Origin of the sequence: Paenibacillus sp. BSR1-1 (assembly GCF_030403775.1) — a bacterium.
GTDB lineage: Bacteria > Bacillota > Bacilli > Bacillales > Cytobacillaceae > Neobacillus.
In genome coordinates this window covers 1-57,671 of the sequence record NZ_JAQMWQ010000011.1, presented here as the reverse complement: position 1 = coordinate 57,671, position 57,671 = coordinate 1, and the positions used below count along the sequence as shown (strand labels likewise).

Here is a 57,671-nt window from a genome sequence, read left to right as displayed (position 1 = left end):
TTAATTTTTAGATTTTTAATAGGAATGGGATTGGGGGGAGAGCTCCCTGTCGCTTCCACTCTCGTATCCGAAAGTGTTCCGCCGGAAAAACGCGGTCGAATTGTCGTCCTTTTGGAAAGTTTTTGGGCGGGCGGCTGGCTGATTGCAGCCCTGATTTCTTACTTTGTCATTCCTAAGTTCGGGTGGCAGACGGCTTTAATCATTAGTGCCATCCCTGCTCTTTATGCTCTATACCTACGTATGGGGCTGCCGGATTCACCGCGGTTCTCAGCCATAAAGGATAAAGAGAAAATTTCTGTTTTCCAAAGTCTTGCGAAACTTTGGTCAAAAGAGTATGGACGCCAAACGGGGATGCTTTGGGTTTTATGGTTTTGCGTTGTTTTCTCTTATTATGGGATGTTTCTCTGGCTGCCAAGTGTGATGGTGATGAAGGGTTTTAGTTTAATTAAAAGCTTTGAATATGTCCTAATCATGACACTGGCTCAATTGCCGGGTTATTTTACCGCAGCCTGGTTTATCGAAAAATTTGGCCGGAAATTTGTATTAGTTGTTTATTTAATCGGTACTGCTGCCAGCGCTTATTTCTTTGGCACGGCTGAATCAACGGCCCTTTTGATGACTTCTGGAATCCTGCTGTCCTTCTTTAATCTTGGAGCCTGGGGAGGTCTATATGCCTATACTCCAGAACAATATCCAACGATTATTCGCGGGACAGGTGCAGGTATGGCTGCTTCCTTCGGGCGGATTGGCGGGGTGCTGGGTCCATTATTAGTGGGCTATCTTGTGGCTCAAAAAATGTCGATTCAGTCAATCTTTACGATCTTTTGTATCTCTATCATTATTGGGGCATTAACAGTATTGTTTTTTGGAAAAGAAACGAAAAGCAAAGAATTGGTATAACAATTTTTTGAGAGGGGTTCCTTTTTGGGGTCTCTTTTTTTTCGACTTAAGAGGAAAGAAATATATTTAGGCAAAATATTAACCTGATTATAACCCTTTTAATGGAAAAGTAAATTCTTATTCACTTTAGTTGAATAAAGCTTTAAAATGTACGAAAACCGAAGAAAATATTATTTTCAAAATTATTTTAAAATAACACGGAAATAGACTAGACGAACTATAAAATTTTAGATACAATGTTTTCAGAATATTATATGTTTTTAAAACAGTAGCACAAAAGGTTGGGAAAATTTTTCGGAAAAACAGGGGGTAAAGTATGAGGAAGAAAAAGGTAGCTGGAATTTTTATGTCGCTGATGATGGCGGCAGGCGTAATGGCAGGCTGTGGCTCTGCCAGCACGAGCGGAGATGCTGAAAAGGGCGGCACAATCAAGATCGGTGCAAACCTGGAGCTATCCGGCGGAGTAGCTTCTTACGGCCAGTCAGTTAAAGAAGGTGTTGAATTAGCCTTTGAGGAAATCAACAAAAAAGGTATTGATGGCAAGAAATTGAAATTAGTGACAGTTGACAATAAGTCAGATGCTGCAGAAGCAACAAACGGTGCTATTAAGCTAGTCAGCCAAGATAAGGTATCAGCAATCATCGGTTCCGCAACAAGTACAAATACCCTAGCTCAAGTTCAAATTGCCCAAGATAACAAAGTTCCATTAATTACACCAACTGCTACTAACGCAACGATTACAAACAAAGACGGTAAAGTAAATGACTTTGTATTCCGTACTTGCTTTATCGACCCATTCCAAGGTACTGTTGCTGCAACTTTTGCACTAGATACCCTAAAGGTTAAGTCTGCAGCCGTTATTATTGACAGCTCCAGTGACTATTCAAAAGGCCTGGCTTCTTCCTTCAAAGCGAACTTTAAGAAAAATGGCGGTACGATCGTTGCAGAAGAAGCATATGTAGCGAAGGATACAGATTTTAATGCAATCCTAACAAATATTAAAGCAAAAAATCCTGATTACGTGTTCCTTCCTGGATTCTATGAAGAAGTTGGTCTGATCGTAAAGCAGGCTCGTGCTCTTGGTATTAATGTTCCAATTATGGGCGGCGATGGCTGGGATTCTCCTAAACTAGTAGAAATCGCTGGTGCCGATCCGCTTAAGAATACATTTATCACAAACCACTATTCTTCTGGTGATAGCGATAAGAAGGTACAGGAATTCGTATCTGCATTTAAAGCTAAGTATGATGGTAAATCACCAGATGCTTTTGCTGCTTTAGGTTATGATACTGCTTACTTCGTTGCTGATGCCATTAAGCGTGCAGGAAGCAGCGATCCTAAGAAAATTCAAAAAGCCCTTGAATCAACTGACGGCCTTCAACTTGTATCTGGAAACTTAAAGCTTGATAAAAACCATGATCCAATTAAAGCCGCAGTAATTCTTGAGTATGTAAACGGCCAGCAACAATTTAAGACAAAAGTAAATCCTTAATTTCTATAAGTGTTTTATTGGATAGGGAGCGAAATGCCTCCCTATTCCAATTTATTAGAAATAAACACTTTTTCCACCGTGTTAACTTAGTTAACGCCTAATTTTTTAAAAAAGTTGAGTCCTTCTAAAGGAGTGTTACACAAATGGAAATCATACAGCAGCTAGTCAACGGAGTTTCCTTAGGCAGTATTTACGCTTTAATTGCCTTAGGGTACACAATGGTATATGGTATCGTAAAATTAATTAACTTTGCCCATGGGGACGTCTTCATGGTTGGTGCATTTATCGGATTTTATTGTATTTCAATTTTTCATTTAGGATTTTTCCCAGCATTAGTAATTGCCATGGTGGCCTGTGCCATTTTTGGAGTCTTAATTGAGCGGATTGCCTATAAGCCGCTAAGAAATGCGACAAGGATTGCGGCGCTGATTACAGCGATTGGTGTATCCCTGTTTATCGAATACGGAACAATTTATGCCCGCGGTGCACAGCCAGAAGCATATCCAAGCAACATCGTTCCACTAAAGAGCCTAGAGCTTTTTGGTGTTAAAATCAGCGGACAATCTCTTTTAATCTTAGGTACGTCAGTTTTCTTAATGATTTTACTGCAGTTTATCGTTCATAAAACCAAAATTGGGAAAGCAATGCGTGCCGTATCACACGATATGGACGCTGCAAGATTAATGGGAATCAATGTGAATAATACGATTTCTGCAACTTTTGCGATTGGTTCTGCCCTTGCTGGAGCAGCAGGCGTTATTTTCGGAATGTACTACACAAAAATTGAACCATTAATGGGAATTATTCCAGGACTTAAGGCTTTCGTTGCTGCCGTTCTAGGCGGAATTGGCATTATCCCTGGTGCAATGACAGGCGGTTTATTATTAGGTGTTATCGAGGCTCTTGTAAGTGCATCCGGATATTCTTTATGGCGTGACGGTGTGGCCTTTGTTGTCTTAATTCTAATTTTAATTTTCCGACCAGCAGGTTTATTTGGTAAAAATGTTAGGGAAAAAGTCTAGGGGGTGGCTAAAGCGATGAAAACATTAAAACAAACAAAGACTTTTTGGATCTGGATCGCTGCTGCCGTTGTTTTTGCAGTAGTAACACAGTTTTTAATTAACGGAGGTACATTAAACTCCTTCTATGTAAACACACTCTTCTTTATCGGTATTAATATCATTCTTGCGGCTAGTCTTCACTTAATCATCGGGATTACAGGACAGTTTTCAATTGGACATGCCGGCTTCCTTGCTGTAGGTGCCTATGCTTCGGCAATCGTTACAACTAAATTAAGTCTCCCATTCCCGGTCGCTTTACTTGCCGGTGGTGTCGTTGCTGCAATTGCCGGATTAGTTATTGGTATCCCTACTCTAAGATTAAGAGGCGACTATCTTGCCATTGCAACATTAGGTTTTGGTGAGATTATGAGAATTGTATTTTTAAATATGGATTATGTAGGCGGAGCAAGCGGTATGACCGTTGCCCACTTGATCACATGGCCTTGGCTGTTTGCCTGTGTACTGATTACAATTGTTGTCATCGTTAACTTTACGAATTCTACTCATGGACGAGCGTGTATTTCGGTCAGGGAAAATGAAATTGCCGCAGATGCCATGGGAATCAATACGACTTATTACAAGGTTATGGCTTTTGCTATCGGTGCTTTCTTTGCCGGTATTGCTGGTGCCTTACATGCTCATAACTTTTATATCATCCAGCCGACAAACTTTGGTTTCTTGAAATCCTTTGATATTTTAATTTTCGTCGTACTTGGTGGTCTTGGCAGTATGTCTGGCGCTGTTATCGCTGCCATTCTATTAACGATTATTTCAACATTCCTTGCCGATTTTCCAGAAGTTCGGATGGTCGTTTACAGCCTTGTGTTAATCGCAATGATGCTGTTCCGTCCACAAGGATTATTAGGAACAAGAGAAATTACCTCATTCTTCAAGGTAGGAAAGTCTGCTAAGGGAGGTTCTCAAGATGCAAGCAAACAAACCGTTGCTTAAAGTAGATAAAGTAGGAATCCGATTTGGCGGATTAAAAGCTGTTTCAGATGTAAACTTGGAATTAAATCAGGGTGAACTTGTCGGTTTAATTGGACCGAATGGTGCTGGCAAAACGACATTTTTCAACCTGTTAACTGGCGTTTACGTTCCAACTGAAGGCAGCATTTCGTTAGACGGGGAGAAACTAAATGGGCAAGCACCCTATAAAATTACGAAAAAAGGCATCAGCCGTACATTCCAAAATATCCGTTTGTTCAGTGAATTATCGGTGTTGGATAATGTAAAGGTAGCCTATCATTCTCTTGCTAAACATTCGATCTTGAGCTCAATCTTCCGCCTCCCTTCCCACTTTTCAGGGGAAAAGGAAATGGAAGAAAAAGCGATTGAATTTTTAAAAATCTTTAAACTTGATGAGGTTATGCATGAGAAGGCAAAGAATCTGCCATACGGCCAGCAGCGCCGCTTGGAGATTTCCAGGGCACTCGCAGCCAATCCAAAGCTTCTTCTGCTAGATGAACCTGCAGCAGGGATGAATCCGCAGGAAACAGAGGAACTCATGAATCTGATTGCCTTGATTCGTGAACGCTTCTCCTTAACCATTCTCTTGATTGAGCACGATATGCCCTTAGTCATGGGAGTGTGTGAAAGAATTTATGTACTTGACCACGGTCAATTGATTGCCAGCGGTACTCCAGACGAAATTAGAAATAATCCAAAAGTCATCGAAGCGTACTTAGGCGAGGAGGTCTCTTAAAATGCTAAAAATCAACGATATAAATGTCTACTACGGAAACATACATGCATTGAAGGGAGTATCCCTCGATATCAATCAAGGTGAGATTGTTACACTGATTGGCGCTAACGGAGCTGGAAAGAGTACACTTTTAAAAACGATTTCCGGCTTACTGAAGCCGAAGAATGGTGAAATTGTTTTCGAAGACGAGCACATTGCCGGCAAGGTTCCGCAATTGATTGTGAAAAGAGGCCTAGGTCAGGTACCAGAAGGCCGTCGTGTTTTTTCCAACATGTCGGTTGAAGAGAACCTTGAATTAGGAGCCTACTTGCGTAAGGATAAAAAAGGCATCCGTGAAGATTTTGAAAAAGTCTATCAGCTTTTCCCGCGCTTGCTCGAACGCCGCAAGCAGCTATCAGGAACTTTATCCGGTGGTGAGCAGCAGATGCTGGCAATGGGCCGTGCATTAATGGGGCAGCCTCGTTTATTGCTGCTTGACGAGCCTTCAATGGGTCTTGCACCGTTATTAGTAAAACAGATTTTTAACATCATCGAAGAAATCAATAAAACAGGTACAACAATCCTGTTGGTTGAACAGAATGCCAATATGGCATTATCAATTGCTGACCGGGCCTATGTCATCGAGACTGGGAAAATTGTTGCCTCTGGCTCGGCTGAAGAACTTAGTGCAAGTGATCAAATTCGAAATGCTTACCTTGGTGGGCATTAAAAAAGGGAGTCGGAGTTTTCCGATCCCTTTTTCTTTTATATTTTCATTTTCCTCCGCTCTGGTTCGAGTTTAAATTGCCGGCGAAGCTTTGGCTGAAGCTGATTTCTAACTTTATTGGCATAATCAACATAGCGCTGCTCTAAGCATACCAGGGCAAGCGAAAAGAAATTAGTGTAATTTTCTGGACCTCCACTTTAGTTCGTTTTTTTGCCGCAGTTTCTTTTCCACCTCGAACTTCTCACTCATCAGCATGTGGTTAGCAATATTGATAATTTTCACCCGCAGCCCATATCTTTTTTCTAAAAATATCTATCATTTAATTTCAGTTTACTATATTACTGTTTTGATAGAGTGACAATCGCTTATAAAATTTGGTTAATTTTATTTACGGTGGAATTTACTACAAAGGTACTAATGGAGAATAATCCTTTTAGCAAATGGAAAATATGGGTAAAGTGTGTGATAATGTTACTATCAGACCTCCACCAGGTTTGTGGGACCCAGTATCGGTAAGTGAGATCATTGTGCCGGTCTGGGCTTTTTTGTGAGGTTAAGAGACTGGGAAATAAGCTTGCCCAGAGGCTTAGCTCGACTTCGATAATTGTTTTTCTTATATAATTCCAGTACAATAATAATTAACAGAAAATTATGCAATTTGTAATAAAGTGAGGAGTTGCTTCATGGCCAATTCTGAGATTTTGCATAAAAAAGAACGACTCGCAAGGCTCTTTTTGCTGCTGACATCTATCATTGGAACGGTGATTTTCATCCAATTTGGACTGTTCAAATTAACGGTGCCAAAAGAGCCTATGATTTTTGCTCTATTAGTAATTTTCCTTTTTATCGTCGAGTTCTTTCCCCTCCCAATATGGAAAGGTACCGTTACAATTTCTTTTTCGCTTGTTTATGCCATATTCATCATTGATGGGCTTGCGTTTACCCTTGTATTTTACGGATTGGTCGTTGCAGCCGTGAATCTTATTAAAAGACGCCCGTTACGACTTGTTTTTTTTAACCCAGCTCTATTGGTTATCAGCTTCTTTCTCGCATATATACTAAGTACGTCCTTGTTTCCGGCGCTGCCGATTGCAGACCAATCGAAAGTAGTAAGGGGAATAGTCTTTTTCACTCTTCTGATGATTCCTTTTTATGTGATTAATAACATCCTAGTCGATGTTTTGCTTGTAATTCGGCCGCAAACCTATAGTTTTAAAGCGTGGAAGCGGAAGTCAATGCAGGAATTGAATAGTTTTTTTATTTCGTATGCCTATCTCATTGTGTTTCATTTTTTAGGAAACCAAAACAGAGGCGAAATTGATGCCATTTCCTTTTTCTTCTTTTTCTCACCATTGGTTTGCTTTGCCCTGCTAAGCTCAATCATTTCTAATTTGAAAAGGGAAAAAGCTAAATTAAAAGCGCTTTTCAGTATTTCCTCGGAATTAAATAAAAAAATTGCTGCTGCCGATTGGATGATCTTTTTAACCGAAAATCTCCAAGAATTTATTGATGTTGATGCCTGGGTTTTATGGAAAAGAGAAGAAAACGTCTGGAAATTAAAGACTGCCTCCGGACTCCTGAAGGAGGGGTGGGTTTTATCTGAACAAATGGCGGATTCCCTGGATGAACTTATGCAATTAACGGTCTATCACGATACGAAAAAAGCAGCGGGCCCTGTTGGGAAAATTTTCACGGAAGAAGTAGCTTCGCTGTTATATGCACCATTGATGCTAGAGAACGAACTGGTCGGCATGTTTGTGTTTGGCAGAATCCGCACGAAAAGCTTTGCCGAAGAGGATATGCAGTCTGCAGCGACACTTGCCAATCAGATGGCCGTCCTAATCAAAACGAGGTGGCTGTTTGCCGAGCAGGAAAAACGGCTAATTTTGGAAGAAAGAAATCGAATTGCCCGTGAGATCCATGACGGGGTTGCCCAGTCGCTTGCCGGGGCGATTATGAATTTAGAGACGGCTCAGCGGAAATTTACGAAGATGCCTGAGGACTCCCTCCGCTTATTGAATGGCAGCACGGAAAAGCTGAGAAGAAGCCTTAAGGAGGTCAGGGAATCGATCTATGCGCTCAGGCCTTATCCAACGGAACGTGTCGGGTTGCTTGCGGCTATTTCCACAAAGATCAGTGCGGTGGAGCGCGAGTCCAAAATCCCAATTTCCTTAGAAACACGGGGACCAGAGTTTCAGCTAAGCCCAATGGTGGAAAAAATTATGTTTGAGATTTGCCGGGAAAGTGTGCAAAATGCGATCAAGCATGCTGATGCTTCCAAATTAGAAATTCTCTTAAGCTATCAAAAAGAGCATGTCTTACTAAAGGTAAAGGATAATGGCAAAGGATTTTCACTTTTTCAGGCAATGATTAAGGCGCGTGAACACCCGCATTTCGGAATTTTGCATATGAATGAAGCGGCTGAAAAAATACAGGCCACCCTCCAGGTTGACAGCAAGGAAGGGGCCGGGACAGAAATTACCTTAGCGGTACCAAGGATGGGAATTGAAGGGAGTGAAATGCGTGATCAAGCTTATGTTAGTCGATGATCATGCCGTCCTGCGGGATGGGTTAAAAAATATTTTAGATTTGGAAACGGATATTAAGGTGGTCGCGGAAGCTGTAAATGGAAATGATGCCATCGCCAAGGTGAAGGAGGAGCAGCCTGACGTCATATTGATGGATATAAATATTCCGGAGAAAAACGGTATTGAAGCAACAAGTATCATTAAGCAGCTTTATCCATCAGTCAAAATATTAATGCTGACGATGTATGACCATGATGAATACTTCATGTCGGCAATCCGTGAAGGGGCGGATGGCTACCTTCTGAAGGACGCTCCTTCACAGCAGGTGGTTGATGCCATCCGTGCGGTCGCGGGTGGGCAATCGGTGATTCACCCTACGATGACTAAGAAGTTTCTTGCCTTTCAACAGCCAAAAGCGGCTGAGCCTGTTGAGGAGAAAGTGGAAGGTGCCTTGACAGGAAGGGAAAAAGAGGTCCTTCTGTGCCTTGTAAGGGGAATGAATAATAAGGAAATTGCTGGCTCCCTTTACATAAGCGACAAAACCGTTAAAATTCATGTGTCAAACATATTCAAAAAACTAGGTGTCAAAAGCCGGTCTCAGGTAGTCATTTACGCCGTCCAAAATCAGCTCGTCCCATTGACATAGTCTTAGGTAATGATAAAGGTCTAGTAAATATTACTTTTGTATGAGTTGAAAATAGTACCTTTTCTTATTTTAATTACTCCCTTTGCTGAATAGTAAGCAGGTCTGAATTTTTAGACAATAATTCTATCAAATGCAAATGAAAAGGGGAATGGAATGTGAAAAGGTGGTTTTCGGGCTTACTTGCTTTCTTATTGCTATTTTCACTCGTTTTACCAAATCTATCAAAGGCACATGCCTCGGTAACAACTGCAGTTCTTGATAGTAAACTAGTCAAAGCACTAGAATCAGCAACGGAACCCTTGCAGGTCATCGTGAGCTTTGACGGCCAAGGTGCTCCAACAAAGGGAAATTTGGATTTATTGAAGAGCCTTGGAATTGCCAAAGGAATAACGATGAAGGCATTACCAATGGCTGGAATTGTCGCCACAAAGGATCAAATCAATAAGCTTGCTGCTTCACCTGGAGTTAAGTCCATCTATTTAAATCGTAAACTTGAATATTACAATGCTGATGCTACCAATATTACAGGAGTGGATAAGGCCCGCACGGACTCTGCAATGCAAAAAGCAAACGGCGGTCTGCCATTAACCGGTAAAGGTGTAGGCGTTGTCATTAACGATAGCGGGGTGGATGGAACTCATAAAGATTTGCAGTTTGGCACTCATGTTGTTCAAAACGTGATGGCAAGCCTAAATTTAAACAGCTTGGAACCGAGCTTGCTTCCCATTACGTATGTTGAAAATGTTCCAAACACCGACACAAATTCTGGCCATGGAACCCATGTTGCCGGGATTGTCGGCGGAACCGGTGCAGCTTCTAATGGAAAATATGAAGGGGTTGCCCCAGGAGCAAGCTTAATCGGGTATGGATCTGGTGCTGCCTTACTGGTACTCGATGGAATTGGCGGCTTCGATTATGCCATTACCCACCAGTCTCAATACAATATTCGCGTGATTACAAATTCTTGGGGCTCTTCCGGCGATTTTGATCCAAATGACCCTATTAATCTAGCAAGTAAAGCGGCCTATGACCGCGGCATTACCGTATTGTTTGCGGCAGGAAATGAAGGCCCTGGAGAAAACACTCATAATCCATATGCTAAGGCACCATGGGTCATTTCCGTGGCCGCTGGTGAAAAAGATGGCTCCCTAGCAGACTTTTCTTCGCGGGGAACTAAGGGTGTCGGCGGCACATTTGAACTGGATGGACGCACATGGACTTGGAAGGATGAGCCAAGTATTACCGCCCCTGGGGTGGACATTATCTCGACAAGGGCAGTGGGCCCGGTCTCTTCCTTAGCGGCAACGGATGACACCGCGATGATTGAACCGGCTTACCTCCCATACTATACGGTGATGAGTGGTACTTCCATGGCAACGCCGCATGTTGCCGGGATTGCCGCCCTTCTCCTTGAAGCAAAGCCAACATTAACGCCAGATGAAATCAAAAAGGTGTTGCAGGATACCGCGACGAATATGCCTGGATATGAAACATGGGAGGTCGGAAGCGGGTATGTTAACGCTTATGCTGCGCTCGATGCAGTTCTTTTTGGCAGCACCTACGGAAAGACCGTGAATGCGAATCAAACATTTAATAGCAATGCAGCTTCTTCTGTTGAAAGGTCGCCTTTTCAAGTAGACTATAACCCATTGCTGTCAATGTCAAACAACTACTCATTTGATGTTCCGGACGGTGTCTCCCAATTAACCGCACGAATTGATGCTTATGGATTACTTGGTCAAACCGGGAACCCGGTCAACCTTATATTAACTGCGCCGGATGGCACGGAGTACAGCTCAGGGATCAGCCTATTGTTTACGCTTTATCCTGACCGTACGGCGACCGTCAATTCACCAAAGGCTGGTACATGGCAGGTAAAGATTGACGGTCTGCACTATAATACGGCCAATCCGGTTGGGGTCGGCTTGCCTGAAACGATTCAGGGAACGATTTCTGTTGCTAAGGTCAATGGTTTTTCAGGTTTGAATGATATAGCTAGCAGCCCTGCAGCCTCCGCGATTCAAATGGCGGTAAGTGAGCGGTTAGTAGATGGTTATGCGGATGGATCTTTTAAGCCGCAGCAGAACCTGATTCGGAAGGATTTAGCCCGTTTTTTAGTTATGGGGGCTGGAATTCGTCAAAGCCAGGCTCCTGCCTTAAAGGATGTTCAGTCAGCTGACGTTCCGTTTGTTAAAGCTGTTACGGCTAAAGGGTCTGCTATTCGTGATGGTTTACAGACTCAGGGCGGCGTTATGCTCCTGGATTCGGCCGGTAATTTTAATCCAAACGGTGAGGTCAGCCGTGCGGAGCTCGCTTACACGCTTGTGCAAGCCCTTGGTTTAGAAAAACAGGCCAAGGATTTCAGTGGTGATACGGTAACAGTGCTTTATAAGGATGAGCGGATTCCATTGAAGGATAATGCGTCTATTCCGGCATCGCTTAAAGGTTATGTCCAAACAGCGCTGGACCTCAATATTTTAAATGCCACTTTTGCGGTAAAACAAGGACCTTACGATTTGGTGCCAACCGTCGAAGCCAGCTTTGATCCAGCGAAAAAAGTGACTAGAGGCGACTATGCGGCTGCTGTAACGCGTTACTTTCAGGCATGGCTGCAATAATCGTTTTTGGAGGAGAGCTTACTGTGAGCTCTTCTCTTTTTTTTGATAAAATAGTATTCAAAAAAGAAGGATGATCAAATTGGCACTGGCAAAAACAAATGCAATGCGAATATTGGATGCAAAGAAGGTCCAGTATGACATGCTTACATACGACAACAAAGATGGAAAAATAGACGGTGTTTCCGTGGCTGAAAAAATTGGCAAGGATATAAAAGAGGTCTATAAAACGCTTGTGGCACAGGGAGCAAGCAAAAATATATATGTTTACGTTATTCCGGTTGCGGAAGAACTGGACTTAAAAAAAGCGGCGAAGGCGGCTGGAGAGAAAAAAGTTGAAATGCTTCCGGTGAAGGATATTCAAAAATGGACGGGATACATCCGCGGCGGCTGCTCCCCCATCGGCATGAAAAAGGAATATAAGACCTTTATCGATGAAAGCTGCCGCGAGATCCAGACAATTGTTGTGAGTGCCGGAAAAATTGGGATGCAAATCGTCCTCGCCTCTGCAACTTTACAGGAAGTAACAAACGCATGTCTTACGGATGTTCTTAAATAATTTTCATGGGCATTCACCTATAAATGACAAAAGCATAAGATAGGGTGAAATTAACTTAAGCTTTCGTCATAAAAAGGGAGTGTTGAAGAGTGGCAGGTAAAATTAAGAATTATTTTGCCGGCGGTAATACAGCTAGGGGGTTCCACAATCTGTACGATTCAAATCTCCAAGGACTTGACCGGTTATTTATTTTAAAAGGCGGGCCTGGAACAGGTAAATCCTCGCTGATGAAAAAAATTGGCAATGAGTGGGTTGGAAAAGGCTTCGATATCGAGTTTCTCCATTGCTCATCAGATAATAATTCCATTGATGGTGTAATTATTCCGTCGTTGAAGGTGGGAATTGTCGATGGAACCGCACCGCACGTCATTGAACCGAAGGCACCTGGTGCAGTCGAAGAATATATTAACCTTGGCGAGGCATGGAATGCCAAGGCACTAGCTACTCATAAAAGCACGATATTAAAATTAACAAAGCAAATCAATCAGTCCTTCCATAAGGCCTATGATACGTTCAAGGAAGCCCTGGATATCCATGACGATTGGGAAAAAATTTATATCAACAGTATGGATTTCAAAAAGGCTGATCAATTAACGAACAAATTAATTGATACGTTCTTTGGGAAAATGAAGCTCAGTAAACAATCCGATATCCGTCACCGCTTTTTAGGGGCGGCAACGCCAAAAGGCGCCGTTGATTTTGTTCCAAATCTAACAGAAGAGATTCCGAAGCGTTATTTTATTAAGGGACGTCCAGGTTCAGGAAAGTCCACCATGCTGAAAAAGCTGGCGGCCGCTGCTGAAACGAGAGGCGTTGACACTGAAATATACCATTGCGGTTTTGACCCTCATAGTTTAGATATGGTTATTTTTAGAGAATTGGGGATCGCCATTTTTGACAGTACTGCACCGCATGAGTATTTCCCGAGCCGCGACGGCGATGAAATCATTGATATGTATGAATTGTTAATTGCTCACGGTACAGATGAAATTTTTGAAGATATCCTAAGTAAAATTGCAGCTAACTATAAAAGCAAAATGCAGGAGGCAACCTCCTATTTGGCGAAGGCAAAAGAACTGCATGATGAGTTAGAAGAAATTTATATTGCAGCCATGGATTTTTCCGTTGTGGAGGGAATTCAGAATAAAATTGCCGAAGAAATAAGAAATTTAGCTGCTGCCAGGGTTGAATAGGGCTGAAATTTCACCAAAATAGGCCGATTGCATACATTGAAGGGAATACAAATAGAAGGGGGTTTTGTGCCTTGGATTATTTGAATTACCCTTATGGCTACGGCCTAATACATGGTATTTCTCATGAAGATTATTTACGTCAGACACAGTTTCAAGGAGGAGGCCAGCATCAACCGTCAGGACCGCCGCCGCAGAGCGGGGTTCAACAAATGCCGCCGCACGGGGGTGGCCAACATCAACCACCACACGGGGGATTTCCGCCGCCACCACCGCAGCACGGGGGTGGTCAGCATCAACCACCACACGGGGGATTCCCGCCACCACCGCAGCACGGGGGTGGTCAGCATCAACCACCACACGGAGGATTCCCGCCGCCACCACCGCATGGGGGAGGGCAGCATGGAGGACCTCCGACTGCCCCGCCGCCGGCCTTTATACCACATGAACAAGTGGGATTATTTGCGGTCGACCCAGGCGGCATTAGACCGTGCCTCTACCGTTACACATATATTTGGTTAAGGAGTGGAAAAAACTTCTGGTACTACCCAACCTATGTGGGCAGAACTTCCGTCGCCGGTTATCGCTGGCGCGGCAACCACTGGCAATATTATGGAATGGATTTAGACCGAATCCGCTCCTTCAGCTGCCACTAATTTCAAAAAAATCGGCTTTCAATGGAGAAAGCCGATTTTTCACTAGATTTAAGCATGTGGATTAGTTTTGCTTTGCTGGCCTTTATTACGCTTGTTCCCTTTACTGTTATCGCCGCTCACAAATTCATTGGCAAACTCCGCCTCTGCCTGTCCTGCCTGCGGTGAATTTTGGTTGCCGCTGCCTTTATTAAATTTCTTTGTCAATGCTTTGACCTCCTTCCTTATCCACTTTTAGTTTGGCATTGGTAAATTCGTTTATGCGGAAGGTATCGAAATAAATAGAAAGGGAAAAAAAGTTAAAAAGAGAATAATTCATAATGGAGAGGAGTGATTATTTGCAACTAGATTTATTAACCAATCTTTTCGAAAAAAACCGTAATGAAACAAATGCCGGGCCGATGGAAAGCTATATGAAGGGTCATTTTCCCTTCCTAGGAATTAAGTCTCCCTTGCGTAAAGAGCTTGAAAAGCAATTTTTCAAAGAGAGCGGGATTCTAAAAGAATCATTTAATCGAGATTTTGTCAGCGAGCTTTGGGACAAGCGTGAAAGGGAATATCAATATACAGCCCTTACTTATATAGAAAAATCGCTTAATAAGCTGGAAAAACATGATTTGGAATTCATGAAGCGGCTGATTATGACGAAATCATGGTGGGATACCGTGGATGCGATCGCCCCAAAAGCGGTCGGGAAAATCACTCAGAAACACCCTGAAGTCGTCGAGGAAACGCTAAATAGCTGGGCAGAACACAATTATATGTGGCTTCGCAGGGCGGCAATCCTTTTTCAATTAAAATATAAAGAGAAAACGAATGAAGAACTGCTTTATCAGTACATTGGGCTCAATGCTGACAGCAAAGAATTTTTTATCCAAAAGGCAATCGGCTGGGCGTTACGGGAATATTCCAAGTCAAATCCCGCATCGGTAAAGGCGTTTATCGAAGGTCACCGGTTAGCACCCTTAAGTGTACGCGAAGGAAGCAAGTATGTCGGTTAAGCCTTCTGGAGGAAAATTGCCAGCCAATCATGTTAGAATGTCTTTATCAAAAAATAGGAGCTGGACAACATGATTAAGTGTATTGCATCAGACATGGATGGAACCTTATTAAACAGTATTCAACAAATCACACCGGAAAATAAAGCGGCCATTTTAAAAGCGCAAGAGCAGGGTATCGAGTTTGTCGTCGCGACAGGAAGGTCATATCAGGAGGCAACCTTCGTGTTGGCTGAGTCGGACCTAAAATGCCCGATTATTTGTGTGAACGGGGCGGAGGTACGCTCGAAAGATGGCGAGATTATTTCTGCAAACCCAATTAGCAAGGAATTGGCAAGGAAAGCAGCAGCCACGCTAACGGAGCATGATATTTATTTTGAAGTCTACACAAACCAAGGTACGTTCTCGCTTGATTCGGAAAAAGCAGTTTCTATTCTCGTTGATATTGTGATGAGCGCGAATCCGGATTTGAATCGGGAGGAGATTGTTTATAAGGCAGGGGCACGGGTACGAAATGGCCTAGTTCATGAAGTGGAGGATTACCAGATGATTTTTGCAGATGAAAATCACCAGATTTATAAATTACTGGCGTTCTCTTTTGATGCAGACAGACTTGAAGCGGCTAACAATGCCCTTGTTGCAATTGAAGAATTGGAGATTTCCTCATCTGGTCATGAAAACATTGAAATTACCCATAAAAATGCCCAAAAAGGAATTGCGCTGGAGTCGTTTGTGAAAACAAACGGGATAGATTTATCTGAGACAATGGCGATGGGTGATAATTTGAATGATGTTTCGATGTTCGAACGCGTAGGAAGAGCGGTCGCAATGGGCAATGCCAGCTACTACATAAAGTCACTTTGTGACCACGTGACAGACACCAATGAAGAAAGCGGAGTGGCAAAGGCAATTTTGGAAGTACTTTAGAAAGGAAAGGCACCGCGATGAACCGCGGTGCTTTTATAGTACTTCTATTTTTAACGAGTTCACCTGGGAAACTAATAGCTCTTCGTAAGCCTTTTGTGCAAGATAATAGACTTCTTGTTCGCCGACATTCGGATTTTCCTTTTTAACCTTCTCAATAACGTCCTTTTGTACCTTTTGAGAAAGAACGATTAATTGATACTGCTGCTTTTCGGTTGCCCAAAACTTGTCTTCGCCGTACTCTTGGATCAAACCTTTGGAGGACTCAAATTGATTATATTGATCGCGGGCTTTAGCAACGGCCTGTTCAACTTCGGCATCTGTTGACCTATGTCCTTTTTCATTGGCCAGCATCGCCATTGCGCGCAAGCGGATAATTTGCGTTAATAATTGGTTTTTATCATCATTGATTTTTTCCTGTGAATCAAGATAGGCGAGTTCTTCCTCTAACTGCTTGCCGGTATATTTTTTTTTGGCCGCCTCGCGGTTGATTTCCAGCTGCAGCTTATTAATAAACTGATAAAAAGCAATGTCATCCTTTGTGATCCATTTACCGTTAATTTTGGCCACGCCTTTAGGCTTGTGAACATTAAGGTTGATGACTTTCTCCGTTTTATCTCCATCATTTTTGAGCGTAAACGCTGCTTCATATTTACCGCCCATTGGCAGCTTCACATTGCCTGAGTAAGTGCCATCTTTCCCTTCCGCTAACTTCACATCATAGGTGCCATGGTCCATATTTGTCATCGATATCTGAGCTGACACATCCAGCCCCTTGACCGCTTTTTTATTTTCGGTTACTTTAATTTCAAAAGGCAGCACCGTGTCCTTTTGGAAATAAAGATCTTTTGTCACTTCAATTTTATATTCAGGCCCCTTGCTGCAGCCGGCCAACAAGGCAATCAAAAGCAGCAAGGGGAATAGTAGGCGTTTCATCATGACGCATTTCCTCCTAATTGGTGAGTTTGTAAAAATTTTTTAACTGTATACTTTTCCATTTTTCCATTATCTAAATAAGCAACATGTGTGCAGACCTGCTTGATTTCATCGAGATGGTGCGAGGAGAGCAGGATGGTCTTATCATGAAGATTCCGGAGGACTTCCAAAATTTCCTTTCTTCCCATCGGGTCGATGCCGCTTGTCGGTTCATCGAGAATCAGAATGCTCGCATCTTGATAGAGGGTGATGGCTAAGCCAAGGCGCTGCAGCATTCCTTTTGAGTAGGACTTAACCTGGACATAACGGTCATCCCAAAGACTTACCGATTTCAACACCTGTTCCATCCGGCCAAGGTCACCCTTTTTAAAAACCGCTTCCGCAAAAAACGTCATATTTTCAAGCCCCGTCAGCATCGGATACAGCATAAATTTTTCCGGAAGATAAGCAATGGTCTTTTTCCATACCTGACTTTTTTTCGTGACTTCGATTCCGTTTATCGAAATGGTCCCCTGTTTAACCGGGAGCAGTCCGAGCAGGCTGTTAATAAATGTCGATTTACCGGCCCCGTTTCGGCCGACAAGGGCACAGATCTCATTTTTTTCAATTTCGATTGAAATCGAATCCAATACCGTCTTTTTCCCGAAGGATTGGTTTAAATTTGTCACTCTAATCATTCGTAGCCCTCCTTGCGGTTAAAAACAATCGCTGTACTAAAAGAAACAGTAAGCCAGAAAATCAAATTTCCGAGTAAAAAGAACACGGGCTTCGTCCACATAAACGCTTGCAAAAGCCTTGACATATGGCCGAAGGAGTAGACGCCCATACCGGTTTCTAAAAACATCCTGACTGACTGCAGCGGATTTAAGAAATAAACCGCTGAGAAGAATTTGACATTTTCATACTGAACATCCGGCAAAAAGGATAGCAAAATAAAATCATGCAAGAAGAAAAAGTAAAACCAGACAAAAATGGTTATCCCTAAAATTTGCATCCGTGAACGGCTAATACTGCCAATCGCAGTGCCCATTTGCAAAAACACCAGCGCTATGCAAATAGCAGCAATCATAAAAATCAAATAGCTTTTGATATCGAGTTGAAAGTTAAATTTTAATAATAATAGATAGATAAAAAACCAAGTAAGGATCGGAACAAGTACAACGGTATAAAGCCCTAAGCTTTTTCGAGCCAAAAAGCTGGAGTAATTGTCCTTCTTCGTCAGCAGCATAATCAGCGTTTTTTGTTCCTTTTCCTGAAAAATTGAAAAGGCGCCGATAAACAAACAAAGGATTGGGATAAAGTAGATCAGCGTATCGAACAAATTGATTAATAGAATATAAAAGCCTTTATCAAATGAAAGGTTGGTCGAGCGGAACAAAATACTAATGCTTAAGAGCACGATAATGCTTAAACTGAGCCACAGGCCTTTACCCCTTATATTTTCCTTCCATTCCTTCCAAATGTAATGCATAGCCTTTGTCTCCCCTTTAGTAAAATCAGTACCACAAGCACCCCTAACACGAAAAATAGAATCGTATGCGGCTTGCCCTTTGCGGCAGTTAACGGGTGAGAATCCTTAAACATTGTATCCTCATCCTTCAGCGTGGCATTGATTTTTTCATAGATCGATATTGCTGGACTTTTTAAAAATAAATACGTAAGTTCTTGATCCTCGATTAATTGATATAACGAGGAACGATAGGTGACCGGAAAATCGCCGATGCCGTCTTGGTTTAAATCGGTGAGCGGAAACGCACGTCCCCAATCATTGCCTTTCCCATGCTTGCTCCAGGAATTATGCTCGCCTGTACCGCCAAGGGTTACAGCAGGAATGGTATTTTCAGAGATGTGATTTAACGTGAACGTCTGGTCATTGGAGCTGGCCCACAGTTCAATGCCAATTTGGTTCTGGACAATATGGTTGTTTTTAATGGTGTTTCGCGTTGCCTGATCAATGTAAAGGCCCCGTTGGTTCATGTAAAAGGTGTTACCCGCTATATAATTATCATTGGCCTGCAGAAGCATTAGGCCAAATGATTGATTTCCATAGTTAACGATAAATTGATTATCTTCTAATTTAAGATGGTTTGAGTTCATGATGGCGGCTCCGCCGGTGTTCATGGTAAAGGTATTTTTCTTGAAAATATTCTCATCGGAATACATATAGTGCAAGCCATACCGGGTATTGCTGATATTGTTTTCATAGCTTTTATTGTTGTTGGCATAATCGAAGAACATCCCGTCACGGGTGCCGTCGATCGTATTGTGTTCGAGCAGATTATCATTGGCATAATAAATGTGAAGTCCATTCCCCTGGGCGGCAATTTCGCCTTTGCCCATGCCTTTGATGTTATTATTACGGATGATATTATAGTGTGCCTGACTTAAATAAATGCCGTGAAAGGAATGGCGGATCAAGACATCCTCCACCACATTATTGTTTGTATAGATCTTGATGCCTGCATATTCTTCAGCCGAATTGCGGTCCATACTGCTGTGGGTCACGGTTAGGCGGCTAAGTTTCACCTTTGGAGCTTTAATGGAAATGACATTTCCCGTTCCGTCTCCCTTGATCACGGTATTACTAGAACCCATAATCGTCATACTTTTGTTGATGACGATATTGCCTTCATACGTCTTATTTTCCAGTCTCAATACCGCCCCCTCTTTCATGGAGTCGATCATTGCCTGAAGGTTTTCGGCTGCCATATTTCTCTCAGGTTTCACGAATAAAAAGAGAGAAAAAACTAAAGAGATGAGCGTGAGTTTTTTCATTTTACTTTCGATCCTTCCATAACGGAATTAATAATAATAGAAACGCTGCAATCACAAGATACATTCCAGTCCCAAACAGGCTGGTTGTATGAAAGTTTGCAATCGTATTGTGGCCCAAAATCGGCGGGATAAAGGGATCAATTTTAATCGGTGCTTCTGGGCTTAAATTTGTTCCAAACTTTTTCAAGGCGGAATGGAGATCAAGAACGCCAATCAGGCCGCCAATGGCAAAAACGCCAATCAATCCATAAAGAACCGGCTTTTTCCGAAGCAGCGCTGTTAATAGAGTAATAGCTGCTAAGCCTCCAATTAAATAAGGCAGGTACTGAAGCTCAGGGAAGTTTGCTTCACTGAAGTTGGCCATTCCGATATAGTGATTCAGTCCGTTCACGATATCAATTTGACCCTCAAGCTTATTCGGAAAAACAATGATATTTAGCCCCTCTGGATATTGCGGGGCAATGAACACCATTTTCCACCATGGGAAAAAGAGAGAGCCTGCAATCAAAATGGCTGATACCGTTAAAATGAAGGAAGAAACCACTGATAACTTTTTACGGGTGCCAATCAAGTTAACCACTCCTAATATAGTGTTAATTAAGGAAAAGGCGAGGGTACCAATTGATCTAATTGATACCCATCACCAATGACTAATTCTTTGGTTTTACTAGGAAGTAACCGGTCATTTCCTGGTGAAGTGCTGAACAGAAATTTGAGCAGTAAAGCGGGAAGGTGCCGGCTTTTTTGGCAATAAATTTCATTGTGTTTGTCTGGCCAGGCTGTACTTCCATGTTTAAGTTATAGCTGTTGATGGCAAAGCCGTGTGTGATGTCTTCATCGAAATCAATATTCGTCAAATGGATGGTGACTTCATCGCCCTCATTGACTTCAATCACATCAGGACGTTTTGCTTTCGCATCAAAGATAAACTTCGAGCGCATCGCGATTCCATATACATCGACTTTGTTTCCATTGCGGACAATTCGTGCATCAGACTTTTTATAAACAGCGTCTTTGTTCTTTTCATCCTTAGGGTAAACGTTAATCGTCTTGATCTTATCGGCTTTAATCATTTGTGCGTAGTGCGGCTCTGGGTTAACCGGAGCAGATTGGATGACCTTCATTTTGCCGCTGATGTCGATTAACTGCATGGACTCAGGGTGTGAAGGACCAACAGACAAGTAGCTGTCTTTCGCAATCTTGTTAAGGGCAACTAGGTACTTGCCGTCCGGTGAAACGGTGTCGCCTTCAGCAGCTACAGAGTGACCTGGAGAGTATTGTACAGGTACACGGTCTAAAGTTTTACCAGTGTTTGGATCCCATTTTACAACCTCAGAAGAGATGAACATCGTTGTATATGCCATGCCTTTGTCATCAAATTGAGTATGTAGCGGTCCAAGCGCGTTTTCTGGGTTTACTTCTCTTTCCATAACAGACTTGTAGTTAAGAATTGGAATACCGTTGCGGTTGCCGGCAAAGTCTTTGTTTTCAACTGCTTTAAATGCTTTTTCAAATGAGAATACAGTCATCGTAGGTGCCAGTTTACCGGAAGCAATGAAGCGTGTGCCGTCTGGCGTTACGTCAACGCCGTGTGGTGACTTTGCAACCGGAATTAAATAGATGCCGCCTTTTTGTTTTTCAGGGAAAATCATTTTTTGGCCGTTAACATCCTCATACTTGCCGTCCTTGACCATTTTCTCAAGCTCTTTCCAGTTAAAAAGAACAATATAGTCACGGTCTGCCTGTGACGCGTTGATTTCAAGGTTTGTCGTTGATTCTTCCGTATTATAAGTTGTTAGTACAGCCCAATCCTTGGAGATTTTTTTACCAGCATCAGAAAGGTCGTAGGACCATGGCGGAAGTGCCACTTGGTAAGCAATATTGAGCTTTTCTTTGTTTTGGTCGAACGTTACGGCAGACATTACACCGCGGTATTTCGTGCTGTAGTCATCTAGTGATTCGTACTTTTGGCCAAGCGGTACAGCGAAACGAGTTGGCAGGAACATGTACTCGGTATTTTCGGTAACGAAGGCCGCACAGTGCGGGCCGCTTGTGTTAGGAACCTGAATAATGTCCTTTACAGTAAAGGTTTTTAAATCCATGGCCGCCGCACGGCTGTTACCAACGTCGGTTGCAAACATAAATTTACCGTCATAGTCACCGTTTGTTTCTGAGAAGGCTGGGTGGTGAAGGTCTCCCCATGTATAGTCACCCATTAATTTCTTGGAATGCTCATCAAAGCCATATCCTGTTGCCGAATCTGGTGAGAAAACAGGAATGGTACGAATTTGACGCATCGATGGAACACCGTAAATAAACATTTGTCCTGAGTGTCCGCCGGAGGCGAATAAATAGTAATCATCTTTTTTGCCAAACGGAATATAAACTTTTTCAGCATCAGTTTTGTTGCTGGAGGATGCCGCTTCCGTATTGGTCTTTGCGGAGAAATCAGCAAACGAGATTGTGGCAGCTACAAAGCCGGCAAGTAATCCCGATGCGATTGGAATCCATTTTTTCATATTCTTACACCACCTTTTTGATTATTTAGCTTCAGATGCTTGCTTAAGGAGATCTAGGACCTGCTTGCGCTCGTCATCTGTTAATGGATTTTTACCGATGACGCCAGACATAACAGCTGAAGTAGGCGCCTTAAGGAATTCTTCAATTGGCTTGCCGTGCTTGCCTTCCACATTTACAGAGGCTTGGGAAAGATCCGGTCCGACGGCACCGCCTTTTAGATTAAGAGCTTCCACGCTGTGACAGCCAAGGCATCCTTTTTTATTTAGGATGGTATCCGCGTTTGCCGATGAAGTTTTTGCGGGTTCCTCTTTAGCTTCTGTGGTTGTAGTCGTTGTTTGCTTTGAATCAGCTTGAGCGGTTTGCGGCTGTTTTGCGGAGTCTCCCATGATGACCCCAAAAACAAGGTAGCCTAAACCAAAGCCAAGCAGCGCGCAAATGACAAAATTCATAATGGCTTTATTCATTTTGATTTGACCCTCCTTTTTGTCTAATGAACAACTTTATCCTACCCGCAGCGTCTCCGTTAAATTGTGATGCATCTCACACCTTTTCGATTATTTTTGAACGTTCTGTGAAAGGGCTCCCAAACCATAGGAATGACGCATTTTAAAAAATTGAACGTTTTGTGAATATCGTCACTACATCTTTGAAATAAGAGGTTTACAATAGTTGAAAATACTGATTAGATGTTGCCCCATGTTGATTGGAGCGGAAGGCACGAGACTCTTGCGGGAGGACGGGACAGGGGAGACCCCGCAGGCGCGCAATTCGCCGATGAGGCTCATGAACAGCCCGCGAACCGCCCGTGCCTGGAGCGGAAATCAACATGCAAATTAAAAGAAATCAAAAAAGGTGGTGGGAGGATGCAGCGAGTTGATTGCTTAAACGATCCGCATCTTGTTGTTTATCAATAGGTGAAAAAAGCTGATTTGCTTCGGAAAATTGTCATCTTTAACGATCTATCAGAAAAATCACTAAGTGTAATCGAAAAAAGAATCCAAACGCTAGAGTTAAAAAAAGGGGATCAGGTTATTTCCGAGGAACAAATTGCCAAAGGAGTATATTTTGTTCACTCTGGCGCAGTTAAACTGACGAAACAGGATGAAAACGGGAATGAAATCATTGTTTGTGTGAAACAAAAAGGAGATGCCTTTGCAGAGACATGCTTGTTCACACAAAGGACAGAATGTTACCCGGCCACGGCAACCATGCTCCAGGATGGAAAGCTGCTCTTTTTGGATAAGCTGGAATTGGAGCAGGAGTTATACCAGCATCCTGAGCTTTCGATGCAAAAGATTCGTTATATGAGTGATGCGCTTAGGGAAATGACCTCGCAATTGCGGGACGTTGCCCTTCTTGATGTCTACGTAAAGACCGTAAAGACGCTAGAGCGGCTTGGGAAGAAGTTTAATACAGGGGTAAACAGGTGGAATATTGAAATTCCGTTAACCGTTCAGGAATTTGCCACTGTGGTTGGAACTTCGCGAGAAAGCGTGAGCCGGGTATTTTCACGGCTAAAAAAAGAGGAAATGATCGATTTGAAGTCGCGGAAAATCATTATTCTTGATTGGTACAAGTTTTGTACGCTGCTGCAGAGGGAATTTTAAGGTCAATTATTAGTTTTGTCTATATTTTTGGTGGTATTGTCTATTTTTTTGATAGGTTTGTCTATTTTTTCATAGGTTTTGTCTATATTTTTAAGAACTTTGTCTATTTTTCAAAAGGGTTTGTCTAATTAAACATTATTTGGAAAAAAATCTCCTGGCGATAGAGAACTTGTGTATTATAATATGAATGATTAGGCACAAAGAAAAAGAGGGATTCCCGGTAGTTTGGGAGCCCCTCTTTTGGCTTATTTAAGAATTTGGTGTAGTCAACAGTCAACTACTCATCTAGGTCTTTAGAATGACAAGCGAGTTATCTGAATGATTAGACTTATTCAAATTATATTGACAGTATTTAAATAGGATAATAGAATGGCTATGATTATAGGAAACTGTATCTTTCAATTACAGTTTTCGTTGAATTTTTTTCCTATTGTTTGAAATCGCTTTCAACACAATTGATTTAGGAAGAAACCACAGGAGGTCCCATAGTATGAAAAAAATTCTTATAACTGGCAGTCTCGGCCAAATCGGATCCGAATTGACGCACCGTCTCCGGGAAGTGTACGGAACAGAAAACGTTATAGCAACAGACATTCGCCATATTGAAGGCAATCCCGTCATTGAAGGCGGTACATTTGAAATCCTTGATGTTATGGATTACGAAGCAATGCGGAGCCTTTGCAAAAAATATGAAGTGGATACACTTATGCATCTTGCCGCATTATTATCGGCAGTAGGAGAAGCAAAACCAAAATTCGCATGGGATCTGAATATGGGAGGTCTTATGAACGCCCTTGAAGTTTCCCGTGAGTTAAATCTGAAACTCTTTACACCTAGCTCCATCGCTGCTTTCGGACCTGGAACGCCGGCCGATATGACACCGCAGGATACGGTTCAACGACCTGCCACTATGTATGGAGTTACAAAGGTTGCTGGAGAATTGCTTTGCGACTACTATTTCACTAAATATGGTGTAGATGTACGCGGAGTAAGATTCCCTGGATTAATCTCATACAAGACTCTTCCTGGTGGAGGTACAACCGACTACGCCGTAGATATATACTATGAAGCTCTTAAAAACAAAAAATATACATCCTTCATTAGCAAAGGAACTTTTATGGACATGATGTATATGCCTGATGCGATCGATGCAATCATTCAGTTGATGGAGGCAGACCCGTCTAGATTGAAGCACCGCAATGCGTTTAACATCACTGCTATGAGCTTTGAGCCGGAACAAATTGCTGCATCAATTAAGAAATTCATTCCTGAATTTGAGATGTCATACAATGTTGATCCTGTGCGCCAAGGCATTGCAGACTCATGGCCAAATAGCATTGATGCCTCTGCTGCACGTGAGGAATGGGATTTTAATCCTCAATACGACTTGGATCGTATGACGAAAGATATGCTTGAAAACTTATCTGAGAAATTAGGCATTCCTATTAGGGAGCTTGCATTAGCCTATTAATTTTTGAAAACTAGGTAAAAGGAATAAATATCCGTCTATGAAACTATTATAATCCATCCGTATAAAAAAGACAATTGTATTTTTAGGGTGGACTACTTCCTGGGAATTATGTTATCGTAAGTTATCCTACAATAACAAAATATGAACAAAGGCTTATATGAATCTTGCTTAAAATTTGAGAATAAGCAGTACAGGGGAGGAAACGAAATGGCAAACAAGGAATTGAGCAGAGGTTTAAGTTCGCGCCATATTCAGATGATTGCTTTGGGTGGAACGATTGGAGTAGGTCTGTTTATGGGATCTTCCAGCACAATTGGCTGGACGGGTCCATCTGTCATGCTGGCTTATGGAATTACAGGGATTTTTCTTTATTTGATTATGCGTGCCATGGGCGAAATGCTCTATTTGGAACCTAGTACAGGTTCATTCGCAACATTTGGATATAAGTATATCCATCCACTAGCAGGATATATGACTGCCTGGAGCAACTGGTTCCAATGGGTAGTTGTCGGTATGTCAGAAGTTATCGCGATAGGCGCCTATATGCAGTATTGGTATCCGGATCTTCCTGCATGGATTCCAGGACTTATCGCAATGGTTATTCTTGGAACAGCAAACTTTATTTCTGTTAAATCATTTGGTGAATTCGAATTTTGGTTTGCGCTAATTAAAGTAGTTACGATTGTATTGATGATTGTGGCAGGTTTTGGCTTGATTTTCTTCGGCTTTGGCAACGGGGGAGAAGCGATTGGCCTATCAAATCTCTGGAAAAATGGCGGCTTCTTTACCGGCGGATTAAAAGGCTTCCTCTTTGCTCTATCACTTGTTGTTGGTGCATATCAAGGTGTAGAACTTATCGGTATTACAGCTGGTGAAGCGAAAGATCCTCAGAAAACATTAAGAAACGCGATCCAAAGTACAATTTGGCGTATTCTTGTATTCTATATCGGTGCAATTTTTGTTATTGTTACAGTTTATCCTTGGGATAAATTGACTTCTCTCGGCAGCCCGTTCGTAGCAACTTTTGCAAAAATCGGTATTACAGCTGCAGCTGGAATCATTAACTTTGTTGTTATTACAGCTGCGATGTCAGGCTGTAACAGCGGTATCTACAGCGCGGGACGCATGCTTTATACTCTTGGCGTCAATGGACAAGCCCCAAAATACTTTGCGAAGGTTTCCAGCAATGGAGTGCCTTTAGTCGGTACAATCGGCGTACTGATCGGCCTTGGCGTTGGCGTAGTGTTAAGTTATCTTGCACCAGAAAAGCTGTTTGTGTATGTTTATGCGGCGAGTGTTCTTCCTGGGATGGTTCCTTGGTTTGTCATCCTGATCAGCCAGACCAGGTTTAGGAAGGTCCATGCAGATAAAATGGCCAGCCATCCATTTAAAATGCCGTTTGCGCCTGTTACTAACTATGTGACGATCGCCTATCTCGTAGCGGTGCTTGTCGGTATGTGGTTCAATGAAGACACGCGTGTTTCACTGATTGCGGGTATTGTCTTCCTGGCTATCGTGGCCATCAGCTATTATGCTTTCGGAATCAACAAACGTGTACCTGCCGAGCTCCAGTCAGATGATAAGACTGATAGGAAAGCGGTATAAATATTACTAATTAATAAAAGCCGCTCTTTTTAAATCAGAAGAGCGGCTTTTTATATTCAGTACAGACTTCTTAGTTAGCAAACTTATATGTCCAAAACCGTTCGTTGTTGATCCAAACCATAATTTGCGGATCTTGGTTTTTCAACTTTTCCTCTACATCTTTAAACATCTGCTCGGTCTGGGAGCGGTGCGCCTGAATAGCGGCGAGCTTTTGTTTAGCGACAGGGGTGATGTTGTTGATAATGTCGGCTTCGCCAAGCTCCTCGACACAATTATTTGAAAAAGCGACACAGTGTAACGTTGGCCGCGCGGCGGCAGGCAGCTTTTCAACAGCTCTCACGACAGCCGCACCGGTGGCGTCATGGTCTGGGTGAACGGAATAGCCGGGATAAAAAGTAATGATTAAGGAAGGATTTAATTCCTCAATCAATGCAGACATGGTATTTGTCAGCTTTTCTTCATCCTCAAATTCAATGGTTTTATCGCGGAAGCCTAGCATCCTGAGATCCTGAATGCCGAGAACCCTGGCAGCCTCCTGCAGTTCTTTTTTTCTGATTTTAGGAAGGTTTTCCCGATTTGTAAACGGAGGATTCCCCATGTTTCGTCCCATTTCCCCCAGGGTTAAACAAGCATACGTTACCGGGGTTCCATTTTGCACATGTGTGGCAATCGTTCCGGATACTCCAAATGCCTCATCATCAGGGTGAGGGAAAACGACCAGGACTTGACGTTCTTTTTCCATCTTCATTCTCCTTTCCACATTGCTTAAGCAAATGGTGTAGTGCTGATTTCTAGTGCAACGGCGAGCCTTCCTTCATTGTCGTGGCCAGCCATTAAAAGGTGATTTTCTTCATCTATTTCAAAATGTGTGATCCCTTCAGCATAAATCCAGCCGAGGTTAATTTTTAAACCGACCCGAAATGGTCCTTTGCCGGTAATTTTCCCTAATTCATAATGGACAAGGGCGTTCCGGATGTAGGCTCCCGCATTAAAGAAAGATTGATCTTTATGGGATGCATAGGCTCCGTTTGTTGTTTCAAGGTGAATGTAGACATCTTTATTCGCAAAATGATTAATGGCTTCTTGAACCTTTTTAATATCAACTAACTCCAAGGCTAATGTCTCCTTTCCCTTTCGTACCTAATGACTATTTTTCATTAATAATGTATCCATCATACTAAAATCTGTTAAAAAATGCGAAATCGGTGCTTAATAAGAAAAGCGCTGTTAGACACGGTTGTTGATTTCCGCTCCAGGTGCTTCGCTTTCCGCTCTAATTAACAGAGTCTCAAAATCAAAAATATTCTTTAACACAGCCAATAAAAAAAGAGCCAAACGACATGCGCTGGCTCTCCACACTATTTACTTTTAACAATCTTCGCAATACTCCGTAACGGCCCCGGCACTGCGGTACGCCCCGTGCCAGGTTGGACCAACGTATTCATTTAAGCGGAAGCCCTGCTGGATGCCTGCTGAAACAAATTGCTTGGCCACATCGACTGCTTCATAAACGGATAGACCTTTTGCCAATCCAGCAGTGACAGCCGAAGAATTCGTACAGCCTGCCCCATGAGTGAAGGTGGTCTCAATTTTAGGAGACTCGTAAATTTTGAAGTCCTTTCCATCGTATAAAAGATCGATGGACTTTTCTTCTGACTGTAGCTTGCTGCCGCCTTTAATGAGGACATGCTTCGCGCCTAAATCATGAATTTTCACGGCAGCGTTTTTCATGTCATCAAGCGAACGCGGTGTACCTGTCCGGGCAAGCTGTCCAGCTTCAAACAGATTTGGTGTCACAACAAAGGCTCTTGGCAATAACAGCTCGCGCATTGCATCCGCTGTCTCCGGATTTAACACCTCATCTTCGCCTTTACACACCATAACAGGGTCAATCACAACGCGGCTGAGTTTGTGTTCATCCATTTTTCTTGCCGCTAATTCGATGATTTCTACCGTTCCAAGCATCCCTGTTTTCATGGCATCGATGCCCACAGAGAGAATCGTATCCAGCTGCTTTTCAAGGATATTCACATCAATCGGGAAAACTTCATGATGCCAATGGTTTTTCGGGTCCATTGTTACGATGCAGGTAAGGGCTGTCATTCCGTATACGCCAAGCTCTTGAAATGTTTTTAAGTCAGCTTGAATCCCTGCCCCGCCGCTTGAATCCGAACCGGCAATGGTTAATACCTTATTAATTGTCATTATGTAATCGACCTCCTCATTCTAAAAACCTCTTCTTTATTATAATTCATCTTTTTAAATTTAACAGAAATCCGCAATAGTTGACAGAAAAATGACAAATGAACTATTTGTACTATTTCCAAGTGCTTAGAGTGATAAAAATTACTTTCAAACAATAAATGGAAAAGTACTCTTTAAGTAAGAGGCCTTAAGCCATATTGCTGTGATAAAAATCGTTGAAAGCGGTTTAATCCTAACGTTAAATTTAAAAGCATCCTCTAGGGAGGGAAAACAATGAACCGGAAAGGCTGCCCTGAAGAATATCCCATTACTTTGATGATCAACGGCTTTGAAATCGCCGTTTTTCAACTGACAAAATACAACCTCGAAGACTGGACATATGGCTACTTGTTTTCTGAGGGATTTATCCAGGATGCCAGTGATATTGGGTCGATCGTCGTTAATGAAGAAGTAGGCAGTATCAGCGTATCGCTCCACTCCGATTTTGACGAAGAACAGGTTTTTTCAAAAAAGAAGCATTATACGGCTGGCTGTGGCAGAGGTGTTACGTTTTTCTCGATGACCGATGTGAAAAATTTTGAGAAAATAACCGCTGATCAAACCTATACGCTTAGCTATCTCTTAAAAAAACGAAGTGAATTTGCCCAAAATTCGTCGCTCTATCTGGAAACCGGCGGCATGCATGGGGCCTGCATTGTTAAGGAAGACGGCACCATGGAAATCCGCGAAGATATCGGACGGCATAATGCTGTCGATAAAATTATTGGCTTTTGCCTTCGAAACCGCCTGCAGCCTGAAAGGTTAATTTTATTAACAACCGGAAGGGTTTCATATGAAATGCTCTCAAAGGCAGCGAAATTCGGCTTTCCTGTCATCGCTTCGCGCACAGCCGCCACTAAACAGGCTGTACAGCTGGCAAAATATTTAAATATTGAGGTCATCGGCTACTTAAGGGGAAAGATGGCAATGATTTATACCCGTGCCGGCAGAGTCGAAGATGATGTCACACCAGATCCTGCTTTCGAAAGAGTCTTTGAAGGGGGGAATTAAAGGACTAGTAATTTATTAGAGAGAAAAAATATGTCTAGCTCCAGCGCCTAGGGGCTCTATGGTCTACAGCCAAACCGGCAAGAAGGTTAAAAAGCAACCTTCTCACCGGCTCGTCTTATGCTTGTCGCCCCTGGGAAAAAATGAACTGCTTTTTTCCTTGGGCAAGGCGCTTCCGCTTTTCGTGGGATGTTTTGTTCTAATCTAATTTTGGGAAGGAGATTCAAAATGGTTGAAATGAACCTAAATCGCCGGCAATTTTTAAAGCTTTCTGGCGCCACAGCAGCGACCCTTGCGATCGTGGAACTGGGCTTTAATGAGAAAAAAGCGTATGCGAAAACAAAAGAATTTAAAATTGCCAAAGCTACTGTAACACCAACTATTTGCTGCTATTGCGGTGTTGGATGCGGAATCCTCGTCCACACCAAAAACAATACTGTGGTTTATACGGAAGGGGATCCGGATAATCCGATTAACGAAGGCAAGCTATGCAGCAAAGGAACTACATTAAGACAGCTATATACCTCTGAAAAACGCTTAACCAAACCGCTATATCGGGCACCAGGAAGTAATAAGTGGGAAGAAAAAGATTGGGATTGGATGCTTGATACCATAGCCAAACGCACAAAAGAAACGCGTGACAGCTCATTTGTTGAAATGGAAAACGGTATTACCGTTAATAAAACTGAAAAAATTGCCAGCCTTGGCGGTGCGGCACTTGATAATGAAGAAACGTACTTGCTCTCGAAACTCATGAGGGGCCTTGGTGTCGTCTATTTAGAGCACCAGGCACGAATATGACATAGTTCAACGGTTGCCGGTCTGGCACCTACATTTGGCCGTGGAGCAATGACTAACCATTGGAATGATTTGCAGCATACAGATTGTGCGTTGATTATTGGCGCAAACCCTGCAGAAAATCACCCAATAAGCTTTAGATGGCTGACGAAGGCCAAGGAAAGCGGCGGAAAAATCATCTCCGTTGATCCGCGCTATACAAGAACATCGGCACAGGCTGACGTTTACGCTTCCCTTCGCTCCGGTACGGATATTCCGTTTATTGGCGGGATGATTAAGTATGCACTTGAAAACAATCTCATCCACAAGGAGTATGTTGTTAACTATACAAATGCCTCCTTCATTGTCAAAGAGGGCTATGATTTTAATGACGGTCTGTTCTCTGGCTATGACGAAGCAAAACGAGTGTATGATAAAACAAAATGGGCAATTGAATCAACACCGGACGGAAAACCGGTAACGGATCCAACCTTAACCCATCCGCGTTCCGTCTTCCAATTAATGAAGAAGCACTATTCACGTTATGATATTGATACTGTAACAACAGTGACAGGCACACCAAAAGACGATTACCTAAAGGTTTGTAAAACCTTCTGTGAAACGGCGAAGGTCGGAAAGGCGGGCACGATCATGTATGCAATGGGAACTACCCAGCATACGGTCGGCTCACAAAACGTCCGCATCTATGCCATCCTTCAGCTCCTATTAGGAAACATCGGCTTACCGGGCGGCGGCATCAATGCAATGCGCGGCGAATCCAATGTACAAGGATCAACGGACTTTGGCTTATTATTCGATAACCTGACAGGATATCTTGGTGTGCCAAAAGCTACAGTGCCTGAGCATGTAACCTTGAAAGGATTTTTGGAAAAAGAAACACCAAAAACAGGCTATTGGAGCAACAAGCCTAAATTCGTAGTCAGCTTACTGAAAGCGTGGTACGGGGCAAATGCCACCGCTGCCAACGAATTCGGCTACCAATTTTTACCAAAAGGCAATAAAAACTACTCTCATATCAATCTATTTAAAGCGATGTACAACGGCGAGCTTGACGGTGCCTTCCTATTTGGAACAAACCCGGTTGTCGGCGGACCGAATGCCGGCAAGGAAAAAGAAGCGCTTGGCAAATTAAAATGGCTCGTCGCGATTGACCTTTGGGAAACGGAAACTTCAGCATTCTGGCAAAAAGAAGCAGGCAGCAATCCAGCAAACATCAATACAGAAGTATTCCTGCTGCCAGCATCAGCATCTTTTGAAAAAGAAGGCAGTGTTTCTAACAGCTCACGCTGGATGCAGTACCGCTGGAAGGCGATTGAATCACGCGGCGAAGCAAGGCCAGACCTAGATATCATTCATGAGCTTGCTTTAAAACTGAAAAAAATGTATGCGAACAGTCCCAAATCAGCTGACAAGCCTTTCCTTGCTATGGATTGGAATTACGGCGACGGAGAAGAACCTAATATTGACCTTGTTTGTAAAGAAATCAATGGCTATGACTTGAAAACTGGAAAATTAATCGCCGGTTTTGGAGCGCTGTTGGATGATGGTACCACTTCTAGCGGCAACTGGATCTATTCCGGCTTCTATCCTGAAGAAGGCAAAAACAAGTCAAAGAATCGTGACAACAAGGATTTAGGCGGCGAACATTATTTGAATTGGTCCTTTGCGTGGCCAATGAACCGCCGGATTCTATATAACCGTGCATCTGCCGATCCAAGCGGTCAGCCGTGGAGCAAGGAAAAAGCCGTTATTTGGTGGGATGCTGGACAGAAGAAATGGGTTGGCAAGGACGTTCCAGATTTTAAAGCGGTGACAGCACCAACAGAACCAGGGGGAACAGGTGCCTTTATGATGAACAAGGATGGTGTTGCCTTATTGTTTGCACCAACCTTGAACGACGGTCCATTCCCAGAGCACTACGAACCGTTTGAAAGCCCAGTTCCGAATGCATTTAATAGTCAGCAATTAAACCCAGCGGCTGTCATTATTGAAGGCGATTTTAATAAAAAAGGCGATAAGAAGAAATATCCGATTGTCGCCACGACTTATCGGGTAAGTGAACACTGGCAATCCGGATCGATGACGCGCAACCAGGAGTGGCTCTCAGAGCTTGCCGGTCATATGTTTGTCGAAATGAGCGAAGAGCTTGCCAATGAAAAAGGCATCAAAAATAAAGATCAAATCATTGTGAGTTCCGCACGCGGCCGCATCAAGGCCTATGCGATGGTAACCAAACGTTTTAAGCCAGTCATTGTGAATGGCAAAAAGATACATGAAATTGGAATGCCATGGCATTATGGCTATAAAGGGTTTGCTACGGGAGATACCGCGAACCGCCTGACTCCTCATATTGGAGATGCCAACACGATGATACCTGAATTTAAGGCATTCTTGTGTGACGTCAGGAGGGCTGACTAATGACGAAATATGTGAAATATGTTGATGTAACAAAGTGTGATGGATGCCGCGCCTGTATGGTGGCCTGCAAAAACTGGAACGACCTGCCGGCGGAACCGACCGATTTCCTGGGGAGTGTCCAATCACATGCGAAAACAACAGCCGATACTTGGAATGTCCTGCAATATATCGAGCATGAGAATGGAAAAGGCGATTTGGAATATCTTTTCCGTCATTCCTCCTGCTTCCATTGCACAGATGCGGCCTGTGAAAAGGTATGCCCGGAAAATGCCATCAGCTATACGAAATATGGCTCTGTTGTGATAGATCAAGACAAGTGCGTCGGCTGCGGCTATTGCGTTCAAAACTGTCCGTTTGAAGTGATTTCGTTAAAAACCTATAAAGATAAAAATGGCAAAGAGTACAGAAAGTCACATAAATGCACAATGTGTACGGACCGCTTGGAGGAAGGGCTGCAGCCTGCCTGTGTCACTACCTGCCACACAGGTGCGATGGAGTTTGGCAGCAAGGAAGCGATGCTTCCAAAAGCGGACAAGCGTTTAAGTGAAATCAAAGGCCGTTTCCCTAATGCCAATATTTACAATCCGCAAGGAGTCGGCGGCACACATACGGTTTACGTGCTGGCAGAAAAGCCGTCCGTTTATGGGCTGCCGGAAAATCCGAGGGTGCCGGCGTCTGCCATTGCCTGGAAGGATTATGCTCAGCCAATTGGCAAGATGATGCTGGGGGCGACAACGATGGCGCTTGTTGGAGCGTTTGTCACGAATAGGCTGTTTAATAAAGAAGGCAGGAGCGAAAGCCAAGACGGAGGTGGAAGCCATGAGTAAGCAGCACGTTAAGCCTGATATGCAGGTAAAGCGTTTTTCCAAGGCGTTTGTCTGGGCGCATGCCATCAATGCCCTTTCATTCTGCGCGCTCTACATTACAGCGCTCCCAATGTACATTGAGTTTTTTGACTGGCTCTATCCAATTCTTGGCGGTCCGGCGAATGCCCGTCTGCTTCATCGCATCTTTGCCGTAACATTCGTTTCACCGACGGTTATTTATTTAATTTTTGACCATAAAGGTTTTTTCCACTGGATGAAAGAGCTTGTCACTTGGAAAAAGCGGGATCTCGAATTTTTCACTGAGTTTGTGAAAGAACTGTTCGGCTTTAAATTTAAGCATGTGAAACAAACATTCTTTAATGCCGGTGAAAAAATGAACTCGATTCTGCAAATTCTTTGTGCTGTTATGATTATTGGTTCAGGCTTCCCAATGTGGTTCCCTGCATATTTTCCGAGAGCAGTGGTTCAATGGGGTTACTTTTTCCATAATGTCGGCTTCGGCCTGGCGATTGCTGTTATTGTCGGCCATATCTATTTGAGCGTGATTCACAAAAACTCTCGTCCTGGCTATACCGGTGTGGTAACTGGCAAGGTTCCGGCCTGGTGGGCGAAGGAGCACTACACAGAATGGTATGAAGAAGAAGAGAAAAAAGGCAATTTCCCTAACTTGGACGATCCAAAACATAAAAAAGGCGCATAAAAGTAGTTTCAGGGGATGGCTGTCGAGGTAAAGGCAGCCATTTCCTTTAAAAAGATTTCTATATCGGCGAATTGAAAATAACTTGAAATAGAGGTGCGAAAACAATGATTAAATCGGTTGTTTCAAAAGAATACCAGAGTCTGCAAAAGGAAATCGCTGCCCTTCAGGAAAAGTGGAAGCAATTGATTGACCCGGAAACAGTCAAACCAAATCTGGACAAAGCAGCCATGTCAGCAGGAGTGCCTGCTGCAGCCTTAACGGCTATTAATTTTGAAATTCCCCTATTTTTACAGTGGATAGAGGAAATAAATGCCATCCTTGTAAAAAGTAATCCTGAACTAGAAAAAAAGCTTGAGAGCATTAGTAGCCTGTTAAATAATGAAATCGCAATTCGCTGGATTGAAGAGGCCTTCGCCTGCAATCATGATTATTTTGCTAGATTTGCTCTTGAAAACGGATTGGACGAATGGGTTCCCCATTTTCTTGCTGAAACGGCTATTCGCCCTTACCTGCAGTTAATAGCGGAAAAAGTACAAACTGCGGTTGACCTTGCTGTACCAGGTGCAGGCTGCCCTGTCTGTGGTGAGCCCGTAAGGTTAGCCGCACTTGAAGATGAGGGGAAAAAAGTCATTCATTGTTCGCGGTGCCAGGCACGATGGAACGCGAAACGACTGGAATGCTCTCATTGCGGCAATGAAGACCATAAAACGATCCAATTCATTCAAATTGAAGGGGACGCTGTATCGCAAATCCAAGTTTGCGAACAGTGCAACGGCTATATTAAAATTATTGATACAAGACAATATATTGAAAAGCCCTCTGCAGCCATGCTGGATTTAAATTCCATTCATTTTGATTTTATAGCCCAGGAAAACGGGTATTACGCAGTTGGGGAACGGAAAAAAGAGGGTGTTTCATGAAAGCAGCGGCTATTATTTTATCGGGCGGGAAATCGAGCCGGATGGGCACAAATAAAGCCCTATTAAAAATAAACGAGAAAACTAATATTGAGAGAATCTGTGATACGCTTAGTTCCACGTTTGATGATATAATTCTAGTAACGAATGATTCAGAACAATATGAATTTTTGAGTATAAAAATGACAGCGGATCGCTTTCCTAGTATGGGACCGCTCGCCGGCCTGCATGCAGGACTCATCAAAAGCGAAAATGATGTGAACATTATTGTTGCCTGCGATATGCCGTTTGTATCGGCAGGGCTTGCAGCGGGGCTCGTCAGTCTGTGCGGTGAATTTGATGCGGTTGTTCCTGTCATCAACGGAAAGCAGCATCCGTTATTTGCTGTTTTTAAAAAAATAGCTGCCGAGAAAGCTGCACAATCGATTGAAGCAGGAAATCTCCGTATGAAAGACCTGCTAAAGCAATTAAATGTCTTATTTGTAACTGAAAAAGAGCTTAGAGGCTTTAGTGAAATCGATATTGAGCGCGTTTTTTTTAATATGAATCATCCTGAGGAATACGAAGACGCCAAAAAGTGGGCTGAAACAGAACATTAAGGGGGACTATGGGAACCATGCAATTTTTCAAAGTAAAAACAGTTGAAGAGACATTTGCCTTAATCGAGGAAAAAATACCAGCGACCGAAGCAGCAGAGGTTAGGGAGCTTGACCGCGCCCTCCATTATATTTTAGCGGAACCGGTCACAGCAAAGGAAAATGTTCCGGGATTTGACCGTTCAACTGTGGACGGATATGCCGTCCGCGCGAAAGATACGTATGGTTCCTCCGAATCGATGCCCGGCTTTCTCACATTGGCGGGAGAAGTGAAAATGGGCGAGGTCCCGACGGATGAAGTCAGCTCTGGTAAAGCCGTTTACGTGCCGACAGGCGGCATGCTTCCTGCCGGCAGCGATTCCGTCATCATGATTGAACATTGTGAAGACTTAGATGGTCTTTTAAATACATACAAGCAAGTCGCACCTGGAGAAAATATCATCCGTGCCGGCGAAGATATCCGTGAAGGCGAAGTCCTGCTTGAAAAAGGCGTGAAGCTTCGCCCGCAGGAATTAGGGGCGCTTGCGTCTTTAGGCATTACCCATGTCACCGTTTACCGAAAATTGACGGTCGGCTACCTCTCGTCAGGGGATGAAATTGTTCCCTATCATACTGAGAAACTGCTAGCTGGGCAAATCCGCGACATTAACTATTTAACGATTGCCGGTTTAGCAAGTGAATGGAATGTTGATGTCATATACGGCGGGATTGTCAAAGACGATTTCGCGGAATTTCAGGCCCGGGCACGTGAGCTTTATGAGCAAACGGATTGCTTAATTCTCTCCGGCGGCAGCTCGGTCGGGGCGAAGGACTATACGACAGATGTGATTCAATCTTTAGGGGAACCGGGTGTGTTTGTTCATGGTATTTCGATCAAGCCGGGTAAACCTACGATTCTAGCAATGGCAGACGGAAAGCCGGTTATAGGTCTGCCGGGGCATCCGGCCTCGGCCATGATTATTTTCCGCTTGTTTGGCGAACGAATTCTTCGCCGGCTTTCAGGAGAGCAGCTGGAGCGGAAGCCTGAGCGTATTTTTGCGAAAATCACAAAAAATATTCCATCTTCCATGGGGCGGTCAGATTATATTCGCGTCCGCTTGTTTGAAAATGCTGGAGAATGGTGGGCCGAGCCGATTATCGGCAAATCCGGTCTGATTACGACGCTTGTAAAAAGTGACGGCATTGTCGAGATTAGTTCAGAAAAAGAAGGTATTTCACAGGGTGAATCTGTTCCTGTGATCGCATCACGATAGGGGGAAATGTAAATGTACAAACGAAAAATTTATTTAGAAGACAAACCCCGTTTGGAGGCACGCGACGAAATCTTGGCTGCTTCCAGGCTGAACCCTGAAAAGGAATACCTCTCTGCTGCAGACGCTTTAGGCCGCATTACTGCTGAACCGATTTTTGCACGGGTGTCAATGCCGCACTACCATGCCTCCGCGATGGACGGTGTTGCTGTTATCGCTGAAACTACATATAACGCTCACGAGCAAAATCCACTTCATCTTAAGCGCGGAGGGCAATTTTGCTATGTGGATACCGGAAATGCTATTCCTTCCCCATTCAATGCCGTCATTATGATTGAGCATGTTCAGGTGATCGATGAAGATACGATTGAAATTATCGAACCGGCTACCCCGTGGCAGCATATCCGCCCAATTGGTGAGGATATCGTTCAAGAGGAAATGCTGTTTCCACAAGGGCATGTGTTAAGGCCTGCTGATCTGGGTGTGTTGCTGGCAGGGCAGCAGACGGTGATCCCCGTTGTGAAAAAGCCGGTTGTGACGATTATTCCAACGGGAAATGAGCTGGTGGATGCTGCTTCAGAGCTTGCTTCAGGAAACATTATTGAATTCAATGGCACAGTGTTTGCTAGTTTTGTGAAAGAATGGGGCGGTGAGCCAAAGCTGCGTGCAATCGTAAAGGACGAGCCTGATCGAATTAAAGAGGCTTTACTGGAAGCGGCTGAAACTTCCGATATTATTGTGATTAATGCCGGTTCCTCGGCCGGCTCCAAGGATTATACGGTCCACATCATCGCCGAAATCGGCGAAGTTTTTACCCATGGGGTCGCCGCACGGCCTGGTAAGCCGGTTATTTTAGGAAAAATTAACGAAAAAATGGTTGTCGGTGTTCCGGGATATCCAGTTTCAGCTTACCTGGCCTTGGAGTGGTTTGTGAGGCCGCTCGTGTGCAAGTATTTAGGGATTCCTGTACCTGAGAGACAAAAGTTGACGGTCAAACTGGGCCGCCGTATAGTCTCGTCCATGGGTGCTGAAGACTTTGTGCGAATGAATATCGGCTATGTGAATGGACAATTTGTCGCCAACCCGCTGACCAGAGCGGCAGGCGTAACGATGTCCTATGTCAGGGCAGATGGCCTGTTAATCGTTCCGCCGAATATGATTGGCTATGAGCAGGGGGATACGGCAGAGGTCGAACTTCTGTGTCCGCTTGAAGAAATTGAGAAGGCTATTGTATTCAGCGGCAGCCATGATATGACGATTGATTTGCTATCGTCGGAACTGAAGCGAGTACGCAATGATATGAAAATTGTCTCCTCGCATGTCGGCAGCATGGCGGGAATCATGGCGATACGAAAAGGTGAGGCCCATGTAGCGGGCATTCATTTGCTTGACCCGAGCACAAAGCAATATAATATTTCATATGTACGAAAAATAGCAGCTGGTCTCGACATTGTTCTTTATCCATTTTTAAAAAGAAAGCAAGGCTGGATTTTACCAAAGGGCAATCCGCTTGAAATAGAAGTGGCTGCGGATTTAGTCCGGACGAACGCGAACTTCGTAAACCGCCAAAAAGGAGCGGGCACGCGCATCCTGTTTGATTTGCTGCTCGAGGAGGCGGATCTTTCAGAAGAGGATATTAACAGCTATGATCGGGAAATGTTCTCCCATTTAGCGGTTGCGGCAGAGGTTAAAGGTGATACTCATGGTGCAGGACTAGGAATTTACCCGGCTGCGAAGGCCATGGACTTGGAGTTTGTCCCAGTTGCTGATGAAGAGTATGACTTACTGATGACTAGAAGTTTTTATGAAAGCGAAAGCGGCCGTCTGCTGATAGCGATGATTCAGTCCGCCAGGTTTAAAGAGCAGGTTGAAAAAATTGGGGGCTATCAAGTGGTTGAAAATGCGGAACCGAAGCTTTTAGCTGAAGAGGTGACAGAATGAAAATGTACGAAATTTCGAAGGAACCGATTAATATACAAGCGGTGATTGATAAAGTGGTGCAGCGCGAAGCAGGCGCGATTACCACCTTCATTGGCACCGTCCGCGAATTAACGCATGGCAAGAAAACTTTATTTTTAATCTATGAAGCCTATGAAGCGATGGCGGTTAAGAAGCTCGAGCAGATTGGTTCGGAAATTGAAGATCGCTGGGAGGGCTCCCGCGTCGCGATTACCCACCGTGTAGGGCGCTTAGACATTACTGATGTTGCGGTCGTGATCGCCGTATCGACGCCGCACCGCGCAGATGCTTATGAAGCGAACCGCTATGCCATTGAGCGTATCAAAGAAATTGTCCCAATTTGGAAAAAAGAGCATTGGGAGGACGGCGAGGCCTGGATGGGTAATCAGCTCGAAACGGTTGCCTACCCGAGCGGCAAGCCGGAGGAGAGTGACTTGAATGAATAAAGTGTTGTTTTTTGCGCATTTACGGGATGCCGTAGGCGAAGAGTATTTGAAGGTGGACGCCAGTGGGAAAACGGTCGCCGAATTGAAAGCAGATTTGGCGGCTCAGTACGACCTTCCGCGAATGGATACTGTCATGACCGCGATTAATGAAGAGTTTGCTTCCAATGACGAGGTCATCCGTGACGGTGATGAGATTGCTTTTATTCCGCCTGTGAGCGGCGGTTGATTTTTAGATTCGCAAATAAAAGCAGTTGATTCATAAATAAACATGGAAAATTCACAAAAAAAACTCGGATAAATCTTTAAATAGGAAAAAAACATGAGTTCTTACATAAAGCTCGCCATACGGCGAGTTTTCTATTGAGAGGTGAAAAATTTGGACGAACGGTATTCACGGCAGGTCCTCTTTCCGGGCATCGGCAAAGACGGGCAAGCAAAAATTGGCGAAAAACATGTCCTTATTATCGGGGCCGGGGCTCTTGGTTCAGGGAATGCTGAAGTATTGACCCGAGCCGGAGTCGGGCGGATTACCATCATCGATCGTGATTACGTCGAAGCAAGCAATCTCCAGCGCCAGCAGCTCTACACGGAAGAAGATGTGGCTGAAAAGCTTCCGAAGGCCGCTGCAGCGGAAAAGCGGCTGCGCGCCATTAATTCCGATGTGGAAATCCGGGCGATCATCGGTGATGCCAACCCTGAGTTGCTCGAAGAACTCGTCACCGGTGTGGATGTGATGATTGATGCAACGGACAATTTTGAAACACGGATGGCGATGAACGATGTATCGCAAAAATATAAGGTTCCGTGGATTTACGGAGCTTGTGTCGGCAGCTTTGGAATGAGTTTTTCAATTATTCCGGGGAAAACGCCGTGCTTGAACTGCCTGCTGCGCAGCATCCCGCTTCAGGGAATGACCTGTGATACCGGCGGAATAATATCTCCTGCGGTGCAAATGGTCATCGCCCATCAGACAGCTGAAGCATTAAAAATGTTGGCTGAGGATTGGGAGGCAGTGCGCACATCATTTGTCAGCTTTGATTTATGGCGAAACCAATATACGAGTTTGAAAATGTCGAAGGCGAAGTTTGCAGGCTGCTTATCCTGCGGCGAGGAGCGGACCTATCCGTATCTTGACCAGGAAAATATGATGAAAACGACAGTGCTGTGCGGCCGCGATACGGTGCAAATCCGCCCTTCCTCAGCAGGAGAGATTTCACTGGAACGGCTTGCCGGTCAACTTAGTTCACTTGGATATACTGTTAAAGGCAATCCCTATTTAGTTTCAGTGGAAATGGGTCCGGAGCGGATGGTTATTTTTCAAGATGGCCGCGCCCTCATCCACGGAACAAAGGATTTGACGCAAGCGAAGTCTATTTACCAGAGAATACTAGGATAATCTTAAGCCCGTGCCTTTATTGGTGCGGGTATTTTAAATGACATAAAATGACATGTTTCACGTGGAACATGAAAATATTGTCGCAGCCCGCAGTCTAATTTTTCGTAAAAAGGTCAATACTCAGGTAGAATAGAAGCGAGTCTTAATTTTGAGGTGTCAAACGTGAATATATCCATCCAAAAACTATTAGACAAAATGGAAACAGAATTAAAGCAGGCGCAAACAGCTCAGAAGGAAGAAAGCTTGCGGGAAAAGATTTACTCTATTAAAATATTATGCGAATTGATACTGGAAGAAAAGCCTGGTATAAAGGAAGCGTCATGGAATCAAGCCTCTAAGGTCCAGGTCCAGCCTGTTATTGCACAGCCGGTATTTCAAAATCAGCCAGTTTCACTGCAGCAGCCTAAAAAATTAGAATTAGGTGACGAAGCCAATGGAGATTCGTTATTTGATTTTTAACAGGGGAGGAAATTTAGAAAATGAAAACCTTTATTATAATCGGTGCCATCAATGCCTTTTTGGCTGTTGCACTGGGCGCTTTTGGGGCACATGGATTAAAGGATAGACTTGACGCCCATTATTTAGATATTTGGAAAACGGGTGTAACCTATCAAATGTTTCATGCCACAGGCCTGTTAATCATTGGTTTCCTTCTTGGCAAGGTTCCAGTCAGCTCTTTGTTTAGCTGGTCCGGATGGTTGATGCTTGCGGGAATCATTTTATTTAGCGGCAGCTTGTACATGTTAAGCTTGACGAAAGTGGGCGTCTTAGGAGCGATTACCCCAATTGGCGGCGTTTGTTTTTTAGCTGCGTGGATTTTGATTATCGTCGGGGCGGTAAAACATTTATAAACGAAAAAAGGCATTTGGACTCGGGGTCCGAATGCCTTTTTTATTTACCTTGGAGGGAAAGTACTCATTTGTTGCCCGCCTCCATATGGATATTCGTACTCGATTTCTTCAGAGAAAGTAATATAGTCCACGGCGACCATTGGAATGAGAAACCGTGTGCCTTTTTGAGGATCACTTAAAATAACATGGTCTCTTCCAGCAGCTTCGATGATTCCTCTAAATTCTTTGGAATTCCATGACGTGCTGCCTTCAAAGGTAGCAAAAACACTGACAAGTTTGCCTTTGTTCAAACGTAGAATATTTTCGATGTAGGATTGTTCAATTGGCAGCATGCCGGCTGAAATGGATGCCGCAGCGGCTGCTTGTTGCGGCGTTGGCGTACTGCCTGCGCCGGCCGGCGGAAAAGCTTGTTGTGCACCAGGGTAAAAGGGCTGCCCCGCCGCTCCTGGCTGCCCTGCTGGATTATAAGGCTGAAATCCTTGTGGATTGTAATATTGACTCATCTTTTTCCCTCCTAAAAATGTGGCTCAACATTCTATTCATACTCCCATAAGCCCAAATTGGTTCCTGCAGACTTTTATCAAGACTCGCTGTTTTATTAGTATGAGGGAAAGTCCTAAGATATGACTTAAGGATTAGGAGGAAAAACAAAAAAGCTCCAAGCGGAGGCCGGAGCTTTTTTGGATTAAACATGAAGGAATTTTGGTACGCGTTCTTCCTCTAACAGATTGCCGACAAAGAAAGCTCCGAATTCGCCATAGCGCGCGCTGACTTCATCAAAACGCATTTCATAAACAAGCTTTTTAAACTGAAGTACATCTTCAGCAAACAGGGTTACGCCCCATTCGTAATCGTCAAAACCAACAGAGCCAGTGATGATTTGCTTTACCTTACCAGCATATGTACGACCGATCATGCCATGGCTGCGCATCATATTGCGGCGCTCCTCCATTGGCAGCATGTACCAGTTATCATTGCCCTGACGGCGCTTATCCATTGGATAGAAACAAACATGCTTTGTTTTCGGAAGCGTTGGATACAAACGAGCAAGGATTTGCGGATTTTGGTATGGGTCTTCACCGGCAGGCAAATAGTTGCTCAGCTCCACAACCGATACATAGGAATGAGCAGGGATTGTGAATTCCGCTAATTTTGTTTTATTGAATTCGGTTTCAATTTCATTTAATTCTTCCATTGTTGGACGAAGGATCATCATCATAAAATCAGCTTTTTGGCCAACGATTGTATATAGGGCATGGCTGCCTTCTTTACGTTCCTGGGTAGTATTCCATTTTTCAACTAGACTTAAAAACTCGTGGATAGCGGACTGGCGCTCATCGCTTGAAAGCATCTTCCAAGTCGTCCAGTCTACTGTACGAAAATCATGCAGGCAATACCAGCCATCAAGCGTTTGTGCTGCTTCACTCATTACAATCACTCCTAAATAATCATTCTAAATAACTATAACATAGTTTGACCAACAGACGCTTTAATAAAACCTTGAAGGATACTTTTATAAAAAATAGTAAATAGTAAAGGATAGAGTGCAATTTTTTGAAAACAAAAATATTTTAAGTGAAACCGTTCTCTGTGAGTAAAATCATTGAAATTTATGCCAGGTAAAGTATGCTTGGTAGGTAGTTTTTTTAGGGAGGTTTGTTTTGTGAGTGATTTATTTGAAGGATTAAAGCAAAAAATTTCCGGACGTGATGTAAAAATTGTTTTTCCAGAAGGCTTGGATGAACGGGTTGTTCGTGCGGCAGGCCGTTTGGCGGAGGAAAAGCTGCTGACACCGATTTTGGTTGGCAACATTGAACAGGTGCAGGCAAAGGCAAGCGAGCTTGGTGTTTCCTTGGAGGCAGCGGAAATCTATGACCCTGCCAACTATGCGGGAATGGATGAGCTTGTCGCGGCATTTGTTGCGCGCCGTAATGGAAAAGCAACCGAAGAGGATGCTAGACGAATTTTGCTTGATGAAAACTATTTTGGCACGATGCTGGTGTATTTAAATAAAGCACACGGTTTGGTCAGTGGTGCGGCCCATTCCACAGCCGATACGGTCCGCCCGGCGCTGCAAATCATTAAGACAAAAGAGGGCGTGCGGAAAACTTCTGGTGTGTTCATCATGGTGCGCGGCGATGAGAAATATGTGTTTGCTGATTGCGCCATTAACATTGCGCCGGATAGCATGGATTTAGCGGAGATTGCAATCGAAAGCGCGAAGACGGCTGAGATGTTTGATCTTGAACCGCGGATTGCGATGCTTTCATTTTCAACGAAGGGTTCGGCGAAATCTCCTGAAACGGAAAAGGTTGTCGAGGCTGTTGCTGAGGCAAAACGTCGCGATGCATCGCTTGTGCTCGACGGGGAGTTTCAATTTGATGCCGCGTTTGTTCCATCTGTTGCTAAAAGCAAAGCGCCTGGTTCTGTGCTGCAAGGAGATGCTAACGTGTTTATATTCCCTAGCCTTGAAGCTGGAAACATCGGTTACAAAATTGCCCAGCGTTTAGGCGGATTTGAAGCAGTGGGCCCGATTTTACAAGGCTTGAATAAGCCGGTTAACGACCTGTCCCGCGGCTGTAATGAAGAAGATGTCTATAAGTTAGCGTTAATTACGGCGGCGCAGGGGTTATAAATGGTTTTTGGGGGAGCTAGTCCGAGGGTGGGCTGGCTCTTTTTTGAGGTTTGTCTATTTTTTGGGTAGTTTTTCTATTTTTTTGAGGGTTTTGTCTATTTTCAAGGGGGCATTGTCTATTTTTAAAGCCACTTTGTCTATTTAGACATTTATTGGAAGAAAACAGGACAAGAAGCTAGCTATTTGATAAAATTACCCTATCAAACATTCAAGGAGCTACTAAAATGGAAGGTTTACTGCGGCAGCCACAGTGGCGGGTTATTGACCAGTCTGTCATAGGCAGTCATTTTCACGCGTTACAGTCATTTGGAACCGATGATACACTTTGTGCATCGGTCGGAGCAGGTCAAGCGCCGGCTACTGCAAGGACATGGGTTCATCACAATACCATCGTTCTCGGCATTCAAGATACAAAACTGCCATTTTTACAAGAAGGCATTCAATATCTTCATAATCAGGGCTATCAGTCTATTGTAAGGAATTCCGGCGGGCTTGCCGTCGTTCTCGATGAGGGCGTCCTCAATATCTCGCTGATTTTCCCCGAGGCCGAGAAAGGGATTGATATCAATCGCGGCTATGAGGCAATGTGGCAGCTGATTCAACAAATGTTTGCCGATTTCCCCCAGCAGATTGAGGCAAGGGAAATAGTCGGATCTTATTGCCCGGGAAGTTATGACCTCAGTATAGGCGGGAAAAAATTCGCCGGCATTTCCCAGCGCCGCCTGAAAAAAGGTGTAGCCGTTCAGATTTATCTTTGTGTCAATGGAAGCGGCAGCAATCGCGCCGAACTGATTAGAGAGTTTTACGCGATTGCCAAACAAGCGGAAACGACCAAATTCACCTTTCCGGAGATTGTCCCTGACGTCATGGCCTCATTATCGGAGCTTTATCAAACTAATTTTTCCATCGCGGATGTTATGGTTCGGCTATTAAACCAGTTAAAGAAAAACAGCGATTTGCTCTATGCCGGCCAGCTCAATGAATTCGAACTCGAACTATTGCCCGGGTACTATCAAAGAGTCGTAGAGCGAAATGAACAAGTAAAAAAGCCGTAAACGATGGTTTACGGCTTTTTCTAATTGGATGCTGCCATCCAACCTCTTCTCCCCAAAAATTACTCAGCTACTTTCTCTAAATTGCCGTTTCGGTCCATCTTGAATTTAGTAGCGGGTCTTTCTTCTTCTTCAAATAAAACAAGCTTTCTGGCGCGGTTCATGATCTTCATTAAGGTCTCGTAATCTTCTTGAATCGTTTCGGTATTTTGCTCGAGATCCTCGATTTTTGCACGCATTTCCTCATTTTGCTTCCGCAGCTCAGACAATTCTCGCTTCAATCTTTCATTCTCACTTTTTAATGCTTCATTTTGCAGATTCGAATGATTGAAGTTTTGCAAGTAATCAATAACAGAATCCAGGCTGAGCCCTGTTGATTGAGGTCTGTAGGTTTGTGCTGCCGCTGGTTTTACATAGGTTTCAGCTGCCACTTCAGAAGTCATATCCGGCAATTCCCTAGAAGTTTCCACTGGCATTTCAATGGACATTGGCATTGCCTCAAACTCTTCTGTCGAAGTAGCCGGCGGGCTGTAAAGCAGTTTTTTCTTGCCGCCTTGGTCTTTTCCTAAAACTCTTGATCTTTGTTTGCGCTGTTTTTTGGCTAATTGCAAGGCTTTTTCATACGTATGGCGTACGACGGCATTCCATCTGAAGCCGCAGGCTGCCGAAGTCCGGTTCAGCTTGTCGCCTACTTCTTCAAAAGCGTTCAGCTGGGTGCTTCCCTCTCTTACATGCCTGAGGACAGTCTCGGCTAAAAGCAAATCATTCTCATCTGTCCATGCATCTTGACGAACTTTCATATGTTTCAACTCCTTATAGGTTTTCTCATTTTTAAAAAAGTTCTAGTCTTAGGATGGACAAGTTTTCTAGGCTTTATACCAAAATGGTTAAAAGGATAATAGATTTTTTTAAAAGTTTAATTAATTGATTGCAAAGAATTGTGCCTTGCAATGACTGCCAAGAAAATGTAAAATACCTAAGGAGTTTAATTACGTAACCATTAAGGATAAAATAATATATAGAAGTAGATTGACCGAGAAAGGGTTGTACCAAATGTCCAATGAATTTCGTGTTTGCGATGACTGCCAGGCCGTGAATTTAAAGACATTGATCCCTCGTTTGAAAGACATCGATCCGAATGCCGAAATCAAAATTGGCTGCCAGTCCTATTGCGGACCCGGCCGGAAAAAGACCTTTGCCTTCGTTAATAACCGCCCGGTTGCCGCATTAACGGAAGAGGAATTAATGGAGAAAGTAAATAAGAAGATTAAATAATCACCTTTAACCAGTGCGCTTGAAGGTGATTTTTCTTTTCGCTTTCTGTCGAAAAATACTGGGGAAAATTGTTGTTTTTTGGGATATAATAGAAAAAAGTAATTTTTCGAAAAGGAAGGGGGAAATCGATGTCATATTCCACGGAAAAACTTACAGAAGAAAAAGTATTTAAAGACCCAGTGCACCGATATGTCCATGTCCGCGACCGGGCGATTTGGGATCTGATTGGAACAAAGGAGTTTCAGCGGCTGCGACGGATTAAACAGCTGGGAACGACCTTTTTGACGTTTCATGGTGCAGAGCACAGCCGGTTCAATCATTCTCTCGGTGTCTATGAAATTGTTCGCCGCATCATCGATGATGTATTTGCCGGCAGACCGGAATGGAACGATGACGAACGTCTCCTGACGCTTTGTGCTGCCCTTCTTCATGACCTCGGACATGGTCCGTTTTCCCATTCCTTTGAAAAAGTGTTCGATTTTGATCACGAGGATTTTACCCGCGCAATTATTCTAGGGGATACCGAAGTTAATAAGGTGCTTGTTAGAGTAGGACCGGATTTTCCGGAAAAAGTAGCGGAAGTCATCGCCAAGACATCCGATAAAAAACTGGTCGTCAGCCTGATTTCGAGCCAGATTGATGCCGACCGCATGGATTATTTACAGCGCGATGCTTATTTTACCGGGGTCAGCTATGGCCAATTTGATATGGAACGGATTTTGCGCGTGATGAGGCCGCGCGAAGATCAGGTTGTCATTAAAAAGAGCGGTATGCATGCTGTTGAGGATTATATTATGAGCCGCTATCAGATGTACTGGCAGGTTTATTTTCATCCAGTGTCCCGCAGCGCCGAGGTACTCTTAACAAAAATCCTCCATCGCGCCAAGCAATTGTTTGAGGAAAATTATTCATTTAAATATGAGCCGATTCACTTTACCTCCATTTTTCATGAGCAAGTGACATTAGAAGACTATTTAAAATTAGATGAATCTGTTATTTTATATTATTTTCAAATTTGGCAGGAGGAAGCAGATCCGATATTAAGCGACCTTTGCCGTCGATTTGTTAACCGCAATCTGTTCAAGTTTGCGGAGTTTGACCCTGCCAAAGAATACAAAAAGCTCGCTGAACTAACGCGCCTATTTGAAAAAGCAGGGATTGACCCTGAGTATTACTTAGTTGTCGATTCGTCTTCGGATTTGCCTTACGATTTTTATCGTCCAGGTGAAGAGGAAGAACGGCTTCCGATTCATTTGCTGATGCCGAATGGGGAGTTGAAGGAGCTATCCAGAGAGTCTGAAATCGTGGATGCGATATCCGGGAAGAGAAGAACTGACCATAAGCTCTACTACCCGGCCGATTTCCTAAAGGATGACTCAGGTGATGTGAATATCAAAAAGCAAATTCGTGCCCTTTTAGAAATATAAGACTGTTTTGGTGTCTGACACCTAAATGGAGTAGGAGTTGACGAACGTTGTTAAAAGATCATGCTAAGCTGATGCAGGCGATCCTCGTTTCCGGTGAAATTGTCGGAAGAAAGAAGCTGCAGAAGATGATATATATTGCGAAAAAAGTTGATTTCCCTTTTCAGGAGCGGTTCCAATTTCATTTTTATGGGCCATATTCAGAGGAATTGACCACCCGTGTCGAAGAGCTTTGTAATATGGGTTTTCTGAATGAAGTAAGGGAGAAAAAAGGCGGCTATTTTCAATATCGGTATACATTGACCGATACGGGGAAAGAGTTTTTGAGCTTAAATGAAGTGGACATGCCGTTTTTGCAAGAGTGCCTTATCGATATGAACGACCAGAATGCTAGATTCCTTGAGCTGGTTTCGACGGTTTTATATTTTGATAATCTTCCAAAGGAAGAAGTCGCAAACAAGGTGTTCACCTTAAAAAGCAGCCAGCGCTACACCGAAGCAGAAATCGATGACGCATATCAATATATTGAGGCGTTGAAAGGGAAAATACAATAAAAGAAAACGCTTGGACCAACTTGACGTCCAAGCGTTTTCTTTTAGATATTAATGTCCGTCCCAGGGGGACAAATGTCCGCGGATGGTGCCTGACACCAAAGTTGTAACACCAAAGTTCATACCAAAGTTGACACCAACAACAATTTATTTGTCGCTGAAGCGGACGCCGCCGGTTGCGTAGTGGTTTTTGCTCATTTCTTCGATGAAGACGGTGATGTTTTCTTTTGGTGCGCCGGTTGTTTCGCTGACAGCGACGGTTACCTTTTCGACAAGCGCCCGCTTTTGGTCTTCAGTACGGCCTTCGAGCATTTTTACTGTAACATATGGCATTACGTTACCTCCTTTTCATCATAACTTATAGTAGTGTTCCACAAATATTGAAAAAGTGCAATAACAGTGGTTACTTTTGGTTTTCTTTTTCCAAGCGGTTTCATGTATACTTAAAGGAAATAGACAGAGAAACGGCATCAAAAGGAGGAGAGGCAGGATGGAAGGATTAGAAGGATTTCTTAGATATCCGCTAAGTATGATTCCCTATGTAGTGATTACCCTGGCGGTGGCCTTTACGGTCCATGAATTTGCTCATGCATTTGTGGCCTATAAATTCGGGGATCAAACGGCGAAAAACCAAGGGCGCCTCACGTTGAATCCGCTCAAGCATCTGGATCCAATCGGAACCCTTCTCATTTTTATTGCCGGCTTTGGCTGGGCCCGTCCTGTACCGGTGAATCGTTTTTTCTTTAAAAAGCCGCGTCTGGCAAGCATACTCGTCTCGGCGGCCGGCCCGCTTAGCAATTTGATTTTGGCGGTGATTGGCTTTATCGTCGGTTACGGGTTAAGCCGCTTTGGCATTTCGACATCGGAAGTCATTAATAATTTCATCAATATTTTTATCAACCTGAATATTGTCCTGTTTGTCTTTAACCTGCTTCCGTTCCCGCCGCTTGACGGCTACCGAATCATTGAAGACTTAGCGCCTAATGATGTCCGGGCTAAAATGACGCAATATGAACAGTACGGCTCACTGATTTTTCTAATACTAGTGATTACCCCGCTTGGCCGCTATACGATTCAGCCTATTATGAATAACCTAATCCCCTGGGTAACAGACGGATTAAGCCATTTCTTTTATACATTGTTTTTTTAGAGGAGGAAATCGCTTCAATGGAAGAGAATAAGAAAAAACTAGGCTTTAATATTATAAAAAAAGATCCATTAGACGGCCATAAAGGCTTTGGGAAGGGCGCGTTAACCCTTGATAATGTTTCACCTGTCATTATTGATGTCGAGGCTGGAGAGGCAGTGATTGATGTCGGTGCGATGCATGCCCGAAGTACCGTTGAAAAAGGAATCAAATTTTTGGCAAAAAAAGAGGAAGTGCCAAACGGCAAGCCATATTGGCTCGTCTGGGTCACGATTGACCGCAATGAAGAGGGGCCCTATTATGCCGGCGTGACCGCTTGTTATATGACAGTAGACCGGGAAATACGCCGCGGCTACAAGTCTCTGCCTGAGCATGTGAACCGCATGGATAAGTCCTTGAAACGCCATATCATTGTAGAAGATATGGATCCAAAATCAAAAAAGGTATTAGCGGACTTTCTCCTCGCCCATAATGAGGTATTGTGGAATAATTCATCTGAAGAACTGAAAAAAGGTCTTTCGGCAGAATAGGATAATTTTTACTTGTAGTTTTTTAGAAAAATGGGTAGTATTATAAACAGTGTGTAAGCACTGTAAAACTAGGACAGGAAAAGCTCCGGAGTGATCCGGAGCTTTTCTCATTATCCTAGTAAAATTTAATTATCCCACGGCATAATCTTCTTGTACCACGGTGTTTTCTTCGTTTTCTTCTTGGCTGCCGAGCTTTCATCGGCATGTTTTAAATGCTCGGTACAATATTCCTTTGGTTCTGTTCCTTCAACAAAGTAGGTGAAGCGGCGGACAGGACAATCATCTGTTGCCAGCTTGCCATTCTCTGGGTCGACATATACACCGATAACGCCGTCCTTCGGCGGCTTAAAGGCTTTTACAGGCTTGCCTGATAAGGCTTCCTCCATAAAATTTGCCCATATATTTTTCGCGTACGTTTTCTCAGCGGTAAGCTCGAGCGGCTTGCCGACATCATAGCCCGCCCAAACAGCTGTAACAAGCTGCGGTGAGAAACCAATCATCCAGCTGTCGGTCTCTGTTGATCCCGATTTTCCTGCATAAGGACGGGTAAGGTCTTTTATAACGGTGCTGCCGGTTACCTTGGCATAGCCATTAAGCTTCGAATCGAAGATGCCTGTCATCATTTGCGTCATGACGAACGCCTTCGCTGGGTCTAATACCTTTTCGGAATGACTTTCTCTTTCAAAAATAACATTTCCATTATAATCTTCTACTCTTGTAATTAAGATCGGCTGGACTTTTTTGCCGCCATTTGCAAACATGCTATAGGCATTGGCCATTTCAATCACGCGCACACCAGAGGTTCCTAAGGCCAGCGATGGCACCTGGTTCATTTTCGTGGAAAGGCCAAATTTCCGGGCGGTTTCAATTAAAGTTCCTTCTCCTAAAAATAAGTGTGTTTTAACGGCAAAAATATTATCGGAAACAGCCAGCGCCTGTGCTAGCGTGATTTCGCCATCCGCGTATTTGTTGTTAAAATTATGCGGTGTATAATCAGGTGTTCCATCATCAAAATGGAAGGTCGTAAACTCACTTCTCATCGTTGAGGATGGCGTAAAGCCATTTTCAAGGGCAGCGTAATAGAGCAGCGGCTTAATCGTTGAGCCTGGCTGTCTGATTGCTTGAACAGCACGATTGAAGGGACTCTTTTCATAATCCCTGCCGCCAACCATCGCTTTGACGTAGCCGTTTTTCGGGTCCATCGCCACAAGGCCGACCTGAATTTCCGAGGTGTTGGGCACATAGTTGTTGACCTGACTTTCGGCTGCTTTCTGATCCTTAAGATTTAGTGTCGTAAAGACCTTTAAGCCGCCAAGGGCAATCGTACGTTCATTTAAATGAAGCTGGTTCTTTAATGCATTTTTGACAGCATCCTGAAAATAAGGCGCCACCTTCACTTTTTGCGTATTGTGCACGCCCACTAAGGCAAGCGGCATTGCAGCGGCTTCCTGTGCTGCTTTTTTTGTGATGTAATGATTTTTTACCATACTGTCTAAAATGATCGCTTGGCGGTTTTTTGCATTTTTCATAGAAGCGAGCGGTGAGTAATAGCCTGGCCCCTTTGGAATGCCAGCGAGCATGCTGGCTTCAGCAAGGGTTAAATTGGCTGCCTTTTTGCCAAAATAATATTGGCTGGCCGCTTCGACACCATAAGCCCCGTTGCCGTAATAAATCGTATTTAAATAGCCTTCGAGAATATCCTTTTTTGAATAGTTCATTTCAAGGCGGATCGTATAGAACGCCTCAAGCATTTTCCGCTTCCACGTTTTGTCGTGCTCAAGAAAAAGGTTGCGGGCATATTGCTGAGTGATCGTGCTTGCACCCTGCACCTTGGCAAACGCTTGAACATCAGCAACCACGGCACCAGCAATCCGTTTAATATCAAACCCATGATGCTCGTAAAAATTTTTATCCTCAATCGATACAGTCGCATTCACGAGGTCTGGTGAAATATCCTTCATGCCAACCCAGTAGCGCTTTTGACCGCTGTTACTCTCGCCGATTAGCGTGCCATTATCGGCGAAAAATAACGTCGATTGCGGAACAGCCAGCGGCGGAGCTCCCAAGATTTTGGCATAGCCAAGGATGCCGAGGAAGAGAATGAGCATACAAATCATGCCGATCAAACTGATGAAGATGAGAGCACGCAAATATTTAATTGTTTTTCGAAACCCGTGATTAGTCATGATTTCCATTTCGTTCACTCCCTTTCCATTTTTTGAAAAATTAGATAGTAATAGTATTGAAAAAAGAGAGTCTTTTTAAACACTTTCTACCGAAAAATGAAAAATTTTCTTTAAAATTGCTAGACTTTTTTTTCTGGTTGTATTTCAATAGGTTGGGTAGTATAAAAATTAAAGGCAATTGTATGAAAATGAATGGAGGAAGATGAAGATGGCCATTTGGTTCACAGAGAAGCAAACTGAAAACTTCGGAATCACCATGAAAGTTAATAAAACCTTACATACAGAGCAAACAGAATTCCAAAAGTTAGATATGATTGAAACAGAAGAATGGGGCAACATGCTTTTGCTCGATGACATGGTCATGACGTCTGTGAAGGATGAATTCGTTTACCATGAAATGGTGGCGCATATTCCTCTGTTCACGCATCCAAACCCTGAGAACGTTTTAGTTGTCGGCGGCGGTGACGGCGGCGTAATCCGTGAGGTCTTAAAGCACCCAAGCGTGAAGAAAGCGACGCTTGTTGATATTGATGGAAAAGTGATTGAGTATTCTAAGAAGTTTCTTCCAGAAATTGCTGGCATGTTAGAGGATCCGCGTGTGGACGTGCGTGTGGACGATGGCTTTATGCATATCGCTAAAAGCGAAAACGAGTATGACGTTATTATGGTTGACTCAACAGAGCCGGTAGGGCCAGCGGTTAATCTATTTACAAAAGGCTTCTACGCTGGAATTTCTAAAGCATTAAAAGAAGACGGTATTTTCGTGGCACAGTCGGACAATCCATGGTTCAAAGCCGATTTAATCCGCAACGTGCAGCGCGACGTTCGCGAAATCTTCCCAATCACACGTTTGTATGTTGCCAATATCCCAACATACCCAAGCGGTTTGTGGGCATTTACCATTGGTTCGAAGAAATACGATCCATTAGAAGTGAGCGAGGACCGTTTCCACGAAATCGAAACGAAATACTATACAAAAGAACTTCACAAAGCCGCGTTCGTGCTGCCTAAGTTTGTTGGGGATTTAGTGAAGTAAATTATATAAAAAGTGAGGAATTTATTAATGCGTTTTGACGAGGCTTATTCAGGCAATGTGTTTATTAAAAGCCATCCAAGTTATGAGGAGAGCCAGGTTGTATTGTACGGGATGCCGATGGATTGGACGGTGAGCTACCGTCCGGGTTCACGTTTTGGCCCGGCACGTATCCGCGAGGTGTCAATTGGTTTAGAGGAGTACAGTGCCTATCTTGACCGCGAGCTTGAAGAGGTTAAATATTTCGATGCCGGTGATATTCCGCTTCCATTTGGAAATCCACAGCGAAGCATTGATATGATTGAAGAATATGTGGATCAGCTTTTGGCTGCGGGTAAGTTCCCGCTTGGCATGGGCGGAGAACATTTAGTATCTTGGCCTGTTATGAAAGCTGTTTATAAGAAATACCCAGATTTAGCCATTATTCATTTTGATGCGCATACCGATTTGCGTGAGCATTATGAAGGCGAGCCATTGTCACATTCGACGCCGATTCGCAAGATTGCGGAACATATCGGGCCGCAAAATGTTTATTCATTCGGAATTCGCTCCGGAATGAAGGAAGAGTTTGAGTGGGCGAAGGAAAATGGCATGCATATTTCCAAATTTGAAGTGTTGGAGCCGCTAAAAGAAATCCTGCCGACTCTTGCCGGACGTCCGGTTTATGTGACGATTGATATCGATGTCCTAGATCCAGCGCATGCGCCTGGAACAGGTACGGTCGATTGCGGGGGCATCACTTCAAAAGAACTGCTCGCTTCCATTCATGAGATTGCTCGATCAGAAGTCAAGGTTGTCGGAGGTGACCTTGTAGAGGTTGCGCCAATTTACGACCCGTCCGAGCAAACTGCCAATACTGCGAGCAAACTAATCCGCGAAATGATCCTTGGCTGGGTGAAATGATTTTTTTCTATTGAAATAATAGTTTAGTGGTGCCTGTCCCATAGGGGCGGGCATCTTTTGATTTGTATAGTTTCAATGTTTATAATAGGTTAGTATGCGGAAAAAGTGCGCGGTCAATGATGTAGACTAGAATAATGAAAAAGAGCTTTACAAAGTTCCTTTTATAAAGGCTCTTTTCGTAAACTTTGTTACTTTTGGAACTTAATAAGGTTCATTTACAAAGTTCCAGGGCAATTTTCGCAAAAGTTCTTTCGAAAAGATGCCACGACGCTTCTTGTTATACGGGTTGATAAACCTATACGAAAAACAACATTTATGCGAAAATAGCCTTTACAAAAAGGAGTGTAATTGGTTGGATAACGCAGAAATTCCTATGAAGATTAAGGTGAAAACGACGATTGACCGGAAGGAGAGCTTTGAGCTCCAAGTTTTTGGCCAATACTTTAAAAAAGGAGAGGCAACCTTTTTAAAGTATGAGGAAGTGCAGGAAGAAGGCACGGTAAGGACAATTGTCAAGGTGTCTGGCAATGAGGCACTGATATTGCGGGGCGGTGCGGTGAAGATGCGGCTTCCATTTGAGCTAAATCGAACACTAAGGGGCAGCTATGAAATGCCGTTTGGCACGTTTGAAACGTTGACGCTGGCGAAACGGATTGAGCACACCGAGGAACGGATAGACATCCTTTACGATTTTGCAATGCATGGCGAGCATGCCGGTACATATCATTTAGAAATAACATTTCAGGAGGAGCGGAAATGAATATAGTTGAACAGGTACAAAGTAAGCTTAAGGAAGAGATACGCGCAGCGGTGCTGAAGGCAGGGCTTGCAGCTGAGGAACAGATTCCCGATGTGATTCTGGAAACTCCGAAAGAGAAGACGCACGGGGATTACTCGACAAATATGGCGATGCAGCTTGCAAGGGTTGCAAAAAAGGCACCGCGAATGATTGCGGAAAGCTTAATTGAAAATTTCGACCGCTCAAAGGCTTCGATTGAAAAAATTGAATTGGCGGGCCCGGGCTTTATTAATTTTTATATGAATAATGCTTATTTAACAGACTTGATTCCAACGGTACTCGAAGCTGGTGATAAGTACGGCGAAACAACGGTTGGCGGAAATCAAAAAATCCAGGTCGAGTTTGTTTCTGCAAATCCGACTGGTGACCTGCACCTAGGACATGCCCGCGGTGCGGCGGTTGGCGATTCGCTGTGCAATATTTTGGACATGGCCGGCTATGATGTTTCCCGCGAATATTATATTAATGATGCCGGCAACCAGATCAACAATCTGGCATTATCGGTGGAGGCGCGTTATTTCCAGGCGCTTGGAATGGATAAAGAAATGCCGGAAGACGGTTATCATGGGGCCGACATTATCGGCATTGGCAAGCGTTTGGCTGAGGAATTCGGCGACAAATATGTTGGCGTTCCTGATGAGGAGCGTTTTGAGTTTTTCCGCGAGTATGGCCTGAAGTATGAAATGGCGAAGTTGAAGCGTGATTTAGAGGACTTCCGCGTTGGTTTTGATGTGTGGTACTCAGAAACCTCACTTTATAAAAACGGCAAAATCGACCATGCGCTCGAGGCATTGCGGGCGAGCGGCTATATCTATGAGCAGGACGGCGCAACCTGGCTGCGTTCGACAGACTTAGGCGATGATAAAGACCGCGTGTTGATTAAGCAGGATGGTTCTTATACGTACTTGACACCGGATATTGCATATCACAAGGACAAGCTGGAGCGCGGCTTTGAAAAATTGATTAACATTTGGGGTGCGGACCACCATGGCTATATTCCTCGGATGAAAGCGGCAATTCAGGCACTTGGGTATGACCGCGAGGCGTTAGAGGTAGAGATCATTCAACTTGTTCACTTGTATAAAAATGGCGAGAAGATGAAGATGAGCAAACGGACAGGAAAAGCCGTCACAATGCGCGATTTGGTTGATGAGGTCGGCCTCGATGCGACGCGTTACTTCTTTGCGATGCGCAGCTCGGATACGCATTTAGATTTTGATTTAGATTTGGCGGTATCGCAATCGAACGAAAATCCGGTTTATTATGCGCAATATGCCCACGCGCGGATTTGCAGCATTCTGCGTGCCGGTGAAGAGCAGGGCATTAAAGTAGATACTAGTGCGGACTTTTCATTGGTGGGGTCTGAAAAGGAAATCGATCTGTTGAAAAAGCTGGGCGAGTTCCCCGCTGCAGTAGGGGAAGCCGCTTTGAAGCGTGTGCCGCACCGCATCACGAACTATATTTTTGAATTAGCTTCCGCCTTCCACAGCTTTTATAATGCTGACAAGGTACTGGATTTTGAGCAGCCGGAACGCAGTAAGGCGCGCCTCGCGCTTGTGAAGGCCGTAAATATTACGTTAAAAAATGCATTGGCGTTGATCGGGGTTTCGGCTCCGGAAAAGATGTAATAAGGTTTAGAGGCTCCCTTTTTAAATAAAGGGGGGCTTTTTTTTTGAAGTGGCCGATAAAAACGGAAAACCGGCTGATAAAAAGGATAAAGCGACCGATAAATACAATAAACCCTTTTAGGACCCCTTAATCCGTTGGACACGAAAATGCTTAATTATTACACTAGTAACAAGCAAAATATCGTGAAAGGGGGTCTTTAAATGCCT

At 43.7% G+C, this 57,671-nt stretch carries 57 protein-coding genes and 1 pseudogene (1 of these 58 running past the window's edge); 42 read left to right on the top strand and 16 right to left on the bottom strand.

All coding sequences use genetic code 11. The features are described 5' to 3' along the window. The 12 genes from PH210_RS16310 to PH210_RS16255 all read left to right on the top strand — a co-directional run. On the top strand, positions 1 to 900 hold the 3' portion of the coding sequence (locus PH210_RS16310; RefSeq protein ID WP_289986975.1) for an MFS transporter. Its footprint begins 303 nt before the window's first position; the window shows 900 of its 1,203 coding nt (coding positions 304-1,203); the start codon falls outside the window, past its left edge; it ends in the stop codon at positions 898 to 900. 316 nt (positions 901 to 1,216) lie between these two features. Continuing rightward, positions 1,217 to 2,392, top strand: a complete 1,176-nt coding sequence (locus tag PH210_RS16305; RefSeq protein WP_289986973.1) for an ABC transporter substrate-binding protein — start codon at positions 1,217 to 1,219, stop codon at positions 2,390 to 2,392. Between the two features lie 143 nt (positions 2,393 to 2,535). Beyond that, positions 2,536 to 3,414, top strand: coding sequence for a branched-chain amino acid ABC transporter permease (locus PH210_RS16300; protein WP_289986972.1), 879 nt, complete (start codon positions 2,536 to 2,538; stop codon positions 3,412 to 3,414). A gap of 15 nt (positions 3,415 to 3,429) precedes the next feature. Continuing rightward, positions 3,430 to 4,404 (top strand): branched-chain amino acid ABC transporter permease, encoded by a 975-nt coding sequence (locus PH210_RS16295; RefSeq protein ID WP_289986970.1) that lies wholly within the window; start codon positions 3,430 to 3,432, stop codon positions 4,402 to 4,404. Further along, entirely contained in the window at positions 4,379 to 5,158 is a 780-nt protein-coding gene (locus PH210_RS16290; protein ID WP_289986969.1) for an ABC transporter ATP-binding protein, read from the top strand. Before PH210_RS16295 ends, PH210_RS16290 begins: the two co-directional genes overlap by 26 nt. 1 nt (position 5,159) lies before the next feature. Beyond that, positions 5,160 to 5,867 (top strand): ABC transporter ATP-binding protein, encoded by a 708-nt coding sequence (locus PH210_RS16285; RefSeq protein WP_289986968.1) that lies wholly within the window; start codon positions 5,160 to 5,162, stop codon positions 5,865 to 5,867. A gap of 680 nt (positions 5,868 to 6,547) precedes the next feature. Continuing rightward, on the top strand, positions 6,548 to 8,413 hold the full coding sequence (locus tag PH210_RS16280; RefSeq protein ID WP_289986966.1) for a GAF domain-containing sensor histidine kinase: 1,866 nt from the start codon (positions 6,548 to 6,550) through the stop codon (positions 8,411 to 8,413). Beyond that, the gene (locus PH210_RS16275; protein WP_289986964.1) at positions 8,388 to 9,038 is read left to right on the top strand and encodes a response regulator; all 651 of its coding nucleotides are present in this window, start codon (positions 8,388 to 8,390) and stop codon (positions 9,036 to 9,038) included. Before PH210_RS16280 ends, PH210_RS16275 begins: the two co-directional genes overlap by 26 nt. 155 nt (positions 9,039 to 9,193) lie before the next feature. Beyond that, on the top strand, positions 9,194 to 11,656 hold the full coding sequence (locus PH210_RS16270) for a S8 family serine peptidase (RefSeq protein ID WP_289986962.1): 2,463 nt from the start codon (positions 9,194 to 9,196) through the stop codon (positions 11,654 to 11,656). 70 nt (positions 11,657 to 11,726) lie between these two features. Then, a complete protein-coding gene (gene ybaK, locus PH210_RS16265) occupies positions 11,727 to 12,212 on the top strand; it encodes a Cys-tRNA(Pro) deacylase (protein WP_483312122.1) in 486 nt (161 codons plus the stop codon). A gap of 89 nt (positions 12,213 to 12,301) precedes the next feature. Further along, complete coding sequence (locus tag PH210_RS16260; protein ID WP_289986958.1) at positions 12,302 to 13,405, top strand: PRK06851 family protein; 1,104 nt, start codon at positions 12,302 to 12,304, stop codon at positions 13,403 to 13,405. Positions 13,406 to 13,614: 209 nt separating this feature from the next. Next, positions 13,615 to 14,058 (top strand): transporter, encoded by a 444-nt coding sequence (locus PH210_RS16255; protein WP_354669998.1) that lies wholly within the window; start codon positions 13,615 to 13,617, stop codon positions 14,056 to 14,058. A 48-nt stretch (positions 14,059 to 14,106) separates the two neighbouring features. Here the strand turns inward: PH210_RS16255 and PH210_RS16250 are convergent, their stop codons facing one another. After that, positions 14,107 to 14,262 (bottom strand): hypothetical protein, encoded by a 156-nt coding sequence (locus PH210_RS16250; protein WP_289986954.1) that lies wholly within the window; start codon positions 14,260 to 14,262, stop codon positions 14,107 to 14,109. Positions 14,263 to 14,375: 113 nt separating this feature from the next. Here PH210_RS16250 and PH210_RS16245 point away from each other — a divergent pair, with 113 nt between their 5' ends. Next, the gene (locus PH210_RS16245; protein WP_289986953.1) at positions 14,376 to 15,056 is read left to right on the top strand and encodes a DNA alkylation repair protein; all 681 of its coding nucleotides are present in this window, start codon (positions 14,376 to 14,378) and stop codon (positions 15,054 to 15,056) included. A 69-nt stretch (positions 15,057 to 15,125) separates the two neighbouring features. Beyond that, complete coding sequence (locus PH210_RS16240; RefSeq protein WP_289986951.1) at positions 15,126 to 15,980, top strand: HAD family hydrolase; 855 nt, start codon at positions 15,126 to 15,128, stop codon at positions 15,978 to 15,980. A gap of 33 nt (positions 15,981 to 16,013) precedes the next feature. Here the strand turns inward: PH210_RS16240 and PH210_RS16235 are convergent, their stop codons facing one another. The 7 genes from PH210_RS16235 to PH210_RS16205 all read right to left on the bottom strand — a co-directional run bounded on the left by PH210_RS16235 (position 16,014) and on the right by PH210_RS16205 (position 22,672). Continuing rightward, entirely contained in the window at positions 16,014 to 16,916 is a 903-nt protein-coding gene (locus PH210_RS16235; RefSeq protein WP_289986949.1) for a FixH family protein, read from the bottom strand. After that, positions 16,913 to 17,590 (bottom strand): ABC transporter ATP-binding protein, encoded by a 678-nt coding sequence (locus PH210_RS16230; protein ID WP_289986948.1) that lies wholly within the window; start codon positions 17,588 to 17,590, stop codon positions 16,913 to 16,915. The genes PH210_RS16235 and PH210_RS16230 overlap by 4 nt, the downstream gene beginning before the upstream one ends. Continuing rightward, positions 17,587 to 18,384, bottom strand: coding sequence for an ABC transporter permease (locus PH210_RS16225; protein ID WP_289986947.1), 798 nt, complete (start codon positions 18,382 to 18,384; stop codon positions 17,587 to 17,589). The genes PH210_RS16230 and PH210_RS16225 overlap by 4 nt, the downstream gene beginning before the upstream one ends. Next, a complete protein-coding gene (gene nosD / locus PH210_RS16220; RefSeq protein WP_289986946.1) occupies positions 18,348 to 19,688 on the bottom strand; it encodes a nitrous oxide reductase family maturation protein NosD in 1,341 nt (446 codons plus the stop codon). Before nosD ends, PH210_RS16225 begins: the two co-directional genes overlap by 37 nt. Before the next feature lies 1 nt (position 19,689). Continuing rightward, positions 19,690 to 20,259, bottom strand: coding sequence for a hypothetical protein (locus PH210_RS16215; protein WP_354669997.1), 570 nt, complete (start codon positions 20,257 to 20,259; stop codon positions 19,690 to 19,692). A 79-nt stretch (positions 20,260 to 20,338) separates the two neighbouring features. Continuing rightward, a complete protein-coding gene (gene nosZ, locus PH210_RS16210) occupies positions 20,339 to 22,207 on the bottom strand; it encodes a Sec-dependent nitrous-oxide reductase (RefSeq protein WP_289986944.1) in 1,869 nt (622 codons plus the stop codon). Positions 22,208 to 22,228: 21 nt separating this feature from the next. After that, positions 22,229 to 22,672, bottom strand: a complete 444-nt coding sequence (locus PH210_RS16205) for a cytochrome C (protein WP_289986943.1) — start codon at positions 22,670 to 22,672, stop codon at positions 22,229 to 22,231. A gap of 465 nt (positions 22,673 to 23,137) precedes the next feature. On the opposite strand from PH210_RS16205, the gene PH210_RS16200 reads away from it, so the two are divergent. The 3 genes from PH210_RS16200 (at position 23,138) to PH210_RS16190 (ending at position 26,891) form a co-directional block, all read left to right on the top strand. Then, on the top strand, positions 23,138 to 23,815 hold the full coding sequence (locus PH210_RS16200) for a Crp/Fnr family transcriptional regulator (RefSeq protein ID WP_289986940.1): 678 nt from the start codon (positions 23,138 to 23,140) through the stop codon (positions 23,813 to 23,815). Between the two features lie 490 nt (positions 23,816 to 24,305). Next, positions 24,306 to 25,286 (top strand): L-threonine 3-dehydrogenase, encoded by a 981-nt coding sequence (locus PH210_RS16195; protein WP_289986939.1) that lies wholly within the window; start codon positions 24,306 to 24,308, stop codon positions 25,284 to 25,286. A gap of 207 nt (positions 25,287 to 25,493) precedes the next feature. After that, positions 25,494 to 26,891 (top strand): amino acid permease, encoded by a 1,398-nt coding sequence (locus tag PH210_RS16190; RefSeq protein WP_289986938.1) that lies wholly within the window; start codon positions 25,494 to 25,496, stop codon positions 26,889 to 26,891. Between the two features lie 70 nt (positions 26,892 to 26,961). Here PH210_RS16190 and bshB2 read toward each other — a convergent pair whose 3' ends face one another. The 3 genes from bshB2 to pdxK form a co-directional block, all read right to left on the bottom strand. Further along, positions 26,962 to 27,633, bottom strand: a complete 672-nt coding sequence (bshB2, locus tag PH210_RS16185) for a bacillithiol biosynthesis deacetylase BshB2 (RefSeq protein ID WP_289986937.1) — start codon at positions 27,631 to 27,633, stop codon at positions 26,962 to 26,964. Positions 27,634 to 27,656: 23 nt separating this feature from the next. Then, on the bottom strand, positions 27,657 to 28,004 hold the full coding sequence (locus PH210_RS16180; RefSeq protein WP_289986936.1) for a YojF family protein: 348 nt from the start codon (positions 28,002 to 28,004) through the stop codon (positions 27,657 to 27,659). A gap of 255 nt (positions 28,005 to 28,259) precedes the next feature. Next, entirely contained in the window at positions 28,260 to 29,096 is an 837-nt protein-coding gene (gene pdxK / locus PH210_RS16175) for a pyridoxine/pyridoxal/pyridoxamine kinase (RefSeq protein ID WP_289986933.1), read from the bottom strand. Between the two features lie 273 nt (positions 29,097 to 29,369). Between pdxK and fdhD the strand changes: the two genes are divergently transcribed. The 14 genes and pseudogenes from fdhD to PH210_RS16110 all read left to right on the top strand — a co-directional run bounded on the left by fdhD (position 29,370) and on the right by PH210_RS16110 (position 42,301). Then, complete coding sequence (gene fdhD / locus PH210_RS16170; protein WP_289986932.1) at positions 29,370 to 30,146, top strand: formate dehydrogenase accessory sulfurtransferase FdhD; 777 nt, start codon at positions 29,370 to 29,372, stop codon at positions 30,144 to 30,146. Between the two features lie 225 nt (positions 30,147 to 30,371). Continuing rightward, positions 30,372 to 30,944, top strand: coding sequence for a twin-arginine translocation signal domain-containing protein (locus PH210_RS29930; protein WP_483312121.1), 573 nt, complete (start codon positions 30,372 to 30,374; stop codon positions 30,942 to 30,944). Between the two features lie 12 nt (positions 30,945 to 30,956). Beyond that, a pseudogene (gene fdnG, locus PH210_RS16165) lies at positions 30,957 to 33,359 on the top strand (formate dehydrogenase-N subunit alpha); the annotation flags it as partial. Next, complete coding sequence (locus PH210_RS16160) at positions 33,359 to 34,186, top strand: 4Fe-4S dicluster domain-containing protein (RefSeq protein WP_289986929.1); 828 nt, start codon at positions 33,359 to 33,361, stop codon at positions 34,184 to 34,186. The pseudogene fdnG and the gene PH210_RS16160, both read left to right, overlap by 1 nt. Then, complete coding sequence (locus PH210_RS16155) at positions 34,179 to 34,886, top strand: formate dehydrogenase subunit gamma (protein WP_289986926.1); 708 nt, start codon at positions 34,179 to 34,181, stop codon at positions 34,884 to 34,886. The genes PH210_RS16160 and PH210_RS16155 overlap by 8 nt, the downstream gene beginning before the upstream one ends. 104 nt (positions 34,887 to 34,990) lie before the next feature. After that, positions 34,991 to 35,806, top strand: a complete 816-nt coding sequence (locus tag PH210_RS16150) for a formate dehydrogenase accessory protein FdhE (protein ID WP_289986925.1) — start codon at positions 34,991 to 34,993, stop codon at positions 35,804 to 35,806. After that, a complete protein-coding gene (mobA, locus tag PH210_RS16145; RefSeq protein WP_289986923.1) occupies positions 35,803 to 36,402 on the top strand; it encodes a molybdenum cofactor guanylyltransferase in 600 nt (199 codons plus the stop codon). Before PH210_RS16150 ends, mobA begins: the two co-directional genes overlap by 4 nt. 17 nt (positions 36,403 to 36,419) lie before the next feature. Then, on the top strand, positions 36,420 to 37,652 hold the full coding sequence (locus tag PH210_RS16140; protein ID WP_289986922.1) for a molybdopterin molybdotransferase MoeA: 1,233 nt from the start codon (positions 36,420 to 36,422) through the stop codon (positions 37,650 to 37,652). A gap of 12 nt (positions 37,653 to 37,664) precedes the next feature. After that, complete coding sequence (locus PH210_RS16135; RefSeq protein ID WP_289986921.1) at positions 37,665 to 39,590, top strand: molybdopterin biosynthesis protein; 1,926 nt, start codon at positions 37,665 to 37,667, stop codon at positions 39,588 to 39,590. Next, a complete protein-coding gene (locus PH210_RS16130) occupies positions 39,587 to 40,054 on the top strand; it encodes a molybdenum cofactor biosynthesis protein MoaE (protein ID WP_289986920.1) in 468 nt (155 codons plus the stop codon). The genes PH210_RS16135 and PH210_RS16130 overlap by 4 nt, the downstream gene beginning before the upstream one ends. Further along, complete coding sequence (gene moaD / locus PH210_RS16125) at positions 40,047 to 40,280, top strand: molybdopterin converting factor subunit 1 (RefSeq protein WP_289986919.1); 234 nt, start codon at positions 40,047 to 40,049, stop codon at positions 40,278 to 40,280. Before PH210_RS16130 ends, moaD begins: the two co-directional genes overlap by 8 nt. Positions 40,281 to 40,430: 150 nt before the next feature. Then, positions 40,431 to 41,450, top strand: coding sequence for a thiazole biosynthesis adenylyltransferase ThiF (locus tag PH210_RS16120; protein ID WP_289986917.1), 1,020 nt, complete (start codon positions 40,431 to 40,433; stop codon positions 41,448 to 41,450). A gap of 162 nt (positions 41,451 to 41,612) precedes the next feature. After that, a complete protein-coding gene (locus tag PH210_RS16115) occupies positions 41,613 to 41,909 on the top strand; it encodes a YwdI family protein (protein WP_289986916.1) in 297 nt (98 codons plus the stop codon). A 20-nt stretch (positions 41,910 to 41,929) separates the two neighbouring features. Beyond that, positions 41,930 to 42,301 carry a DUF423 domain-containing protein gene (locus PH210_RS16110; RefSeq protein WP_289986914.1) on the top strand — a complete coding sequence of 124 codons (372 nt, stop codon included), beginning with the start codon at positions 41,930 to 41,932 and terminating at the stop codon, positions 42,299 to 42,301. A 44-nt stretch (positions 42,302 to 42,345) separates the two neighbouring features. Here the strand turns inward: PH210_RS16110 and gerQ are convergent, their stop codons facing one another. Together gerQ and hemQ are read right to left on the bottom strand one after the other, a co-directional pair. Further along, on the bottom strand, positions 42,346 to 42,804 hold the full coding sequence (gerQ, locus tag PH210_RS16105; RefSeq protein ID WP_289986911.1) for a spore coat protein GerQ: 459 nt from the start codon (positions 42,802 to 42,804) through the stop codon (positions 42,346 to 42,348). A gap of 182 nt (positions 42,805 to 42,986) precedes the next feature. After that, a complete protein-coding gene (gene hemQ, locus PH210_RS16100) occupies positions 42,987 to 43,730 on the bottom strand; it encodes a hydrogen peroxide-dependent heme synthase (RefSeq protein ID WP_289986909.1) in 744 nt (247 codons plus the stop codon). Positions 43,731 to 43,964: 234 nt separating this feature from the next. Between hemQ and pta the strand changes: the two genes are divergently transcribed. Beyond that, positions 43,965 to 44,936: a phosphate acetyltransferase gene (pta, locus tag PH210_RS16095; protein WP_289986908.1), complete on the top strand. Its 972-nt coding sequence runs from the start codon at positions 43,965 to 43,967 to the stop codon at positions 44,934 to 44,936. Positions 44,937 to 45,160: 224 nt separating this feature from the next. Continuing rightward, positions 45,161 to 45,991: an octanoyl-[GcvH]:protein N-octanoyltransferase gene (gene lipL / locus PH210_RS16090; protein ID WP_289986907.1), complete on the top strand. Its 831-nt coding sequence runs from the start codon at positions 45,161 to 45,163 to the stop codon at positions 45,989 to 45,991. Between the two features lie 59 nt (positions 45,992 to 46,050). Here lipL and PH210_RS16085 read toward each other — a convergent pair whose 3' ends face one another. Then, on the bottom strand, positions 46,051 to 46,788 hold the full coding sequence (locus PH210_RS16085; RefSeq protein WP_289986905.1) for an RsfA family transcriptional regulator: 738 nt from the start codon (positions 46,786 to 46,788) through the stop codon (positions 46,051 to 46,053). 253 nt (positions 46,789 to 47,041) lie between these two features. Here PH210_RS16085 and PH210_RS16080 point away from each other — a divergent pair, with 253 nt between their 5' ends. From PH210_RS16080 to PH210_RS16070, 3 genes are all read left to right on the top strand, one after another. Beyond that, positions 47,042 to 47,263, top strand: coding sequence for a YuzB family protein (locus tag PH210_RS16080; protein ID WP_289986904.1), 222 nt, complete (start codon positions 47,042 to 47,044; stop codon positions 47,261 to 47,263). 128 nt (positions 47,264 to 47,391) lie between these two features. Further along, entirely contained in the window at positions 47,392 to 48,690 is a 1,299-nt protein-coding gene (locus PH210_RS16075) for an HD domain-containing protein (RefSeq protein WP_289986903.1), read from the top strand. 47 nt (positions 48,691 to 48,737) lie between these two features. Beyond that, positions 48,738 to 49,241, top strand: coding sequence for a YwgA family protein (locus PH210_RS16070; protein ID WP_289986902.1), 504 nt, complete (start codon positions 48,738 to 48,740; stop codon positions 49,239 to 49,241). 144 nt (positions 49,242 to 49,385) lie between these two features. Here the strand turns inward: PH210_RS16070 and thmT are convergent, their stop codons facing one another. Then, positions 49,386 to 49,571: a 2-hydroxymuconate tautomerase gene (gene thmT, locus PH210_RS16065; protein ID WP_223594985.1), complete on the bottom strand. Its 186-nt coding sequence runs from the start codon at positions 49,569 to 49,571 to the stop codon at positions 49,386 to 49,388. A gap of 157 nt (positions 49,572 to 49,728) precedes the next feature. On the opposite strand from thmT, the gene PH210_RS16060 reads away from it, so the two are divergent. Both PH210_RS16060 and PH210_RS16055 read left to right on the top strand, forming a co-directional pair. Continuing rightward, positions 49,729 to 50,388 carry a site-2 protease family protein gene (locus tag PH210_RS16060; protein WP_289986900.1) on the top strand — a complete coding sequence of 220 codons (660 nt, stop codon included), beginning with the start codon at positions 49,729 to 49,731 and terminating at the stop codon, positions 50,386 to 50,388. Between the two features lie 17 nt (positions 50,389 to 50,405). Beyond that, a complete protein-coding gene (locus tag PH210_RS16055) occupies positions 50,406 to 50,915 on the top strand; it encodes a YwhD family protein (RefSeq protein ID WP_289986899.1) in 510 nt (169 codons plus the stop codon). 125 nt (positions 50,916 to 51,040) lie between these two features. On the opposite strand, the gene PH210_RS16050 is transcribed toward PH210_RS16055, so the two are convergent. After that, complete coding sequence (locus PH210_RS16050; protein ID WP_289986898.1) at positions 51,041 to 53,110, bottom strand: transglycosylase domain-containing protein; 2,070 nt, start codon at positions 53,108 to 53,110, stop codon at positions 51,041 to 51,043. A gap of 199 nt (positions 53,111 to 53,309) precedes the next feature. Here PH210_RS16050 and speE point away from each other — a divergent pair, with 199 nt between their 5' ends. From speE to argS, 4 genes are all read left to right on the top strand, one after another. After that, positions 53,310 to 54,137, top strand: a complete 828-nt coding sequence (speE, locus tag PH210_RS16045) for a spermidine synthase (protein WP_289986896.1) — start codon at positions 53,310 to 53,312, stop codon at positions 54,135 to 54,137. Positions 54,138 to 54,164: 27 nt separating this feature from the next. After that, positions 54,165 to 55,037 (top strand): agmatinase, encoded by an 873-nt coding sequence (gene speB, locus PH210_RS16040; protein ID WP_289986895.1) that lies wholly within the window; start codon positions 54,165 to 54,167, stop codon positions 55,035 to 55,037. A 352-nt stretch (positions 55,038 to 55,389) separates the two neighbouring features. Then, the gene (locus tag PH210_RS16035; RefSeq protein ID WP_289986893.1) at positions 55,390 to 55,797 is read left to right on the top strand and encodes a YwiB family protein; all 408 of its coding nucleotides are present in this window, start codon (positions 55,390 to 55,392) and stop codon (positions 55,795 to 55,797) included. Beyond that, positions 55,794 to 57,464: an arginine--tRNA ligase gene (gene argS / locus PH210_RS16030; RefSeq protein ID WP_289986892.1), complete on the top strand. Its 1,671-nt coding sequence runs from the start codon at positions 55,794 to 55,796 to the stop codon at positions 57,462 to 57,464. The genes PH210_RS16035 and argS overlap by 4 nt, the downstream gene beginning before the upstream one ends. The last annotated feature ends 207 nt before the right edge of the window (positions 57,465 to 57,671 follow it).

Excerpts from the sequence above, each read along its gene's own strand:
- PH210_RS16245 (WP_289986953.1), top strand. The coding sequence starts at position 14,376 with ATGGAGAGGAGTGATTATTTGCAACTAGATTTATTAACCAATCTTTTC.
- PH210_RS16305 (WP_289986973.1), top strand. The coding sequence starts at position 1,217 with ATGAGGAAGAAAAAGGTAGCTGGAATTTTTATGTCGCTGATGATGGCG.
- PH210_RS16255 (WP_354669998.1), top strand. The coding sequence starts at position 13,615 with ATGCCGCCGCACGGGGGTGGCCAACATCAACCACCACACGGGGGATTT.
- PH210_RS16285 (WP_289986968.1), top strand. The coding sequence starts at position 5,160 with ATGCTAAAAATCAACGATATAAATGTCTACTACGGAAACATACATGCA.
- PH210_RS16230 (WP_289986948.1), bottom strand. The coding sequence starts at position 17,590 with ATGATTAGAGTGACAAATTTAAACCAATCCTTCGGGAAAAAGACGGTA.
- PH210_RS29930 (WP_483312121.1), top strand. The coding sequence starts at position 30,372 with ATGGTTGAAATGAACCTAAATCGCCGGCAATTTTTAAAGCTTTCTGGC.
- PH210_RS16160 (WP_289986929.1), top strand. The coding sequence starts at position 33,359 with ATGACGAAATATGTGAAATATGTTGATGTAACAAAGTGTGATGGATGC.
- lipL (WP_289986907.1), top strand. The coding sequence starts at position 45,161 with ATGGAAGGTTTACTGCGGCAGCCACAGTGGCGGGTTATTGACCAGTCT.
- mobA (WP_289986923.1), top strand. The coding sequence starts at position 35,803 with ATGAAAGCAGCGGCTATTATTTTATCGGGCGGGAAATCGAGCCGGATG.
- PH210_RS16080 (WP_289986904.1), top strand. The coding sequence starts at position 47,042 with ATGTCCAATGAATTTCGTGTTTGCGATGACTGCCAGGCCGTGAATTTA.
- speB (WP_289986895.1), top strand. The coding sequence starts at position 54,165 with ATGCGTTTTGACGAGGCTTATTCAGGCAATGTGTTTATTAAAAGCCAT.
- PH210_RS16155 (WP_289986926.1), top strand. The coding sequence starts at position 34,179 with ATGAGTAAGCAGCACGTTAAGCCTGATATGCAGGTAAAGCGTTTTTCC.
- gerQ (WP_289986911.1), bottom strand. The coding sequence starts at position 42,804 with ATGAGTCAATATTACAATCCACAAGGATTTCAGCCTTATAATCCAGCA.
- PH210_RS16290 (WP_289986969.1), top strand. The coding sequence starts at position 4,379 with ATGCAAGCAAACAAACCGTTGCTTAAAGTAGATAAAGTAGGAATCCGA.
- PH210_RS16150 (WP_289986925.1), top strand. The coding sequence starts at position 34,991 with ATGATTAAATCGGTTGTTTCAAAAGAATACCAGAGTCTGCAAAAGGAA.
- ybaK (WP_483312122.1), top strand. The coding sequence starts at position 11,727 with ATGATCAAATTGGCACTGGCAAAAACAAATGCAATGCGAATATTGGAT.
- fdhD (WP_289986932.1), top strand. The coding sequence starts at position 29,370 with ATGAACCGGAAAGGCTGCCCTGAAGAATATCCCATTACTTTGATGATC.
- PH210_RS16110 (WP_289986914.1), top strand. The coding sequence starts at position 41,930 with ATGAAAACCTTTATTATAATCGGTGCCATCAATGCCTTTTTGGCTGTT.
- speE (WP_289986896.1), top strand. The coding sequence starts at position 53,310 with ATGGCCATTTGGTTCACAGAGAAGCAAACTGAAAACTTCGGAATCACC.
- PH210_RS16085 (WP_289986905.1), bottom strand. The coding sequence starts at position 46,788 with ATGAAAGTTCGTCAAGATGCATGGACAGATGAGAATGATTTGCTTTTA.
- PH210_RS16235 (WP_289986949.1), bottom strand. The coding sequence starts at position 16,916 with ATGATGAAACGCCTACTATTCCCCTTGCTGCTTTTGATTGCCTTGTTG.
- PH210_RS16130 (WP_289986920.1), top strand. The coding sequence starts at position 39,587 with ATGAAAATGTACGAAATTTCGAAGGAACCGATTAATATACAAGCGGTG.
- PH210_RS16280 (WP_289986966.1), top strand. The coding sequence starts at position 6,548 with ATGGCCAATTCTGAGATTTTGCATAAAAAAGAACGACTCGCAAGGCTC.
- moaD (WP_289986919.1), top strand. The coding sequence starts at position 40,047 with ATGAATAAAGTGTTGTTTTTTGCGCATTTACGGGATGCCGTAGGCGAA.
- argS (WP_289986892.1), top strand. The coding sequence starts at position 55,794 with ATGAATATAGTTGAACAGGTACAAAGTAAGCTTAAGGAAGAGATACGC.
- PH210_RS16075 (WP_289986903.1), top strand. The coding sequence starts at position 47,392 with ATGTCATATTCCACGGAAAAACTTACAGAAGAAAAAGTATTTAAAGAC.
- PH210_RS16140 (WP_289986922.1), top strand. The coding sequence starts at position 36,420 with ATGCAATTTTTCAAAGTAAAAACAGTTGAAGAGACATTTGCCTTAATC.
- nosD (WP_289986946.1), bottom strand. The coding sequence starts at position 19,688 with ATGAAAAAACTCACGCTCATCTCTTTAGTTTTTTCTCTCTTTTTATTC.
- pdxK (WP_289986933.1), bottom strand. The coding sequence starts at position 29,096 with ATGACAATTAATAAGGTATTAACCATTGCCGGTTCGGATTCAAGCGGC.
- thmT (WP_223594985.1), bottom strand. The coding sequence starts at position 49,571 with ATGCCATATGTTACAGTAAAAATGCTCGAAGGCCGTACTGAAGACCAA.
- PH210_RS16190 (WP_289986938.1), top strand. The coding sequence starts at position 25,494 with ATGGCAAACAAGGAATTGAGCAGAGGTTTAAGTTCGCGCCATATTCAG.
- PH210_RS16205 (WP_289986943.1), bottom strand. The coding sequence starts at position 22,672 with ATGAATAAAGCCATTATGAATTTTGTCATTTGCGCGCTGCTTGGCTTT.
- PH210_RS16195 (WP_289986939.1), top strand. The coding sequence starts at position 24,306 with ATGAAAAAAATTCTTATAACTGGCAGTCTCGGCCAAATCGGATCCGAA.
- PH210_RS16225 (WP_289986947.1), bottom strand. The coding sequence starts at position 18,384 with ATGCATTACATTTGGAAGGAATGGAAGGAAAATATAAGGGGTAAAGGC.
- PH210_RS16300 (WP_289986972.1), top strand. The coding sequence starts at position 2,536 with ATGGAAATCATACAGCAGCTAGTCAACGGAGTTTCCTTAGGCAGTATT.
- hemQ (WP_289986909.1), bottom strand. The coding sequence starts at position 43,730 with ATGAGTGAAGCAGCACAAACGCTTGATGGCTGGTATTGCCTGCATGAT.
- PH210_RS16060 (WP_289986900.1), top strand. The coding sequence starts at position 49,729 with ATGGAAGGATTAGAAGGATTTCTTAGATATCCGCTAAGTATGATTCCC.
- PH210_RS16295 (WP_289986970.1), top strand. The coding sequence starts at position 3,430 with ATGAAAACATTAAAACAAACAAAGACTTTTTGGATCTGGATCGCTGCT.
- PH210_RS16240 (WP_289986951.1), top strand. The coding sequence starts at position 15,126 with ATGATTAAGTGTATTGCATCAGACATGGATGGAACCTTATTAAACAGT.
- PH210_RS16135 (WP_289986921.1), top strand. The coding sequence starts at position 37,665 with ATGTACAAACGAAAAATTTATTTAGAAGACAAACCCCGTTTGGAGGCA.
- PH210_RS16050 (WP_289986898.1), bottom strand. The coding sequence starts at position 53,110 with ATGGAAATCATGACTAATCACGGGTTTCGAAAAACAATTAAATATTTG.
- PH210_RS16055 (WP_289986899.1), top strand. The coding sequence starts at position 50,406 with ATGGAAGAGAATAAGAAAAAACTAGGCTTTAATATTATAAAAAAAGAT.
- nosZ (WP_289986944.1), bottom strand. The coding sequence starts at position 22,207 with ATGAAAAAATGGATTCCAATCGCATCGGGATTACTTGCCGGCTTTGTA.
- bshB2 (WP_289986937.1), bottom strand. The coding sequence starts at position 27,633 with ATGGAAAAAGAACGTCAAGTCCTGGTCGTTTTCCCTCACCCTGATGAT.